Raw genomic sequence first — 54,445 nt, forward strand, 5'->3', positions numbered from 1 at the left:
GGGTGGCGGCCTTGTTCATGCCGCCGACCGGAAAGGTCGGGCCGGGAACTATGAATTCGAGCGTGCTCGTCAGGGCTCTTCGATCTTCGGTCGAGAACGGGGCTCGCCGGCCGCGAGCGGTTCACCCGAGGGTATCTGACTAGTCAGACGTTTTCGGGCTGGATGCGCGAGGTGTGACCCGAGTCGCATGCCGGCTGTGCGGTCAGGGCAGTCGAGGGGCACCCCGACCCCGGCTGCCGGGGCCGGAAGAGATCGGCTCTCGGCGGCGGAGGCGCCGGGGTTGGGGGAGGCACGCCGGCGTGCGGCCGGACGGCCGCATCCAACCTGCCGCGGTCAGCCGGACGGCAACAGTCGCCTCCTCAGAGCCTCCTCCAGCCCGCGCAGGATGGTGTCGTCATGGACAGAGGAACGCGCCAGGGCGTGCCATACGGCGAATTGGCCGTGCGGGCCGGTCCGCAGCAGGACGCCCGGCGTCTGGGCCGCCTCGCGCAGCCGGGTGGTATCGACGAGCCCCTGCGGTGTCGTAGCGCTGGGCGAAGTCGGCGCGGGCGTCGGGCAGCAGCGCGCGTGGTTGGCCCACCGGCCTGTCGACGCGGACGGTGTGCACATGGGAGCTGCCTCCGCCATGTCGGCGCGAAGCCGCGGCGAACTCACCGATGACGGCGAACCGGTCGGCCGAGGCTGGCGGCAGTGTCCCGCCGTCGTTCTTCAGCAGGACCAGGCAGTCAGCGGTGGGCTCGCGGGCCAGTCGGTGGTGCACGTCGGAGTGAACATGGGCAGGCCGGGGTCACTTCGGTGCGGACCGGTGCGGCCAGGGCGCCCAGTTGTGCGACCGCGGTGTCGACGACCGCCTCGTCCGGCGTGCCGGGGCGCATCGCTGCGGCGGCCTCCGCATCAGAGCCGTGGCAGGTACCGGGCATGTCCGGATCGGTCCCGGCCGGCAGTGCGGCGACGCGGTCGCTGACGGCATCCCAGTCGAAGACGACCAGATCGTCGAAGCCCCCCTCCTCGCGCAACACCTCGGTCAACGGCAGGCGGCTCTCGGCGGCCAAGGTGTCGTTGACCTTGTTGTAGGAGCACCTCGCGACTGCCGACCAGGTCTGTACGAGGCAGGCAGCGTCACCGTCCCGGTTCTCCCACGGGCCTGTTCAAGAGGCCACTTGGACCGGGAATTCGCAACTTCGACAAGGCTCGCAGAGGCAGCTACCTTCGCCTGGTCTTCGGTGGTCACCCACGGACACGCACGAGTTCCTCAGGCTGGGCCAGCAGCGACGGGATGAGGCGGTCAACGCCCCACGAACCCTCCCCTCGTGGGTGAGCAACCGAAGCGGATCCATGCAGGCAGCCCCAACCAGGGAGAGACGCATGCCCCATCTTGCTCTGTACACATTCGGCGTCCTGAAGTCCCCTCTCGCCGATCCCGCACCTCTCACACGCGACTTCTACGACGTTGGTGAGGCCGTCTACCGGAAGATCAGTCACCACCCCGGATACCTCGCGCATGCTGAAGCGGCAGAAGGCGACCGGGGCGCGCTCTTCGAGGCGGACTGGGGTCCATGGGGGGAGTTCGCCGTACCGACTTGGTACGGCAAGGGCCATACGCCGGAAACCACCGCCCTGGCCGCGACCCTCTCGCTCTGGACCGACCTGCGCCCAGCCTTCGACGCCGTCTACACCGGTCTGCACCGTGAGGCGCTCAACAGGCGTTACGACTGGTTCGAGAGGACAGGGCACTCAAATTACGTGTGCTGGTGGGTCCCTGACGGCGTGATTCCCATCTGGCGGGACGGGGTTTCCAAACTGGAGCACCTCGACGACCATGGCTCCGCGCCGCACGCCTTCACCTTCCACGACTCGTTCACGCCGGACGGAACTCCCACCAGGAGCAAAGGCGTCGGGCCGACGGGCGATGACGTTCGTTGACAAGTAAGCCTGAACGACGGGAATCGCTGTCAAACGCTTCGATTGAATGACGGCGAACAGTGGGGCGCCGTGCCAGCTCCGGCCGTCATCAGGCGAATTGGCTCTGTCCCAGCAGCGCGAGGCCCAGTGGCGTAATCGTGTGGCGGACCGCCTTGCCCTCCTGCCGGGTGGTGATCAGGTGAGCATTGCGCAGCACCGTCGCGTGGTGGCTCGCGGTCGCCGGCGAGATGTGCAGGCGGCGGGCCAGTTCCGTAGTGCCGCATCCGTTCACGGTCGCCCTCAGCACCGCTGCCCTGGTACGTCCCAGCAGGTCGTCCAGTGACTGGGCGGTGGACTCGCCGGCGCCTTCCCACAGTGTGGTCTCGAACGAGGTCCCGCTGAGCGTGGGAACGGCCAGAGTGGGTGCCCGGGCCGGGTCCAGTGGCGGGTGCAGCAGTTCGACCTGCTGTGTGGAGAACACCGTCGGCGCGATGACGAGGCCCCGCCCGTTCAGATGGACGTCCGCATCGTGCGGATGGACCACTTCGAGCACGGGCGGCCGCCAGCGGACCAACGGACCACAGAGTGTGGCGAGGAGCTGCTCGACCCCGCCGTCGGCCATCGTGCCCATATAGGCGTTCCGCACCTCGCTCAGGTGGGAGCGCACCCTGCTCCAGTAGGGGGCAACGGTGAGACCGTGGCAGGACCTGAGTGCCGTGGCGACCTCAAGGCGAGCTTCCCGGTCGCCGTCTATCAGGTTCCGGGCCCAGGACCGGTGTTCCGGATGGAAGTCGACGTTCTCCACTTCGAGACGCATCAGAGCCCGGGGAGCCGCCATCAGGTTGTCCACCGCCTCATCGATGGATGCCGTGTCTCCCATCAGGCTCATCGCGTCGATCAGCGGACCGCGCATGGGCATCAACGCGGCAAGCGGACCGGCCTGTTGGCCCAGACGTCCACGTACCGATACCTGCCAGCGACGGAAGGCAAGACTGGTGTCGCGGTCCTTCAACAGCCTCACGCTGTCGAACGTCTCCGCCGCCACGCCGATCGTCGTGGCCACACGGGTCCGCGCCAGGTCCTCCGCCGTGAAGTGAATGCGTTTCACCGAGCACCCCGTCGTCGCGTCACCACAGCCCACGCAAGTCTCAGTCCCGAACGGGAGTCGCGCAACGATCAATCTGGCCACAGCCAGTCTGCCCAGGATCACAGGACAACTGCCACCGACGCCAATGTCACGACCCCAACCCTCGACATGGTCGACAGGGGTGGGAGCGACGGCTGCCGCAGCATGATGGCAGAAGCCCCCGGGGCGGCGAGTCAGTTGAGGGCGGCGAGGGCGCCGGGGCGCCCTCCACGCGCCCGCTCGCTACTCACCTGTCTCGTGCCCTGAACGATCCACGGCTGGCGGCTCGTTGGGGGTGATGACGATCGGCGCGTTGGCCTCCGCCCGTGCGCGGTCCGACGCTGTCGCGATCTCCTCGTAGGTCCATTCCCTGTACAGGCGCTCCCCGTGGGCATCGGTGATGTCGATGACCACGCCGGTCCACTCGTCGGCGGGCTGTTCGGGGACGAGTCCCAGTTCGTACGTCGCGTCCTGGAGGAGGGATTCGGTGACGCGTATGCCGGTGAGTCTCTCAGCCAGAGCGAGGACCGCCGCCTTTCCGTCGACGTCCGGGGTGCTCTCGTCGTGCTCTCCCTCGGGAGTCAGGGGGAAACCGACTTCCCGAAGCAGGGGAACCAGTTCATCGGGAGTGCTGCCGTCGCGCGACCAGGGGCCCTCGAACGTCGTGCGCAGCTCGCCGTCCTCGAACCAGTGGAAGAGGTGGATGGGCTTGCCGCCGTTGGTCGAGTGAGCCACGACCCGGCCGCCCTTCGACAGGGTCTGCACACACGCGCCCGCAAGCCCCAGGCCCCCGTCGAAACCGAGGACGAGTGTCCAGTCGCCGTTCTTGCCCGGAACGCTGAAGGCGCCCGCGACGTAGGAATCGTCGCAGTAGTCGTAGTCCACCTCGGCGCGGTGAGCGCCGTCCGCCTCGATCAGCCCGGCCGTTCCCTCCGCGGTGCCACGCGGTTCCGCCCCCATTGCGCTCAGCACCTCGCGCGGGGTCCGCCCCCGTATCAATGTCAGGGTGTACCCGCTCTCCATCGCGTGGCGGAAGAGCGGCGAGGTGCGGATCCAGGCGTACTCGTGCGCGGTCACCAAGTTCATACGACGCAGTGTGCCTGCTGCCACTGACAATGCCCGGTGAGAGCCGGGTCGTAGGGGCGTTTCGTCGGGCAGTTCCAGGAGCGTCCTGCGGGTGATCATGATGTGCTCGGCGGCCGGCCTGGACGAGTCCGTCCAGCAGCACGGTCCGCTGCGCGATCTGCTCAGCGGCCTCCGCTCCCACCGAGATCTGCCGCTCGCGGCCTCCAGACGTGCCGGCAGGTACCGGGGGTCTCCCGTGGGTCGCCGCTCATGCGCCGCGTCAGGACGGGGAAGGCGCCGGTCAGCCGGGGGGCATCACATTGCCTACCGGCAGAGGGACTTAGAGGTCGCTTCTTAAGAGTCCTAGCAAAATGACCGGCTGTTGCCTTGGAATGACAGGCCGTGAGTCGGTGTTGTGCCTGCATCCGATGGATCGGGGTGGGGTGTGGGGCAGCGTCGGCCGCGGGAGGTCGAGGACGGGCTGTGGGAGCGGATCGCTCCGCTGTTGCCGGTGGTCGAGCGTAGGCAGCGGTATCCGGGGCGTAAGCGGCTGGATGGCCGGCGGGTGCTCAACGGGATCCTGTTTGTGCTGTACACGGGTATCCCGTGGGAGTTCCTGCCGCAGGAGCTGGGGTACGGCTCGGGGAGTACGTGCTGGCGCAGGCTGCGGGACTGGCAGGAGGCCGGGGTGTGGCAGGCGTTGCATGAGCTCCTGTTGGCCGAGTTGCGGGCGGCCGGCCTGCTGTACTTCTCCTGGGCTGCGGTCGACGGTTCGCACCTGCGGGCGATGAAGGGCGGCGCGAAGACAGGGGCGTCCCCGGTGGACCGGGGACGGACGGGCAGCAAGCACCACGTGATCGTGGAGGCGCACGGCATCCCGCTCGCCGCCTCGCTGACCGGCGGCAACCGCCACGATGTCACCCAGCTCATGCCCCTGGTGCGTGCCGTGCCTCCGGTCCGGGGTAAGCGCGGGCGTCCCCGGCGGCGCCCCAAGGTGCTGTACGCCGACCGTGGCTACGACTACGACGTCTACCGCCGCGAGCTGCGAGAGGTGGGCATCCGCCCGGTCATCGCTCGCCGTGGGACCGAGCACGGCTCCGGCCTGGGCGTGCACCGCTGGGTCGTCGAAGCCGCCTTCGCGCTCCTGCACTGGTTCCGCCGCCTGCGCACCCGCTGGGAGATCCGCGAAGACCTCCACGAAGCCTTCCTCACTCTCGGCTGCGCCCTCATCGGCTGGCGTCGCCTGAAGACCACCCTTGACTAGGTAGGGCCTGTCTGGCGGGCCTTGCGGCCGGTGGCCCTAGGCCCGTGGCGCTGCCGTAGTCTCCGTGGTCATGTTCGAGTGGTGGCATGTGCTGGCGGATGACGAACGGCAGCAATGGACTCTAGATCCGTTCGTGAGTGTGGGGCTGCTGGCGTTCGGTATGGGTCCCGACGAGACGTCCCAGGTACTGAGTGGTGCCACCAGGGAAGCTCAGCGTCACAGGTTTCGCCGTCGTGCGGGCGAGACCGTCGAGGAGGGCGAGTACCGAGAATTCGGTTTGAAGCTCTACTACCGGGAGGAACGTCTGGCCGGCGTCGTGGTCGATGCGCTGCGAGGACCCCAAGTCTTCGTGGAGGGGGAAGCCCTGGTCGGCCGGGTCCCCTCCGTTCTGGAGCAATGGATGATCGGCCGTGCCGAGGCCCGCGAGCCGCATTCGGAGCTCTCGTATCTGGACGCTGGAGTTCCTGGGTCGGAATCGCTGGGCGTCGTTCTGGATGTGCAGCGCGCAGGCGATCACCTGCTCACGCGACCGGTGTTCGTGCCCCGTGAGGCACTCGACGACCTCCCTCACTTCCTACCCCGAGAAGCGTGGTCGCGTTGCTGAGTGCCCATCGGGCGACGGGGGTGACACCGCGGGCAGTCCGATGGATGGCAGCTGATCACGCCCGTAACCGGATGCGGATCGAAGCTGTCGGCGCAGCGCCATGGAAGGTGTCGGCACGTTTCTCCACATGAACTGACAGCTCGTCACTACAAGGCACAAGCAGTTCATTTTGCCAGGAGTTCTTATGGTGCTCTTGCGGTTAGCGTGCCTGGGGGAACCCTCCATCGGGGTGGACAAGGGACCGGGGGATCGTGGACGAGACGTTTGACGCCGTGGGAGAAGCACTGTGTTGCGCCGCAGCCATTCGCTTGGGCGGAGCCGTGCAGGTGCTGACCGAGCGATCTGGCCTGCTTGATCACTACATCCCGATCATGGCGGGAGTGGAGAGCATCACTGCATTTCTTGACGACCAAGAACTCGACGACGACTCGCTTGGCTCTGCGTTTGCCGAGAGCTGGTCCCTGGGTGCCAGGTACCCGACAGGGCTCGCGGGCCGTGCCTTCGTTAACGACTGGTCGTCTCTGGTGTTCGGCACGGTGGGACTGACCAAGGCAAAGCAGCAGAATTTCGGGGCAGCTCAGGCGCTGGAGTTCGCCTCGCAGGCGGCGGCAGCGTGGCCGTCCGCCATCCGTATCGGCTCCTTCGACAGCCTGGCCCGCTTCGAGCTGGCTTGCCAGCAGGAGGCGGAGGACCGGCTACGGAAGGACGGTCTACCCGCTCTTTGGAAACTGACGGAAGTCCGGTCGAAGCAGTATCGCCAGGCCGCGGAACAGCTCATCGGGTAGTCGACGCCTCAGCCCGTGAGTCTTCGATAGCCGATGAGGATTGCGGCTGTACCGACGAAGGCGAGGAAGTGTTCGGCCTTGCGTTCATACCGGAGGTGGAGCCGACGGCAGCCTGACAGCCAGGACACGGTTCTCTCGACCACCCAACGGTGTCGACCCAGCCGTTGCGAGGACTCGATGCCTTCGCGGGCGATGCGGTGGCGGATTCCTCGCTTGCGGAGCCATCGGCGCAGGTGGTTGTAGTCGCGACGCGCTCCTGCTGCACGGTTACGGGGGCGCCGCAGGCACGGACTGAGCGCATCTCCACCACGTCGCCAGCGGCGAGGTCGGCGGCTGCCTTCGGGGCCGGGAAAGTGGTGGCCTGCGGCGAACGGCTTGCGGGCGTGCACCTCCAGTCGGACCGGGTGCTCGGGGGCGGGACTCACCGGCCCGCTTCCTGAACCGCCGGGGATGCCGCCGAGGATGCGGCGCGCCAGCCCAACTCGGGTGCGATCAGATGCCGTACGTCGTGCAGGATCTGTTCGTACTCCTCTCGTTGGAACTCGTACGGCAGTTCCAGGCGCAGCTCCGAGACCTGTGCGAGGACGGGATCGGCGGCCAGTTGCTCCAGGATCTGCTCCGAAGTGCCGACCACGTCCGGGGCGAACAGGATTCGCCTGGGGCCCGGCGCGACCAGGGTCTGCGGCTTCAGGGTGCGCTCGTACCGGCCGGCGGCGTAGTCCCGGTAGCGGGCCCGGGTGGCCGCGTCGGCGCTGTCGAACGGCACGATCACCCGCCCGAGCGCCACCCGCGCCGCCGGCCGGTCGTCGCCCAGGCTGCGCCGGTACTCGGAGAGCAGGGTCAGCTGGGCGGTGGTGAAGTCGTCTGTGCCCTCGCCGGAGACGATGTTGCCGGAGAGCAGGTTGAGATTGTTCTCGGCGGCCCAGCGGGCCGAGCGGGGGCTGCCTCCGCCGTACCAGATCCGTTCCACCAGGCCGGGGTTGTGCGGCTGGAGCCGTGGCCGCTGGATGTTGCCGGGTGAGTGGATCACGGTGTCCGGGCCGCCGAGGTAGTTGCCGCGCAGGTTGTCGACGAGGCGCGCGATCCTGCCGTACGACAGGTCGAAGCGGCGCCAGTCGCCGTCGTACACCAGGTCGCCGAGCAGGTCGGCGTGCGGCATGCCGGTGCTGAAGCCGACCTGGAGGCGGCCGCGGGACAGGACGTCGGCCAGTGCGAGGTCCTCGGCGAGGCGGAAGGGGCTTTCGTAGCCGATCGGGATGACGGCGGTCCCGAGTTCGATCCGGTCCGTGCGTTGGCCGGCCGCGGCGAGGAAGACCGCGGCGGAGCCGACGCCGTGTTCGAGGTGGCGCTGGCGGATCCAGGCGCCGTCGAAGCCCAACCGCTCCCCGTACTCGAAGAGTTGGAGTGTCTCCTCCAGGCCGGTGTAGGGGTCGTCGTCGGCGAAGTTGCCCGGGGTGAGAAAGGCCAGTGAGGTGATCGTGGGCGTGCTCATGCGAGGCCGCTCCTCAGCTCGTGGTGGTGGCGACGTGGACGCGAGGGATCGCCGGGGAGATGAAACACGGGCGGTGCCGTACTGCGACCCGGCGGCGGGAAGGCCCGTCAGGCCTTGCAGAGACAGCTCGTCGAGCGTTTGTGGTCGATGGGGCGCCGACGCGAGAGCGGGGAGAACACGGTGGCGCCGGCGAACCGGGCGCCGAGGTCACCACCGTGCCGCACAACGGTCCTCCACATGATCTGGTCCCGGTCACGGGGCCACGGGCGCAAAAGGACGCCTTGCCCGGGGAGTCCGGGAAGGCGGCGGAGTCCGGGGCGAGAGTGCGTCCGGCTCAGGAGCCGCCGCGCTCGACGGGGATCTTCTGGCCGGCCTCGATCGCCACCGGCAGCCGGTTCTCGGCCGGGGGCAGCGGGCAGGTTGCCAGGTCCGTGTAGGCGCAGGGCAGGTTCGCGGCGCGGTTGAAGTCCAGGACGACCGTGCCGTCGGCGGCGGGCGCTTCGACGGTCAGGGCCCGGTTGGCGGCGTAAGTGGTGACCCCGGAGGTCGCGTCGGTGAACAGCACCATCAGCCGGCCCGCGCCATGGCCGGGAAACGCGGTCAGCGACAGCGGGCGCCCGTCCAGCGCGAACTCGATCCGACCCGGAGCGTCGTAGACATGCTCAAGGCCCTCGACCGCGGCGCCCACGGTGGTCGGCCGCGGAGTGTCGAAGGGGACGTAGCGGCCCGTGACGGCCCAGCGCGGGTCGGGGGCGTAGGCGGGCGTTCCGGTGAAGGCGGTGCGCAGCGGTGCCTCCGGGTGCCGGGGGCGCACGATGTCCTGGCCGCCGCGCTTGGCGACCTCGATGACGGCGTCTCCCCAGACGGCGTCGACGCCGCCGCGCTCGGGAAGCACGCCGAAGCGGTGCTCGCCGCGCACCGGGGTGCCGTCGACGACCAGTTCCTCGCCCTCGTCGAGGTCCACGACGACGCCTTCGGGACCGGTGCGCCACGCGCCGGGCGCGTCCGGGAAGCGCTGGGGCCGGTCGTCGAGCCAGTGCAGGCCGGTGATCGCCAGGAACCCGTGCGGGGAGGCGAGCCGGGCCTCCTGGGCGCGGTACCACTCCAGCCAGGTCTCGGTGAACGCGTGGAGGTCCGTGGTGGTGGCCTCGGTGGTCATGGTTCTCCTTCGGGGCAGGGGTTCAGGGGGCTGTCGGTCGGGCCGTCGGCTCGACAGGTGTGCTCAGCGGGCCAGTTCGCCGAGGAGTCGCCAGGTGCGTCGGCGGTCGGCTTCTCCCGCGATCTCGGTGACCGAGAACACGACCTCGGTGGCGCCGGCGTCGCGGTAACGGCGTACCTCGGCCTCGACCGTCTTCTCGTCGCCGATCACGGCCAGATCGGCGGCCCGCCGACCGCCCGAGAGTTCGATGACGCGGGCGTAGGACGGGATCTGTTCGTAGAAGGCGAGGTTCTCGGTGGCCTTGGCCCGCACCTCGTCGACGTCGTCCGTGACCACGCCGGGCACCAGGGCCACGATCCTGGGCGCGGGGCGGCCCGCGGCCTCGGCCGCGGCGGTCAGGGCGGGCACGATGTGGTCCGCCAGGGCGCGCGGTCCCGCCAGATAGGGCAGGATCCCGTCGGCCAGTTCACCGCTGGCCCGCAGCGCCTGCGGCCCCATCGCGGCGACGAGCAGGGGCACACCCTTCTCGGCACCCGGTACCCGCGCCGGGATCGGTGTGGTGGCGGTGAGCAGCTCGCCGTGGAAGTCGGCCGTGCCGGTCTCGGTCAACTGCCGCAGGACGGTGAGGAATTCGCGCAACCGGGCGATGGGCCGATCGAAGGGCAGGCCGAAGCCCGTCTCGGTCAGCAGCTTCGTGCCCACGGCCAGACCGAGGTGGTAGCGGCCGTGGGTCGCGGCCTGGGCGGTCTGGGCCTGGCTGGAGACCAGCAGGGGGTGGCGGCCGAAGACGGGGATCGCGGAGGTGCCGACCTGGAGTCCGGGGACCTCCCGTCCGACGATCGCCGCGAGCTGAGGTGAGTCCGCGCCGAAGGTCTGCCCGAACCAGGCCGAGGTGAGACCGAACTCCGCGGCCTCCTGGGCCAGTTGGACGGTCGCGTCGACCTGGTTCGGCGCGTCGGATGCGTTGAGTGCTACTCCAACAGTCATGTCACTTCACAACGGGCGTCGGCCGAATCCGCATTCCGGTCCGGGTGTGACAGCTTCTTGTCAGTCATGTGTACGCAGCCATGTGTACTCGGTCATGTGCACTCAGTCCTGGGTGGAAGGGCCGGCCCGGGGGCTCAGCCCGCCTGTCGTCGGTCAGGTGCGGACCGGTGGGTGAGGGGTGCGCGCAGGCCGAGGTTCTCGCGCAGGGTGGTACCGGCGTACTCCGTGCGGTAGATCCCGCGTTCCTGCAGTTCCGGGACGAGCAGGTCGACGATGTCGTCGAGGCCGTCAGGGATGAGATACGGCGTGACGTTGAAGCCGTCGACCGCGCCGTGCCGTACGAAGTGGGCGAACTTGTCGGCCAGACCGGACGGAGTGCCGACGTGCCCGCGCTGCGGGCCGAGTGCGATGACGGTCTCGCGCAGCGACCAGCCGTGTGCCTCTGCCTTCGCCCGCCATTCGGCCACGACGGCGCGCGGGTCGGCGACGCGCCGGGCACCGAAGGAGCCGTCGTTCTCCGTGACGACCGGGTCCTCCTTGGGCAGGGGCCCATCGGCGTCGCGGTCGGAGAGGTCGATGCCCCACAGCAGCCCGGCGATCCCCAAGGCCGTGGCCGGGGTGACCTGTTGGAGCCGGATCCAGTGCTTCTTCTCCTGGGCCTCCTCCTCGGTGGCGCCGAGGATGATCTCGGTGCCGGGCAGGATCCGCAGATCGTCGTCGGGCCGCCCGACCGCCCGAAGCCGGAGCTGGATGTCGTCCGCGAAGGCCAGTGCGTCGTCGAAGTCGTTGCCATGTGCGGAGAAGATGACGTCGGCGTTGCGGGCGGCGAAGTCGCGTCCCTCGCCGGAGTCACCGGCCTGGAAGATCACCGGGTGACCCTGGGCGCTGCGCGGCAGCGTCGGGACGAGGTCGACGTCGAACTGCGGCCCCTTGTGGCGCACTTGGTGTACGGCGCCGGGCGCCGACCAGGCTGGCGCGCCGACGGAGTCTGCGACTGCCCCGTCCTCCCAGCCGTCCCACAGGGCGCGGGCCACGGTGAGGAACTCCTCGGCACGCCGGTAGCGGTCGGCGTGGTCGAGGTAGCCGCCGCGGCGGAAGTTCGCTCCGGTCCAGGCGTTGTCCGTGGTCACCACGTTCCATCCGGCGCGGCCCTCGGAGAGCAGGTCCAGGCCGGACAGGCGCCGGGCCAGGTCGGCGGGTTCGTTGAAGGTGGAGTTGGAGGTGGAGACCAGGCCGATGCGGCGGGTGACCGCGGCCAGCGCCGCGAGCTGCGTGATGGCGTCCGGCCGTCCGGCCACGTCGAGATCGTGGATCCTGCCGTCGACCTCGCGCAGCCGCAGCCCCTCGCCGAGGAAGAACGCGTCGAACAGGCCGCGCTCGGCGGTCTGGGCGACCTGGCGGAAGGAGGCCGGGTCGATCTGGGAGCCGCTGTCGGGGGCCGACCAGATGGTCCAGTGGTTCACGCCCTGGAAGAACACCCCGAAGTGGAGCCGGGCGTCCGGCCGGGGGACGTCGAGGGGATCGGTACGGGTCATCGGACGTCTTCCTGGCCGGCCGGGGCAGCGGCGGCGAAGCGATTGGCGGGGCGCTCCAGACCCAGGGTCGAGCGCAGGGACGTACCGGGCAGCGGGCGGGCGACGAGACGCCGCTCGGACAAGGCCGGAAGGACCAGACGGGAGAGAACGGCGAGGTCCTCGTCCAGCACCAGCGGATGCAGCCGTACGCCGTCGACGTGACGGCTCAACTCGTCGAGTAGAGCGACCAGTTGGTCTGCGGAGCCGATGTGCCGGAGTCTTCCCCGGTCCCGCCATCGTGCGTGCCGTTCCAGGTCGGCGACGCGTTCGACGGCCGTGGCCTCGGGGGTGTCCAGCGCCACCTCGACCTCGGCGAAGACACGCGGTGCACCGGCGTCGGCGGCGACCGTGGCGACCGACGCGGGGTCGCGACCCTCGACGAGAGCGACGTCGAGCTGTGCGGCCGGTACCCGGTGGGGCGGGCCCAGGACGACCAGCTGCCCCTGCGGTGGGCGCGGCACGATCGCCGGGCCCTTCACGGCATACGTGTCACCGGTGAAGTCGATGTAGTGGAGTCGTTCCCGGTCGAGGTAGCGACTGGTGGCCAGGGACCGGATGACCGCGTCGTCCTCCCACGAGTCCCACAGGGCGCGGACCACCTCCACCCCGTCCCGGGACTCCCGGGCCCGCGCGTCGGCGTCGGCGACAAGGGGGCGCCCCCAGGCGCGGGCCGCCTCGGGACGCTCCTCCTCCGTGACCACCCACCCGGCACGACCGGCGGAGATGTGGTCCAGGGACGCCAACTGACTGGAGACATGGAAGGGTTCGGCATACGTGACCGGGACGACAGGCGCGATCCCGATGGTGCTCGTGGACGCCGCGACGAAGGCCGCCCGCTCGACCGCGCCGATACGGCCCACCGGGTCCGGTGCGGCGCCGGGTGGCAGCACGCCGTCGTCCAGGGTGATGAGGGTGAAGCCGGCGTTCTCGGCGATGGGGGCGACCCGGGCCACACGGCGCGGGGCCAGCAGCTGGTCGGGGGAGTGGGCGGCGCGGCGCCAGGCCGCGGGGTGGGCTCCGTCGCCGTCGATCTCGACGGCGAGGTGCAGGGCGGGGCCGGACATGGGGTTCCTTCCGGGAAAACACGGCGACGCGCGGCCACAGGGCCACGACGAGACAGCCGGCGGGACTGGCCGGCAGGGGTCAGGCGTGTACGGAAGGACAGACGGCGGAGGAGGTGCGGCAGTAGTCGACGTGCCGCCGGGTGATCAGCCGCGCACCAGTGCAGGCACCATGCGGTGCCGCGCCCAGTACGCGCATCAGAGCCTCCACCTGTCAGCGACTTTCCCGTTCAACGTATGTCGTCCGCCCCTGTGACTGTCAAGGTCGACCATGGGCGCACGGGCGCACGGGCGCATGGGCGTCTCATCCGCTGCGACGCATGGTGGACGCATCTTTCCCGGTGTGCCTTGGTCCGGCCCTGGAGACCACTGGGACTGCGCATACACGGTGCTGCTCGCCCCGTTCCGGGTGAGCCGCCGGGCGGACCGGTTCGACCAGGTGTGTTGCTGATCGCCCGCGCTCACCGGGCCGGGTGGCCACCGCCCGCCGGGCCTGCTGTCCGAGGGGATGGAGCCGGGAGGAGACCGCATACGGAGCTCAGGTCCGTCCCGACTGCCGTGCGAGGCGGGTGCGCAGGTCGGTCAGGCGGTCGATCTCGGCGTCGATGGCCGCCAGCCGGCGCGTGACCACACCGGAGCCGCGGGCGTCGGCGTCGGTGTCGGGGGCGTTGCCGGCACAGCGCCGTCGTGGATCCTCGACCAGGAGCTGGATGCGGTCGGCGATGGCGCGCAGGTCCTCGATGGTCAGACCGAGGGCGAGCAGTTCACGGATGACGCGGACGCGGGCCACGTCGCCCGGCCCGTACCGGCGCTGGCCCGTGGCCGTGCGCGGCGGCGGGGTCAGCAGGCCGCGCTCCTCGTAGAACCGCAGGGCCCGCGGGGTGGTTCCGGCTGCCGCCGCCGCATCTCCGATCCGCATCCCGACCTCGCCTCGCTCCGTGCCCGCACGCTCGGCCCTGACGCACGGCGGCGGTGCTTCAGTGTGACGGCAGCTCCACGACGACGGTGCCGAAGTGCCGTCCCTCGAACAGTTCCTGCAACGCTAGAGGGGCCCGTTCGATGCCCGGGATCCGTACATGCGGAAAGGAGAGCGCACCGGAACGCAGCCAGTCACCGAACCGTTCGACCCATTCCTCCGCCACCCCGGGATGGTCTGTGCCGCTGTAGCCGCGCAGCGTGATCCCCTGGGTGATGACGCGGAAGGTGTCGATCTCCACCGGCGCGCTGTCACCGTCCAGGTGCGGTGACAGCTGGCCGGCCAGTGCGCCGACGAGGGCGAAGCGGGCCCCACGGCGGGCCACCGTGAGCGCGGCGGTCAGTTGCTCGCCGCCCACGTTGTCCACCACGAGGTCGATGCCGTCGGGTGCCGCCGCCCTCAACTGCTCGATGAGCGCGGGGAATCCGTCTCCGGACACGACCACCGCGTCGTAGCCCAGCTCGGTGCGCAGCCGGTCGGCCTTGGCCGGGGAACGGGTAGTGCCGATGACCTTTCCGGCGCCCAGCAGCCTGGCGACCGGACCGGCCAGGGTACCCACAGCGCCGGCCGCCCCGGTGACGAGGACCGTGTCGCCGGGACGGATGTCGGCAAGCCGGGTGAGGGCACCGTAGGCGGCCACACCGGACGACAGGTGGGCGACCGGGTCCGGCAGGACAGCACCGACCGGTGTGCAGTCGGCCGCGGCCACCAGCGCGTGCTCGCGCCACCCGAGCAGGTGCGTGACGGCGTCCCCCGGTTTCAGTGGGCTGCCCGCGCCCGCGGCGACGACCTCGCCGACGGTGGGGCCGAAGAGCACGTCACCCGCGCTGATCGGGGGAAGCGGTACGGCCCCCGGCTCCGCTCCGATCAGGGTGCGCAGCCCGGGGAAGACGAGGAAGTACCGTCCCCGGACGAGGACTTGCCCCGGACCGGGCGCGGGCAGCGGCCGTGCGACGACGGCGAAGTGCTCAGGGCCGGGCAGCCCCTCGGGGACGGTGACGAGGCGGACCTCACGGGTGGTGTCGGGCAGGAAAGCGGCCATGGACGACTCCTGATCGGGGGAAGCGGGCCGGGCGCGGACGACCGGCCGGTGCGGGCGCGCAGACGCTAGCCCTTGACGCGCACGTCAGGGGCAAGTGCGGCGGCCTGTGCGATCTCCACGACCAGGCGGCGGAGTTCTCCGTGTCCGCAATGCAAGACCTGTCCGGAAAGTTATTGACCGACGTGGCGGACCTCTGCTGAACTCCCGTCTTATGAACCCGCGCGTGGACCTCACTCGGCGGCGCCACATCGACCTGGCGCACGTCTCCAGCGCGTTTTGTTGTCGCTGACGCGGCAAGGGATCGTCGTATCCACCTCCTGAGGGCTCCCCTCTCCTCTCATTTCCTTCTCGTATGAGCCGGGAGCCTGTTCGCGTACGCCGACGCGGTCGCTGAGAACGCGGCTGCAGCGGTCCTGCGACCACGCGTCCTCTCTCCGGCCGTCCGAGTCCGGTGTTCCGCGTGGTCGACCAGTCCTGCGCAGCATCACCCCCCTGCACTCGACTCCCCGTTCCCCAGCACCCCTTGGCGTGCCCATCTGCCCGGGAGGGACCCCCTCATGACTTTGTCCATCCGAAAGCTCACCGGACGCATCGGCGCGGTCGTCGAGGGCGTCGACCTCGCGGCGCCGCCCGCTTACTCGACGGTCACGGCGCTGCGTGACGCCCTCAACGAGCACAAGGCGATCGTCTTCGCCGACGTCGACCTCGACAACGCCGGTCAGGAGCGTGTGGCCGGGTGGTTCGGCGACCTCACCACCGCCCACCCGAACGTGCCGGCCGCCGACGGCACGACGAATGTCCTCGCCGTCGACAGCGCGACGTCCAAGGCCAACGAGTGGCACACGGACGTCACCTTCGTGGTCAACCCGCCACAGCTCACCACGCTCCGGTCCATCGTGACCACGCCCTACGGCGGCCAGACGCTCATCGCCAACGCCGCCGCGGCCTACCGGGACCTGCCCGAGGCGCTGCGCTCCCTCGCGGACACGCTGCGGGTCGTGCACACCAACCAGTACGACTACGCGCGCTCCGCAGCCACGACGGCACAGCGACAGGAGTACGACCGGGCCTTCGTCGCGACGCCCTACGAGGCCGAGCACCCGGTCGTGCGCGTCCATCCGCTCACCGGCGAACGCGGGCTGTTCATCGGCGGGTTCGCCAAGCGGATCGTCGGGCTGTCGAGCAGCGACTCGGCCGATCTGCTGCGCATCCTCCAGTCGTACGTGACCCGTCCGGAGAACATCCTGAGCTGGACCTGGTCCCCGAACCAGCTGCTGATCTTCGACAACCGGATCACCCAGCACTACGCGGTGGACAACTACGACGACCACCCGCGCCGCCTCAACCGGGTGACGATCGCGGGAGAGGTACCGACCGGTGTCGACGGCCGCCGCAGCGAGCAGCTCGTCGGCGACGCCTCGCACTACAGCAGCGTGCTGGCGGTGGCGGCGTGACCGAGCTCAGCATCAAGGCGCCGGCCGTCACCAAGGCCCCGGGTGCCGAGACGGCGAGCGTGCGGGAACGCGAGGTGTTCCTGCCGCGTGACGCCCGCGGCCGGACGCCGCTCAGCACACTCCGCGAGCGCCTGCGCTGGCCGCTGGGCATCTACACGACCCCGGTCGTGATCCTCCTCGCCTGGGAATTCCTCGCCCGGGCCGGAGCGGTGTCGAAGACCTACGCCCCCGCGCCGACGTCGATCGTGAAATCCGCCGCCGATCTGTGGCAACAGGGCGTCCTCGGGCCGGACTTGGCCATCTCGCTGCAGCGGGCCGGGATCGGTCTCGCGATCGGTCTGACCGTGGGCATCGTCACCGGGGTACTCGGCGGGCTGCTGCGCAGCGGCGAGTACCTGTTCAACGGCCTCGTGCAGGTGCTCAACACCATCCCCCTGCTCGCGGTGCTGCCGCTGATGATCGTGTGGTTCGGCATCGACGAACTCACGAAGGTGCTGCTGATCTCCTTCGGTGCCGGTGTCCCGATGTATCTCAACCTGTTCGCCGCGATCCGGGGCGTCGACCAGCGGCTGATCGAGATGGCGCGCACCACGGGCGCGGGAACGTGGCGCCTGGTGACGCGCGTGCTGGTGCCCGGAGCCCTGCCGGGGTTCCTCGTCGGCCTCCGGTTCTCCCTCGCCTACAGCGTCCTGGGCCTGGTCGCCGCCGAAACGGTCAACGCGGACAAGGGACTTGGCTTCCTCATCACGCAGGGGCAGACGTATCTCCAGACCAACCAGGTCTTCGTGGGGCTGGTGATCTACTCGCTCCTCGGTCTGATCGCCGACCAGTTCGTCCGGGCTCTCGAGCGGGTGCTGCTGCGGTGGCGACCCAGTTATGAGGCGTCATGAGCAGCACGATCACGACCGAGCCCCGTCGGCAGACCGGGGTCGTCGTCGAGCAGGTGGTCCGTCAGTTCGGTGACCGGGTCGTGCTCGACCACCTCGACCTCACCATCGCCGACGAGGAGTTGGTGATCCTGCTCGGCCCCTCCGGCTGCGGCAAGAGCACCCTGCTGCGTCTGCTCGCCGGACTGGACCGGCCCGACGGCGGGCGCGTGGAGGTCCCGGCACGGCGTGCGATCGTCTTCCAGGCCGACCGGCTGCTGCCATGGCAGCGGGTGCTGCGCAACGTCACCCTCGGCCTGCACGGTGCCGACGCGGAGCAGCGGGCCCGCGACGTGCTCGCCGAAGTCGGCCTCGCGGGCCGCGAGAAGGCATGGCCCAAGGAGCTCTCCGGCGGCGAGGCCCAGCGGGTGTCACTTGCCCGCGCGCTGGTCTCCGAGCCCGAACTCGTCCTGCTCGACGAGCCGTTCGCCGCCCTCGACGCGATCACCCGGCTGCGCATGCACGACCTCGTACGCGCACTGCGCAGCAAGCACCACGCGGCCATGCTGCTCGTCACCCACGACGTCGACGAGGCGGTCGCCCTGGCGGACCGCATCGTCGTCATGAGCAACGGCCGCATCGGCAGCTCGCACACGGTCAGCCTCTCCGCCGCGGACCGTGAGGCGAGCGTCGCACGCGAGGAACTCCGTGCCCGACTCCTGGCTGACCTCGGCCTCGCCGGCCACCACTGACCTCGCCGGCCACCACTGACCTCCCCGGCCACCACTGACCTCCCCGAACACCTTCACCCTGCACAGAAAGCACCGTCACCATGCGAAGAACAACGACCGGACTCATCGGCGCCGTCGGCTCGCTCGCCCTCGCGAGCACCCTCGTCGCCTGCGGATCCTCCTCGGACACCGCCGCGCCGCTGAGCAACGCCGCGGACGCGAGCGACGCGGGGCACCCCGAGTGGAGCAAGTACACCTTCACCATCGGCGACAACGGCGGTGACGGCAGCCAGGAACTGGCGAAGATCACCGGCGTGTTCGACAACGCGCCCTACAAGGTGAAGTTCGCCCGCTTCACCTACGGCCCGCCGCTCGTGCAGGCCGCCGCGTCGGGCGACATCGACCTCGGCAGCGTCGGCGACGTACCGCCGATCACCGGTGCCGCGAAGGAGTACGGCTTCAAGGTCGTCGCCGTCAACCGCTCGCTCACGCCCGACCAGGCCGTGGAGAACATCATCGTGCCCAAGGGCTCGAAGCTGAGGACGGCCGCCGACCTCAAGGGCAAGAAGATCGCGGTCCCGCAGGGCAGCTCGGCACACGGTCTGGCCCTGAACGCGCTCAAGAGCGTCGGCCTGGGCCCCAAGGACGCGAAGCTGGTCTTCCTCGACCCGGCGGCCAGCGCGACGGCGTTCAACACCGGCAAGGTGGACGCCTGGTCGATCTGGAACCCGCAGTCGGCGATCGCGGTCAAGAACGGCGCCCGGATCCTGGTGAAGGGCCTCCCGCCGGTCGACCAGACCAGCAGCTACTACGTGGCGACCGACAAGTCGCTGAGTGACAAGACCAAGCGTGCCGCGCTCACGGACGTCCTGAAGCGGCTGTCGCAAGAGTTCGCCTGGGGAGTCAAGAACCCCGACAAGTACGCGCAGGCGCTCTCGAAGGAGCAGGGCATCCCGCTCGCCGACGCCAAGGCGTCCCTGGCCGCCTACTCGAACCGGGTGACCCCGGTGGAGCAGTCGGACATCGAACTGGAGCAGAAGCTCGCCGACGTCTTCCTGGAGGCCGGGCAGATCACCAAGAAGGTCGACGTCAAGTCGATCGTCGACACCCTCCTCCCGCCCGGTTACGACAGCTCGAAGCTGAAGGTCACCTCATGAGCGGGAGACGGCGGCTGCACCTCAACGCCTTCCTCATGGAAGCGGGTCACCACGAGGCGGCGTGGCGGCTCCCGCACAGCAATCCCCGGGCGGACTTCGACCTGCGGCACTGGATCGAACTGGCCCAGCTGGCGGAGAGCGCCAAGTTCGACTCGCTGTTCCTCGCGGACGGCCCGGCCCTCATCGGCACCGGCGAGTTCCGTCCCCCGGGCCAGCTCGAACCGCTGACCCTGCTGACCGCGCTGTCCCAGGCGACCAGCAGGATCGGCCTCATCGCGACCGTCTCGTCGACGTACAACGAGCCGTACAACCTGGCCCGCCGACTCGCCTCGGTCGACCACGTCAGCGGCGGCCGGGCCGGCTGGAACATCGTCACCTCGGCCGGGGCCGACGAGGCCGCCAACTTCGGCCTCGACAACCGACCCGACCACGCCGAACGCTACGCCCGGGCCGACGAGTTCCTGAAGGTCGCCAAGGCGCTGTGGGACAGCTGGGAATCCGAGGCCGTCGTCGCGGACAAGGCCACCGGACGCTACGCCGACCCCGCGCGGCTGCACAGACTCGGCCATGAGGGCGCGCACTTCAAGGTGGCCGGCCCCCTCAACGTCGAGCGCCCGCCGCAGGGTTACCCGCTCCTCGTCCAGGCCGGCTCCTCCGAGGACGGCAAGGACTTCGCGGCCCGCCACGCCGAGGCGATCTTCACCGCCCACACGACATACGAGCGCGCGGCCGGTTTCTACGCCGACATCAAGGCACGGACCAGGGCCGCGGGACGCGACCCGGACGGCGTCATCGTCCTGCCGGGCATCGTCCCGTACATCGGCTCGACCGAGGAAGAGGCCCAGGCGCTCGCGCGGCAGTTCGACGAGCTGCGCGTCCCGGAGTACGGGCTGCGCCAGCTGGCCGCGGTGTTCGAGACCGAGCCGTCGGTCTTCGAACTCGACCAGCCGCTACCGGAGTTCATCCTGGCCAGGCCGAAGCTGGAGGGCTCGCAGAGCCGTTCCGACCTGATCATCGATCTCGCGGTGCGCGAGCGGCTGACGGTCCGGCAGGTCATCTCGCGGCTCGGGGGCGGCCGCGGTCACTTCGAGTTCATCGGCACCCCCGAGCAGGTGGCGGACACGATCATCGCCTGGTTCGAGGGCGGTGCCGCGGACGGCTTCAACATCATGGCCCCCGCGCTGCCGTCGGGCCTGGCGGCCTTCGTCGAACACGTACTGCCGATCCTGCGCGGCAAAGGGCTGTTCCGCGAGGAGTACGAAGGCACGACACTCCGCGAGCACTACGGGCTCCCGGTGCCCGCGAACCAGTTCCATGGCTGACCCGCTTTCCGAGCCCGGCCCGCTTCATGTGGCCGGTCCACTGGCGACTCCCGCCGCTGCCACGTCCCGAAGCGGCTGGAGTCCGCCCGCGCTGCGGGTCGAGGGCCTGCGCAAGACATACGAGGACGGCTTCACCGCGGTGGCCGGGCTCGACCTGGAGATACCCGATGGCGCGTTCTTCGGGCTGCTCGGCCCGAACGGCGCAGGGAAGAGCACGCTCATCGGCTCGGTCTGCAACACCGTGCGCCCCAGCGCCGGCACCCTCTCCGTCTTCGGGCACGACCACCGCAGCCGTCAGGCCCGCAGACTGCTGGGTCTTGCCGCGCAGGAGATCAACGTCGACCGGTTCCTGTCCATCCGGCAGATCCTGGTCTACCACGCGGGATACCACGGCATCGGCAGGAAGGCGGCCGCCCGGCGCGCGGACGAACTGCTCGCCCTGTTCCGCCTGGACGACAAGGCCGACGTGCGCGCCTACGAACTCTCGGGCGGTATGCAACGGCGCCTCGTCCTCGCGCGGGCGCTCATGCACCGTCCCCGCCTGCTCATCCTCGACGAGCCGACGGCCGGCGTCGACGTCGAACTGCGCTCGGAGATCTGGCGCGTCGTCAAGGGCCTCAACGCGGCCGGCACCACGGTCCTGCTGACGACGCACTACCTGGAGGAGGCGGAGACCCTGTGCGACGAGATCGCGCTGCTGCGAGCGGGCCGGATCGTCGACCGCGGCTCCGCCGCCTCGCTCCGGGAGCGGCACGCGGCCCGGGACATCGCGGAGGTCTACGAACGGGTGATCACGGCGAAGGAGTTGGCCTCGTGAGCGGCACCGGGACACCGGTCCTCCCGGCGTACGACGAGTCCTTCCGGGCGGAGCGCTCACCGTTCCTGTGGTTCCTGGAGCGCGAGGTCCTGCGCTTCCTCACGATCTGGCGCTACAGCATCGTCGGCCCGGTGCTGTCGACCGTGCTGTTCGTCGTGGTCTTCGGATCCGCTCTCGGTTCGCACGTCGACACGATCGACGGCGTCGGCTACGGCAGCTTCATCGTGCCCGGCCTCTTCGCCCAGGCGATCGTCAACGTCGGCTTCTTCAACGGGACGACCAGCCTGTTCGAGGCCCGCAGGGACCAGTACATCAACGACGTGTTCGCGAGCCCGCTCAGATGGTGGGAGATCAACGCGGCACTGGTGGGCGCCGGTGTCGCCCGAGGCGTCGTCGTGGGTGCGGGTGTCCTGGCGGTGGCCCTGCCTCTCACCCACGGCAGTGCCCCCGCCCGCCCCGTGGTCCTGCTGTTCGGCACGCTAGGGGTGCTCCTGGTCGCCGCGCAGGTCGGTGTGATCGCGGGCGGCCACGCCAGGTCCCTCGACCACGTCTACTCCATGGAGTCGATCATCCTGCTGCCGCTGGGCTTCCTCGGCGGCGTCTTCTACTCGATCCGCCAACTACCGCCGTTCTGGAACTACATGAGCCACCTCGACCCCGTCTTCTGGTTGGTCCAGGTCGAACGGATCGGGTTCCTCGGCCAAGGCGACGTCAGCGCCGGCTGGGCCCTCGCCGTGGTCTGGGCTCTGGCGGCGACGATGACCGCCTGGTCGGCAACGATGTTCGCCACCGGCCGCCTCAAGCCCTGAACCCCGCACAGGAAGGACCGCAACGGTATGACGAGCACCGAACCCGAACAGGCCCTGCCCGCCGCAGTGTTGGCGATCGGCGGCGTCCTCGCGGGCGCTCCGCTCTGATCGGCCGCCGCAACAGGCCATCATCGACACGGTGCACCGTCACCACGAACATGGTCCCCCTGCATGCAGACGCGAGCGGGCTGACGGAGTCCCACACCGTGCCTCGCTCGCGCTGTTCCAGGCCGAGACCGCCCCCGTGCTGCGCCGGGAGATCCCGGATCCGCCGTTCGTCTGGGGCCGCGTACTTCAGGCACCACCGACCACTCAGGAGTCCGCCCGTGTCCGACGTCTCCCTCGGCATCCTCGACCTGGTCCCGATCCCGTCCGGCTCGACGGTAGCCGATGCCCTGCGCAACTCCATCGACCTCGCACAGCAGGCCGAGCGCTTCGGATATGCCCGCTACTGGTTCGCCGAGCACCACCTCAATCCCGGCGTGGCCGGCACGTCACCCGCCGTCGTCCTGGCGCTGACCGCGTCCGCCACCTCCACCATCCGGCTCGGCGCCGGGGCCGTGCAGCTCGGGCACCGCACGGCGCTCTCCACCGTGGAGGAATTCGGTCTGCTCGACGCGCTGCACCCGGGCCGCTTCGATCTGGGCCTGGGCCGCTCGGGCGGCCGCCCGCCGGGGCAGCCGGCCGAACCGTTGCCGACGGCGACCCCGGTCGTCGACGGTCGTGCCCCGAACGGCCTGCTGATCCCACCGCGCTTCTCCTTCGAGTACCTGCTCGGCTCACCCCGTATCGCGCTGCAGCGCAGGCTGCTCCTGCTGCCGGGGGCCGAGTCGCAGGACTACGACGACCAGATCGGCGACATCCTCGGTCTGCTGGCGGGCATCTACCGCTCACCGGAGGGTGTCGAGGCGCACGTCGTGCCGGGGGAGGGAGCTGACGTGGAGGTGTGGATCCTGGGCAGCAGCGGTGGTCAGAGTGCCTCGGTCGCGGGCCGCAACGGTTTGCGGTTCGCGGCGAACTACCACGTCAGTCCGGCCACGGTCCTGGAGGCGGTGGAGGGCTACCGGTTCTTCTTCCAGCCCTCCGAGTTCCTTGAGAAGCCGTACGTCAGCGTCTCGGCGGACGTCGTCGTCGCCGAGGACGACGCGACGGCCCGTGAACTCGCCACCGGCTACGGTCTGTGGGTGCGCAGCATCCGTACCGCCGAGGGAGCCATCCAGTTCCCGACGCCGGAGGAGGCGCGCGCCCACATATGGACCGACGAGGACCGTGCCCTCGTCCAGGACCGCCTCGACACCCAGTTCGTCGGCTCGCCGGGCCGGGTGGCCGACCAGCTGGAGCAACTGCAGGAGGCCACGGGAGCGGACGAGTTGCTCATCACGACGATCACGCACGACCACACGGACCGGGTCCGCTCGTACGAGCTCCTCGCGGAGGAATGGCGCCGACGGGGTCACTCCTTCCAGCCGAGCTGACGCTCGGCGTCCCGGCGGTGAGTGCTTGAGTCGCCGGCACACGCGCCGAGTTGGCCGAGCCGCCGCGTACGCCGTGCGGTAGTGGTCAGGCTGGTCGGAGGCCGCGCAGGAGCCGAGCCAGCGACTGCCGCGGGCTCTGGCCCGCGGTGTCGACGATGACGTGCTCCCGGCCCCACGGCTCGTACTCCCTGCCGACGACCTGCTGCCAGTCCGGTAGCGGCAGGTCCGGAATGTCGACCGACCGCGAGGTCACGCGGTGCCTGTGCTCCGCCGGATCCGAACACACCACCTCCACCTCGACGACGGTCACGCCCGCCCTGACGGCCGTGTCCCGCCAGGCGTCGCGCGTCACGCTCAGCGGATTGACCGATTCGGCGATCACGGTCAGCCCGTGCCGCAGATGTTCCTCGGCCAGGGCGTATCCGACGACGTAGCCCACGGGACCGACCGGGTGCCGGGCCAGCCCGGAACGGACGATCGCCCTGCTCGATGGTGTCGACCCGCAGATGGACCGCACCGATCCGGGCCGCCAGGAGACGGGCGAGCGTGGTCTTGCCGGTGCCCGGCAGGCCGCCCATGACGATGAGCAAAGGATCATCCCTTCGAAAGCCGTCGCGAAGAGGCGCCGTACGCCTTGGAGTTGCGCACGAAGAACTCGTACAGGTCGCGGACCGCCCGCGAAACGGACCCGGAACGGCGGTGCTTGCAGGCCCAGATGCGCGTCAGAGCGCTGGTGGGCTTCCAGCCATGCCGCCGGACCGCGGGCGCGAGGAGATTCATGGCCACGCCCAGGACCACCGCTTCGCCGCGCGGCGTCATCGGGCCGACGGCGTGGAACGGAGGGCGAGGGCATGGCCACCCCGCGCGTTCTAGTCGACGAGTTCGCTCACGAGTGCGGCGACTTGTTCCACCTCGATGAGGAAGCCGTCGTGACCGTACGGGGATTCGACCACCCGGACCTGATCCGCCGTGGGGATCCCGGCCGCCAACTCCGCTTGCTGGCGCAGCGGATAAAGGCGATCCGAGTCGACGCCCGCAACGAGGGTCCGGGCCGTCACACGGCTCAGGGCGGCACGCGTGCCGCCCCGGCCGCGACCGATGTCGTGACTGTTCATGGCCTCTGCCAGGGTGACGTAGCTGCCCGCGTCGAAGCGGCGCACGAGCTTGGCGGCGTGGTGATCGAGGTAGGACTCGACCTGGTACCGGCCGCCGTTCCGGGGATCTTCCGTGCCCTGAGGCGTACGGCCGAAGCGGACCTGTAGCTCCGGCTCGCTGCGGTAGGTGACGTGGGCGAGGCGACGGGCGAGGCCGAGTCCTGTGTGCGGGCCGAGTCCGGGGCCGGCATCGTGGTAGTCGCCGCCGCGCCAGCGCGGGTCGCCGCGGATGGCATGGAGCTGGATGTTCGCCCAGGCGATCTGCTCCGCGCTCGCCGCGGCGGTCGTGGCGAGCAGGAGGAGGGCCCGCGTCCGTTCCGGATGCGACACGGCCCACTCCAGCGCGCGCATCCCGCCCATCGACCCACCGACGACGAGTGCCCATCGGTCGATGGCCAGAGCGTGGGCCAAGTCCGCCTCGGCGGCCACCTGGTCACGTTGTGTCAGGTAGGGAAAGCTGCCACCCCAGCGGCGTCCATCCGGTGTGAGGGACGAGGGTCCGGTGCTGCCCTGGCAGCCGCCGAGCACGTTCGGAGCCACGACGAACCAGCGGTCGGTGTCGAGCGCGCGCCCGGGGCCGATGAGACCGTCCCACCAGCCGGGGGTGGGGTGCCCGGGTTCGACGGGCCCGATGACGTGGCTGTCACCGGTCAGGGCGTGCAGCACGAGCACCGCGTTGGAGCGGTCGGCAGCGAGCCGCCCCCACGTCTCGAACGAGAGCCGCACGCCCGGAAGTTCACCGCCCGCCTCCAGGGGGAGCGGCCTGTCGCGCTCGTACCACTGGCGGCGTCCGGGCGGGTCCCCCTCCCGCCAGGCCCCTGAGGCCGGCGGGAGGGAGACCTCGGACGGCGGCAGTACGGTGTTCAGGACGCGCCCTTCGCCGCGCGGAACCCTGCCTCCAGGTCGGCCTTGAGGTCGGCGAGGTTCTCGATGCCGACCGACAGGCGGACCAGGCCGGGGGAGGTGCCGGTGGCCGCCAGCTGTTCCTCGTCGAGCTGGCTGTGCGTGGTGGACGCGGGGTGGATGATGAGGCTGCGCACATCACCGATGTTGGCGAGGTGGCTGAAGAGTTCCACGGCGTCCACGAACCGCTTGCCCGCCTCGACACCGTCCCGCAGCTCGAAGGAGATCACGGCACCGGCGCCGCGCGGCAGGTACTTCTGCCCCGCCTCGTACCACGTGCTGGACTCCAGCCCCGGGTAGTGGACGGCGGCGACCTCGTCCCGCTGTTCCAGCCATTCGGCCAGGGCCTGGGCGTTGGCGGAATGCCGTTCGATGCGCAGGCTGAGCGTTTCCACGCCCTGGAGCAGCAGGAAGGCGGAGTGCGGGGAGAGGGCCGGTCCGAGGTCGCGCAGCAGCTGCACCCGGAGCTTGACGGCGAAGGCACCCGGGCCGAGCGCCGGCCAGTACTGCAGCCCGTGGTAGCTGGGGTCGGGCTCGGTGAAGTCCGGGAACCGCTCGGCATGTGCCCCGAAGTCGAAGGTGCCGCCGTCGACAACCACACCGGCGATGGTTGTGCCGTGCCCGCCCAGGAACTTGGTCGCCGAGTGGACGACGATGTCCGCACCGTGCTCGATGGGCCGCAGGAGATAGGGAGTGGGGACCGTGTTGTCCACGATCAGTGGCACGCCCGCTTCGTGAGCGGCGTCGGCGACCGCCCGTACGTCGAGCACGTTGCCGCGCGGATTGCCCAGCGTCTCCGCGAACAACGCCTTGGTGTTCGGCCGGATCGCCGCCCGCCAGGCATCGACGTCGTCCGGGTCGTCGACGAAGGACACCTCGATGCCGAACTTCGGCAGAGTGTGCCGGAACAGGTTGTACGTGCCGCCGTACAGCGACGTACTGGAGACGATGTGGTCGCCGGAGCTCGCGAGCGTCAGGATCGCCAGTGTCTCCGCGGCCTGCCCGGAGGAGAGTGCCACGGCCGCGACCCCACCCTCCAGGGCGGCGATGCGCTGCTCGAAGACGTCCTGGGTGGGGTTGTGGATGCGGGTGTAGATGTTGCCGGGCTCGGCCAGCGAGAACAGGTCGGCGGCGTGCTGGGTGTCCCGGAACACGAACGACGTCGTCTGGTAGATGGGCGTCGCCCGGGCGCCGGTGGTCGGGTCAGGGGCGGCCCCGGCGTGGATCTGCTTGGTCTCGAACGACCAGGCCGAGGTGTCGGGCCCGGCGGACGTTTCCTCAGGGGTGTGGCCGGCGGTGACGGAGTCGATGGGCTGGCTCATGGTGGAGCTCCCTTGTGCGGAAGGCGGAGATGCCGGAGGTGCGGCAGACGGGAAGGCGCGAAGGAACGACAGGGCTGACGGTCGCGCCCGGAACGCGGGTGGCGGTTGGCCCTGTGCGGTGGGGAAAGCTGTCCGGAGACCGGAGCGAGGACTCAGCTCACGGCAGAACAACACATGGTGGTGACACGCCCGTAGTCAACGTGGCGGTGGGTCACGAGCACGGTCATGAGGTCAGGTAACCACATGGGGGTGGCCGCGCACCAGGGCAAAGCACTCGACACCAGCTGGAACGCCGGGCGGTACGCAACTCCCGCCCGGCGTCGACCTCATCTCCCAGGAATGAACGAGGCGGATATGCCTGCCGCCCGGCGGCGCGGAGCGCGTCCGCCGCGAGCTGCAGCTTGCTCGCGAAGCACTGCTCGTCGGGGACACCGGCCGGCTCGCTGCGGTCCTCATCTGCGGCCTACTTCTTGGTGAAGTACAGGGTGCTCGGCGGACGAGGCGAAGGTGAGCTGCACAGGGCGACCTCGCACAGATCCACGCCGCCGACCGAGCCCGAGCTCCGGCGGGCCGCGGCCGCGGCGTCGGCGTCGGTGGAGGGCTTCGCCGTCCGCTGTCGCGTCCGCGATCAGGATCCCGCGACCCCGCGCCCGGCGTCCGCGGTGACCCGCGCCAGCAACTCGTCCACGGTCCGCGGTGCGTAGGGGCCGCCCGCCCCGATGAAGTCCTCGCCACCGAGGAGTTGTGCGACCTCCTGGCGCGAGTGGCCGAAGAGCAGCGCCCGCCCCGCCCCCGTGCACCAGACCGGCGTCAGCCGCCCCGCCCACGCCCAGGAGAACTCGGCCCAGGCCGCCAGCTCGGCCCGCACCGAGAGCACCATCGCCCCACAGAGCACGTCCACGTACGCACACGCCCCGAACCGGACCACCAACTCCCGCAGCAGCGCCCGGCTCTCCGCACCCCACGGCCCGGCCTCGGCCGCGACGGCCAGCAGATCCGCCCCGGCGCGGAACTCGTGGCCGTCCCGGGCGAGTGTCCCGGTGTCGACCAGATCCCGCAGCAGCCGCGACGCCTGCCCCTTGTCCAGCCCGCTGTCCTCCGCCAGCCGGACCACACCGGGTCCCCCTCGGCTGTCGAGCTCTCCACGGACCACCCGCTCCACCAGCCCGAGCCCTCGAGGCAATGCGCCCGTCGCCACGTCCTTGCACCGGATGCTACAGATCCCGGGAAGCCCGTCGGCACCAGGAGCGGGGCGCTCTCCGAACAGCGCGATCACGTGGACAGCGAGCCCCTGCCGCCGGTCGCCGGGGGAGCGGCTGTCCCAGGCGTTCCGGAAGGCGTCGAGGCCGCTGGTCGGATGGCATGAAAAGTTCACACTCGGTCGGCTGAGCCGTCGAATCCCGTCATGTGAGACGGAATGTGACGCCGTATGACATCCACGTGGCGATCCGCCGCCGCCCGTCGCGCACGCCCTCCAGTTCCCCGCACGCTGGTGATCATCACTCGTAACCCCCCAGGAGCTTCCCCATGTCGCACGTCAGTGGTCTGCCTCGCCGCGCCTTCATCGTCGGCACCGCAGGAGCCGCCCTCGCGCTCACCGCTCCCGGCCTGGCGCGGGCCGCGACGGGTTTCGGCTGGAGCGACGACGGCACCAACTACGTCGTGAACACCGGCGCGAACCTCGTCTTCAAGGTCAACCACACCAACGGCGACCTGGTCTCCTTCGTCTACAAGGGCACCGAGTACCAGGGCTACGACGGCAAGAACTCCCAGGTCGAGACCGGCCTCGGCGCCTCGACCGTGACGATCTCCCAGCCGTCGTCCGGGGTCGTGCTCATCACCGTCACCCACGGCACGCTCATCCACTACTACGCGGCCCGCAGCGGAGAGGACAACATCTACCTCTTCACCTACAAGGCCGACGACTCCGTCACTGCCAGCCGCTACATAGCGCGCCTCAACCCCGGCCTCTTCCCGCTGACTTCGTCCGACACGTGGTCCAACTCCGACACGGTCATCGAGTCCGCCGACATCTTCCAGAAGGCCGACGGCACCACCCGCGCCAAGCACTACGCGAACCTGCGGACCGTCGACTACGACTACGTCGGCTTCACCGCGGCCTCGCTCGGCATCTGGGTCGTCCGCTCCAACAAGGAGAAGGACTCCGGCGGTCCGTTCATCCGCCAGCTGCTGCGCCACGGCAACGAGAGCGGGTACGGCCTGTACGAGCACCTCTACTACGCCGAGACGCAGACCGAGGCTCAGCGCTACGGCCTGCACGGACCGTACGCCCTCGCCTTCACCGACGGCTCGGCACCGACCACCGCCGTGGCCGGGCGGAACAACACCGCCTGGGTCGACGCCCTCGGCCTCACCGGCTGGACGGCCGCCGGCGGCCGGGGTCGCGTCGTCGGCAACGGTGTGGCGGGCCGCGACACCGCCTATCCGTACGTCGTCGGACTGTCCAACGCCGACGCCCAGTACTGGACCACGGTGGACGCCGCCACCGGGAAGTACGGCATCGCGGGCGTGCTGCCCGGCACCTACACGCTCACCGTCTACAAGGGCGAACTCGCCGTCCACACCGAGAGCGTGACGGTGACTGCGGGCACGGCCACCACCGTCCACACCCGCACGATCACGGCCGACCCCAGCTCCGACGCCGCCATCTGGCGCATCGGCGACTGGAACGGCACCCCCTCCGGATTCCGCAACGCCTCCCTCGTCACCCACGCCCACCCCTCCGACTCGCGCGCCGGCGCCTGGGCGACGGGCACGTACGTCATCGGCACGTCCACGGCCGCGGACTGGCCCGCCTACCAGTTCAAGGAGATCAACAACGGCCTGCTGGTCTCCTTCTCCCTGACCGCGGCCCAGGCCGCGGCCGACCGCACCCTGCGCATCGGCACCACCTCCGCGAAGGCGGGCGGCCGGCCCCAGATCACCGTCAACGGCACCTGGACGTCCGCGCTCCCGTCCGCCGCGACCGAGCCGACCACACGCACGCTCACCGTCGGCAGCTACCGAGGCAACAATCACACCTACGAGTACGTCGTACCGTCCTCCGCACTGGTCAGCGGGACCAACACGCTGCGGGTCGACGTGAACAGCGGGTCGGCCGGTGGCGGGGGGTACCTCAGCCCCAGCCTGTCCTTCGACGCGATCGACCTGCTGGCCTGAGCGGGGCCTTCGCCGCGGGCCGGGGGCGTGGTGCACCGGACTTCGCCGGGTCACCACCCCTGACCCAACCGCCGCCACCGACGTGGTCATCGGCAGCGTGCATGCCGTTACCGAGAATGGTTTCCTGCTGGTCGGTTCGACGGGTTTCGGACGGGCCGAATACTCACGTGACCGCGATGACCGACTCCTACCGGCGGCGGCACGGCGCTCGCAGGTGAGGATGCGCATACATGGTCTCGACACGCCTTTCTGCCATGTGCTCGCTCCAACAGCCTTGCACAGCAAGGTCGTTGACACGCGCCATATCCCATGCTTGCATGCCGTCATGCCTCCGCTGGAGCCTCTGACCCGTCGCCGCGCCGTGGACCTCGTCCGCGTGGCCGCCGCGCTGTGTCCGTTCCTCGGCTGATCGCTCTTCTCCCGGTTCTCCTCTCCGACGGCCGCGTCGCACATGCACCGTGGGTATCCGTGGACCTGTCCAGGACGGCCCCCTTGCGCATCGGCACGCGCCGCGTTGTGACCGCGCCCTTCTCCCCCTACGCATGACGAGGACTGCCATGTCCGCTGCCGGCTCGGCCCCCCACGAGATCGCCTACGACCGCCGCAGGCTGCGCCAGTGGCTCGCCGGGGAGGCCAGAGCGGAGGGGGTCACACGGCGCCGGCTGCTCACATTGCTCGCCGCGACCGCCGCCACCACCGCGCTCCCCACGACCAGTCCCGCTCGCGCCGCCGACTCGCCGATCGTCAAGCCGTTGCCGCCCGAGTGGTTCATCCAGCGCGGTACCAACGCCGAGACCCGCTGGGAGGCGCTGCGCGGAACCGGTCATCACACCCCCAACGAACTGTTCTTCGTCCGCAACCACACGGCGACGCCCGTCCTGGACGCCGCCGACTGGCGGCTGAGACTGTGGGGTGACGGGCTGCGCGGCACACCCGCCGAGGACAGGCCGGTGGAGTTCGGGTACGACGATCTACGGGCCCTGCCCGCCGTCACCCGCACCGCGTTCGTCGAGTGCGCCGGAAACGGCCGCAGCTATTACACGACGCAGCAGGGGGAGACGGTCACCGGCACCGCCTGGACGCTGGGCGCTGTCGGCGTGGCGCGCTGGCGCGGGGTGCGTCTGTCCGACGTACTGCGCAGGGCCGGGCTGTCGCCGTACGCCGTGGACGTGCAGCCCCGTGGCCTGGATGCCGAGTACGTCAGCGGTGGCGAGAGCCTGGGCAGGGTGCGCCGTGCGCTGCCCCTGGCCAAGGCGCTGGACGACGTGCTCCTCGCGTACGAGATGAACGGTGAGCCGCTGCCGTACGACCACGGCTTTCCGGTGCGGGTTCTCGTGCCCTCATGGGTGGGGATCGCGTCGATCAAGTGGGTCGGTGACATCGAGGTGTCGGCACAGCCGCTGTACTCGCCGTGGAACACCACCTTCTACCGCCTGTTCGGCCCCGCCCACCCGCAGCAGGGCAGTGCGCCGCTGACCCGGCAGACGATCAAGAGCGCCTTCGAGCTGCCGAGCGGCGCGACCTTTCCGGCGGGGGAGGACCAGGTGCTGCACGGACGGTCCTGGTCGGGTGCGGGCGCCGTCACGCGGGTCACCGTCAGCACCGACGGCGGGACGAGCTGGCGGCGGGCCCGACTGCACGACCGGCCGCGTTCCGGCACGTGGACGCGCTGGTCCCTCCCATGGACGCCCGGCGCGCCCGGCCCGACGCACTTGCTGGCCCGCGCCACGGACACGGCGGGCCGCACCCAGCCGGACACCGCCGTGTTCAACACGCAGGGCTATCTGTTCGACGCGGTGGTGCGACACCCGGTGACCGTGGTCTGACGCTGCTGGGCCGGCCTCCTGGATGCGGCGGAGCTCTGCAGTGCCGCCGTTCGCCGACCTGCCGCCGCACCGCTGCGGTGAAGCACGCACGCCGGGTGGGGTGACGTGTTCGCCCGCTGGACGCCGGGACTCCTCGCGATGGGCTGCTGCCTGTGGGGGCTTCCGCTGCCCGAGTCGCCGGTCAGGGAAGGGCCGACGGGGCCGCCGCCCGGCCATCCGGAGTGCCTCGCCGCCCATATCCCGCTCACGGATGCGGAACGGCAACTCTGGTCGGCCCTCGGCCCTCGGCCTGAAGGCCTGACCAGTGCGGCACGGGAACCAGGCACCTCGCCCGCTCGCCGCACTCACTGCGTCGGCCGTCCCTGCGAGTGTCAAGGTCGAACATGTCGGAAGGCCGTCTCACGCGCTGGGACGCATGGTGGACGCATCTTTCCGGGTGTGCTTTGATCCGGCCATGGAGACCACCGGCCCGGCATACACGGTGCTGCTCGACCCGTTCTGGGTGAGCCGCCGCGCCGACCAGTTCGACCAGGTCTGTTGCTGATCACCAATCGCTGATCGCCGTCCGACGGCTCGCGATCTCGCGCCTCTCTTGATGCCCGCAGCCTTCTCGCGCCCTCAACCAGCCGCCATACAGGCGTAGTTGCGGGGTGCGCGCGTCCGCACTGCCGTGAAGGACCCCCCATGGCCCAGCCCACAGCCCTGCCCGTCATCGACATCTCCAGCTTCCGCGCCCCGTACGCCGAAGCAGCTGACCGTGATGTCTTCCTCGCCGAACTCCGTTCCGCCGCCCACGAGGTGGGCTTCTTCTACGTCACCGGGCACGGCGTCCCCGCAGCACTGCGGGACGAGGCGCTGAGCGCGGCCCGCCGTTTCTTCGCCTTGCCGGAGGAGCAGCGTCTGGAGATCGAGAACCTCAACTCGCCGCAGTTCCGGGGCTATACGCGCACCGGGACCGAATACACGGCGGGCAGCTCCGACTGGCGCGAGCAGATCGACATCGGCCCGGAGCGGTCGGCGCTCGAGACCGGCCCGGACGATCCCGACTACCTGCGTCTGATCGGCCCCAACCAATGGCCGTCCGCGCTACCGGAGTTGCGGGACATCGTGCTGCGTTGGCAGGCGGAGGCGCTGCGGGTGAGCCGTGAGGTGCTGCGCGCGCTCGCGGCAGCACTGGGTCAGGACGAGGGTTACTTCGACCAGTGGTTCGATGACGAGGCTGCCGTGCACGTGAAGATCGTGCACTATCCTCCGCGAGCTGCCGAGGACGCCGACCAGGGCGTGGGCGCGCACAAGGACTACGGCTACCTCGCGCTGCTCCAGCAGGACGAGGTCGGCGGCCTCCAGGTGCAGCGCGAGGACGGCACATGGATCGACGCGACGCCCGTCCCCGACGCCTTCGTGGTCAACATCGGCGAGATGTTGGAGATCGCCACCCAGGGCTACCTGAAAGCCACTCAACACCGGGTCGTCAGCCCGCAGTCGGGCGTTCACCGCTACTCGATCCCCTTCTTCCTCGGCCCGCGCCTGGACGCGGTCGTCAAGCCACTGCACCTCCCCGAGAAACTGGCGGCGCTGAGCCGTGGTGTCACCGACGACCCGGACAACCCCCTCCTCGCCGCCTTCGGCGAGAACGCGGTCGTCGGCTGGCTCCGCTCGCATCCCCGGGTCGCCGAGCGCTGGTGGTCGGACGTCCTGGCGAAGCGAGAGGACGAGAACCGATGAGCAACTGGGCCTTCGAGACCCGCCAGGTGCATGCCGGTGCCGTCCCCGATCCCGCGACCGGCGCCCGGGCGGTGCCGATCCACCAGGCCACCAGCTACGTCTTCCGGGACACCGCGCACGCCGCCGCGGCCTTCGAACTGGCCGACCTGACCACCCACGCCTACACCCGGCTGTCGAACCCGACCACCGCCGTGGTCGAGGATCGGATCGCAGCCCTGGAAGGCGGTTCGGCCGCGGTCGCGATGGCCAGCGGACAGGCCGCGACGGCTCTCGCCCTGCTCAACCTGGCGCGCGTGGGCGACCACATCGTCGCTTCGTCGTCCCTCTACGGCGGCACCCGCACCCTCCTGGAGCACACGTTCGCGGACTTCGGCATCGATGTCACCTTCGTCGACGACCCGGACGACCTCGGCGCCTGGTACACCTCCGTTCGTCCCACCACGAAGGCGTTCTTCGGTGAGACCATCGGCAACCCGCGCGGCAACGTCCTCGACATCGAGGCGGTGGCCCACATCGCCCACGAGGTCGGCGTGCCGCTGGTCGTCGACAACACGGTGCTCACGCCTTACCTGCTGCGCCCGTTCGAGCACGGCGCCGACATCGTGGTGCACTCCACCACCAAGTTCCTCTCCGGACACGGCACCGGCATCGGTGGGGTCGTCGTGGACAGCGGGCGCTTCGACTTCGGCGCCGACCCGGACCGGTGGCCGGGGCTGACCGGTCCGGACCCGACGTACAACGAGCTGTCCTTCTGGGACTCCTTCTCCGACCTCGGCCTCGCCTACGCACTGCGGCTGCGCACCCGACTGGTCCGGGATCTGGGACCAGCCGTCTCGCCGTTCAACAGCTTCCTGCTCCTCCAGGGTATGGAGACGCTCAGCCTGCGCATCGAACGGCACGTGACCAACGCCCAGTCGCTCGCCGCGTGGCTGGAGGACCAGCCCCAGGTGACGCGAGTGCACTACGCCTCGCTTCCTTCCAGCCCCTGGCAGACGCAGGCCAAGCGCTATCTGCCGCGGGGCGCCGGAGCGGTCCTCGCCTTCGAACTCGCGGGTGGCCTGGAGGCGGGTCGGCGCTTCGTCGAAGGGGTCCGGCTGTTCAGCCATCTCGCGAACATCGGTGACGTACGCAGCCTCGTCATCCACCCCGCCTCCACCACCCACGCCCAGCTGGATCCCCGGCAGCAGGCCGCGGCCGGGGTCACGCCCGGCCTGGTGCGGCTCTCGGTCGGCATCGAAGGCGTCGACGACCTGATCGCCGACCTCGAAACGGGCTTGAGAGCCGCCGCCGTATGAACTCCGCCGCACGCACCCGGGGAGCAGGATCCGCCACGCGCCGCAGCACCGCCGTCCGGCTCGCCGCCACAGTCCTCGCCAGCCTCGACGCCCACCTCGACCACGCCGAGGAGTTCCACGACGTGGTGACGGGGTTGTCGGACTCCTTCGAGGGCGATGTCTTCCGCGCGCAGGAGTTCCACGCCGAGATCATGGAGCGCGCCGCCGCCCCCGGTCGCGACCCCGACCACCTCAAGGTCCTCCCCGCCACCATCGAATCCGAGGCCCGCGACAAACTCGCCCGGCTCACCGAACTCCTCCCCCCGCAGGTCGCGTTGGCCGACCTCTCCTACTGGCTCGGCGGCTTCGACCTCAGCCCCTACCCGCTCGACGGCCCGCTGCCCGAACTCCCCGTCTCCAACCAGTCGCACACCGCCCAGCAGCAGATCTACGAGGACGCCCGCCGCGACAACCTCACCATTGCCGAGTACGACCTGGCCGACGCAGCGAAGGCTCAGCGTTTGCTGGAAGCGGGCGAGAACACAGGGAAGGCCGTGCTGAGGGTTCGGCACTGAGTTCAGCGATGCCGTGGGTCGTGGGTTCCACAAGTTGAGCTAACTGCCGCAGACGAAGCCGTCGCCCACTGAGTGGTGCGAATCGTGAAGTTGCAGGCTGGGGGTCTGGGGGGTGGGGGGAGGGTCGGGAAAGTCACTCGCGCTGGGACGCCGGGAGAGAGACGTCCGCAACGGTCGCCGGAGGTCTGTCCATGTCGCCGCCTCGGGGTACGTACTGGTCAACGGTCAGTCACAGCACCGTGGGTGCTGCCGCGGCCCCTGGACTCAGGCCTTCACACCGCTCAGGCGGCCCATCCTGATCAAGCGCTTGGGGAGCTGACGGGCCGTAGGCCATGGAGCACGGTGTCGACAATCTGCTCGGCCAGTCCGTCCGGGAGGTCGGGGTCGGGGCCGACGAACGAGCGGATGAGCAGAGGAGCGACGAACATTTCGACAGCCAGTTCCAGGTCGATGTCCGTACGGAGTTCCCCGTTCGTCCGGCCTCGACTGAGGATCGCCAGTCCGAGGTCACGCCGGGGAGTGATCACGCCGGCATGGTAGGCCGCCCATATCTTCGGGCTGTTCCTCGTCTGGGCGTGGGCGTTGTGCAGGATCGCCGACAAGCGGCTGACCAGGCTGCGTTGGCGCAATGACTCCAGGAGAACGACGAGGTCGTCCCGCATCGAGGTGCCGGGGAGTTCGGGTACGGCGGACTCGGCAGCGCGTATGACGTCGACGAACAGATCCTCCTTGTCGCTCCAGCGGCGGTAGATGGCCGCTTTGCCGACGCCGGCGGTGCGGGCGATGCGCGCGACGGAGAGATCACCCAGTGGAACACCGTCCTCCAGGAGGTTCATTACTCCCTCCATGATGGCCTGTTCCACGGCTTCGCTGCGCGGGCGACCGCGCATGGATCCGTTCGACGGCGGACGGCTCTCGGCACGGGTCATGGCTTTCCGTCGCTCAGCCTCTCCATGTCTCGTTCTCACATCGCCGCGGCGGAGCCGACAGCGGCATCCGCTGGACAGCCAGGGCTGCAGGGCTAGTTCAAGGAGCGCCTGTCGATGGCGAGGGCATCGGGGTTCAGTTCCTCGACCAAACGGTAGAGCAGACGGTGAATGCTGTCCTTGTCGTCCGGGGAGAGTGGTGAGGTCGTCTCCCGTTCGATTCGCCGGGCGATCGAAGCGGCACGAGCGGCGGTCGCGTCTCCTTCGGCGGTCGCGAGCAGCCGCATGCTGCGGCGGCTGGTCGGGTGCGGCTCACGTCGTAGTAGTCCTCGCTCGACGAGCTGGCTCACTGCGGCTCCCATGGACTGGGCCGTGATGCCCGAACGGCGCGCGATCTCGGCGGCGGACACCCCCGGCGTCCAGAGGACCTGCTGCAGAGCGTTGTGCTGCGCCAGCGTGAGGTCTTCCGCGCGCAGTGCCCGCTCCAGCCGTCCGGCGATGATCTGGGAGAACTGCCAGGCGAGGTATCCGGTGGTGGGGAACGCGGCGTCGGTCACGGCCGTCAGTCTACGAGAGCGAGGTGTGCTGCTCGCCGGGGACGTTACCGGACAGACCTGCCGCCTCTCTCTGTCATGGACCAATTCCGCTCGCGTTCCCCACGGACGGTGCCTGGGAATGGGCAGGGCGGGAGCCGGGTCAGGCGACGGCTGCGCGGCGGGGGCCGCGGGCATCAAGCCAGAAGAGCACCACGGCGGCGACGAGGATCCACACCACCAGGACAGCGATACCCGTGGTCAGACCGTCGTTGTTGAAGTGGGACAAGCCCTGGACGGCCCGTACGCCGACTCCCACCGGGAGGACCTCCGAGAGCGGATGCAGCCATTCCGGCAGGTAGGCGGCGGGCAGCGTGCCACCGCTCGTGCTGTTGCCGAAGGTCAGCAGGACCACGGCGGCCAGCGACATCCCGGCCCGGCCGAAGACACGCATGAACATCATGGTCGCACTGCCGACGGCCGCGGCCATCAGCGCGATGACCCCCGCAATGCCCAGGAAGGGCCCGGGCAGTGCCGCGAAGCCGAGGCTTCCGGCCATCGCCGCAACGAGGACGCCGGCGAGGACGCTGAAGGAGGCCAGACTGGCAAGCCTCCACCGGTACTCCAGTCGCGGAGCCATCTGGTAGGTCATCATGCCGAACAGGAAGCCGGCCAGCACGACGCCGAACCCGGCGTAGAACACCGACATGCCGCGGGTATCGCCCGCCGAGGCCGGCACGACGTCGCGTATGGTCAGCCGGTCGCTGTTCGCCTTGGCGACACCGGAAAAGGCGCCGGTGACCGTCGAGGTCACCGAAGGGCCGTTGGCTCCGGCGTACAGCAGCGTGGCGGAGTTCCCGGAGCCGGTGACATAGGCGGCGTACACCTTGCGGTCCTGCAGCGCGCGTCGGGCCGCGTTCTCGTCGGGATAGCGCTTCACCTCGAATCCGCCGGACAGACCGAGCTCCAGCCCTCCGGTGACCTGCTCGAGCCGTTGGGTCGTCCCGACGACGGCGACCGGAAGGTCGTGCGGCCGGGGGGAGTGAAAGGCGGCCAGAAACACGCTGACGAAGATCGAGCCGATGACCAGCACGATCGCGACCGGTAGCAGAACTCCCTTCACTCCGGTGGCACCTTGCGGCGCCGGAGCGGTGTCCATCGCGTGGTGATGGGGCGCATGGCGCGCCTCGGCGGAAGTGGTGGGTGATGTGGACATGGGGGAGGGCTCTCCGTCTCTATTGCAAGGTGCCTTATAGTTGTACCATAGAAATATCAGGTACCTTACTGTCGGAGCCGCTCATGAGCCGCACACACGCAGATCCGTCCACACGCATGGGCTACCTGGCGTGGCAGATGGTCCACGTGATGGGAACGCGGCTTGAGAGAGCGTTGCGTTCGCTCGACCTCACGGCGGCGCAGCACAACGCGTTGCAGCACGTCGGCTGGACGCCGGGAACCTCCGCGGCGGAGATCGCGCGCAGGACCGGCTTCACGCCCCAGTCCATGGGCGCCGCTGTCAACGCACTGGTGGACCGCGGCCTCCTCGCGCGCCACGATCCCCCTTCGAACCGTAGAACCGTCCAGCTGACCATCACCGGCGACGGCGCGAAGCTCGCCGATCTGGCGCGGGAGGCGGTGGAACGACTTGACGGAGAAGCGCTGGCGACCCTGGCCCCCGCTGAGCGGGCAGTCATTCACTCCCTGCTGCTCCGCGTGCTTGCCGAGCTCAATCCCGATGCCCTGCCACCGTTGGACCTGCGTGGTGCGGGCCCCGGCACGGCGTGACCGTCCGGAAGAGCCGACGCGCCGAGTCGGCATCCGGGCGAGGGTCAGACGACGCCACTCCTACTGCTCCAGCACCGCGTAGTCGTACGAGACGCTGTTCCCGTTGGCCTTGGTCACGGACACCATGATCTGCTGCCGCTTCCCGTTCTCGGACACCACAGTGCACTCGACGGAGTCGCGCTGCCACGCCTTGAGACCTCCGGCACAACTGACGGATTTCGGCTTCTCCTGGACGAGCGGCAGGGAGTAGTTCTCGCGGACCTGCTTCTCGACCTCCGTACGGCTCACGGCCCCGGTGGAACCGACGGTGCTGGTCGACTCCGTGCTCAGCAGCCGCGGTACGGCCACGAAAGCGAATCCGCCCACGGCCACGACGGTGGCGGTCACCAGGGACACAGCGACGTATTTCATGTTTCTCTCCTGCGATGCGCTTGCTGCGGTGAGGCTGTCACCAGGAGAGTCGCTCGCCGGACGGCGGCTGCGCTTCGGCCCGTCGGCCGACAGTGTGCGACCGGGGTCGGCCCACAGGCCGATTCACGGGTCAGGCCGGCGGCAGCCGGCGGTCGCGTACCGGTACGAGGCGGAGGACGACGTCCGCACCCAGGGACGGGGCGGCGCATGTTCGTCAGCGCTTCCTGCACCACGCGGTGGCCGGGCGCTCCAGCCGCCGAGCGGTCCGGGGGAGCAGCAGCGGGTCGGCCCGCAGGCCGACGCCGGCCGCCCCGGACCGGCCCGGCGGCCGAGGACGGCAGCGGGCGTACGGCGGGATCGTCGACGGCATGCAGATCCTCACCGTTCTCCAAGTGGCCCTGGCGACGTGCGCCGGGCTGTGCCTCGTCCTGTGCGCCCTCGTCACCGTCGAGGCCGCCCGATGAACTCGTACCGCACGACCGGCGCCCACCCCGTCCTGGTGGGCGCCGGTCTGAAGAAGTCCTACGGTCTGACCCGCGCCCTGGCCGGTGTCGACGTGTCCGTCTCGGCGGGCGAGTCGCTGGCGATCATGGGCCCGTCCGGGTCGGGCAAGTCCACCCTGCTGCACTGCCTCGCCGGCATCGAACGGCCCGACGAGGGCCAGGCGATGCTCGCCGGCGAGCGAAGCGAGACGGGGGTCCCCGCGGACGGAGCCTGGGTGAGTGTGGAGCAGCTGGGCGAGCCGCACCGCAGCGAGCTGCGCCGGACCCGCTTCGGCTTCGTCTTCCAGTCCGGCCAGCTGCTGCCGGAGCTGCCCGCCGACGAGAACGTGGCCCTGCCGTTGATGCTCGGCGGCATGCCTCGCCGCCAGGCGGTCCAGAAGGCGCGGGAGTGGTTCCCGCCGCTGGGCCTGGCGGGCATGGAGGAGCGGCGGCCCGGACAGCTGTCCGGTGGGCAGGCGCAGCGTGTGGCCATCGCCCGCGCGCTGGTCGGCAGCCCTCAGGTGATCTTCGCCGACGAGCCCACGGGCGCACTCGACCAGGTCACCGGCATGGAGGTCGTCGACCTGCTGGTCACCACCACCCGCAGGCACGGAACCGCACTCGTCGTGGTCACCCACGACGACGACGTGGCGCGCTGGTGCGACCGCACCGTCCGGGTCCGCGACGGCCGCCTGAGTGAGGACCACCGGACGCCGGACGGGGCCGCAGGCACGAACGCCGTGGCCCACGCTGCCCAGGCGGCTGGCCTCGCCGCCTGGGGCACGCCCGGACACCCGACCGGCTCCGACACGGACGCGAGGTACGACCGATGAGGGCGCCGAACCCGAGGACGGCCCTGGACCGCACCACCTGGACCCTGACTTGGCGGCTGACCCGCGCCGGAGGCCGCACCGGGCCGCTGGCCACCTCCCTGTCCGTCGGCGCGGCCGCCATCAGCACAGCGCTCCTGCTGCTCTGCGTGGCCGTCAACCTCGGCTTCCAGCAGCGAGCCGACCGCATCGAATGGCGCACCCCCGTCAAGTCCGCGGCTCCGGTCGCTGTCGAGGCCGTCGGCACCACCTTCAGTGGCGGTACCCCCGTCACGGTCGTCGACGTGGCACAGCTCCCGGGTAGGAAGGCCCCCGCCCCACCCGGCATGCCCCGCTTCCCCAAACCGGGCGAGGTGTGGGTCTCCCCGGCCCTCGCCGACCTCCTCCACCGCCTTCCCGCCGACCGGCATCCCGTGCCCGGCACCGCGGCGGGAACCCTCGGCCGCGCCGCGGTGGCCCACCCCGGCGAACTGGTCGCGGTCGTCGGCCACAGGCCGACCGCCGCCGCCGTCACCACCCCGCGCGAAGAAGATGCGCGCCGCCCCGGCGACACCGTCACCCCCACCCGGGTCGCCGACTTCACCGGACGGCGCTCGACCGACGGCATCGGCAGCGGGTACGTGGCTCTCGCGAAGATCGCCGCCATCCTCGTCGTCGTACCGCTGCTGGTCCTGGGCGCCTCCTCCGCCCGCCTGTCGGTCTCCCGCCGCGACCAGCGCCTCGCCGCACTGCGGCTCATCGGTGCCACCCCGGGCCGGATCGCCGGGATGACCGCCGCCGAGGCGGCCCTCACCGGCGCGGCAGGCGCAGTGCTGGGCACCATCGGATCCGGACTGCTCCTGACGGCCACCGCGCGGGTGTCCGTGGCGGGCGGCTCCTGGTACGCGGCCGATCTGTGGGTGGGGCTCCCGGTGCTGCTCGCCGTGCTCGCCGGTGTCGTCGCCATGGTGGTCGTCAGCGCGCTCGTCGGGCTGCGCCAGGTCGTCGTCGGCCCCCTGGGCGTGGCGCGCCGCTCCAAGCCACCCCGCATGAGCATCCTGCGCGCCCTGGCCTTCGTCGCGGTGATCGTGGGCTACAGCTTGTTCACCCAGGAGCACAAGAGTGATGTCAACGGCCCCCTGGTGTTCTTCGCCGTGGTCTTCCTCGCCCTGTCCGTGATCGGCCCGTGGGTGGTCGGCGTCCTCGGGCGGATCATCTGCGCCCTTGCCCAGAAGCCGGCGACCCTGCTGGCCGGCCGCCGCCTGCTGGACGATCCCAAGAGCGGCTGGCGTACGGTCTCCGGGCTCACCCTCGCCGGATTCGTGGCCGGGTTCTTCGCTCTCTTCGGGATCTCCGGCGTCTCGCCGTGGGGACATCCGGACACCCTCGCCATGGCTGTTCCCAAGGCTCGGTTGGCCGTGGTCCAACAGGAGGCGCGGCACCGCCTGGAACACGCGGGGATCACCGCCACCATCGGCACGAACACCGACTGGGTCGCCACGGGCGGCGGCGAGAACAGCGTCCAGGTCACCGCCACCATGCCCGGCGGCACCGAGCAGCTGGACCGCGCCCGCACCGCGCTGACGTCCCTCGTACCCGGCCAGTACCCGGTCACCGGAACCGACATCAACTGGTCGACCAGGTTGTTCGCAGACGACTTCTCCAACGCCACCCGGGTCATCCTCGGCGTCACCTTCATCACCGCGATCGCCTCCGCGGGCATCACCGCGGCCGCCTCCGTCCTGGACCGCCGCCGCACCTATGGCCTGCTCCGCCTTGCGGGTACACCGCTGCGGACCCTGGACGCGGCCCGCCGCAAGGAGACCCTCCTCCCCGTGGCCGTCCTCGCCGGCGGAGCAGCTCTGACCGGCATCTTCACCGCCGCCCCGCTCACCCTCGGCGAGGGCTCGAGTATCGAAACCGGCGGCCTGGTCCTGCTCGCCCTGTGCTTCGGCGTCGGCGTCGCGGGACTGCTGGCGGCCGGCGCGCTCAGCCGCCCGCTGCTCAGGTCGGTCACGGAGCAGTCAGGCCCACGCCCCGAATAACAGGCCACCGCCGTACCCGCATCCCGGGCCAGGGCAACGCCCCCGGATCAGCAAAGGTGACAACAACCCATGCCTGCCGTCATTTTCGCGATTCTCGCCGGACTGGCCTTCCTGCTCTTCCTGGCCCGGACGCGGCAAGACCCCCGCCGCTTCGGCAACGCCGTCCTGCTCGGACTGTCCCTCGTCCTGCTGACCGTGGCGCTGCTCGCGCGAGTGGCAGCCGGCAGCGCGCCCGCACCACTCCTCGCGGCAGTGACCCTCGCCTTCGTGCTGCTGGCTCTGGGGGTGCTGGCCCTCGCGTTCTTCCTGATCGCGAACGGGGTGACGATGGTCCGCAAGGAGGGCCGACGCCCCGCCAACCTGCTCTCCGGGCTGGCGGGGCTGGCCGTCCTCGGCTGTGTCACGCTCACCGTGACGGCCGCCGACGTCGACTCGGCGCCGTTGCGGCGCGTCGCCGGAGCGGTTCTCCTCGTGGCCGGCTACGTCTCGTACGTGTTCCTGTCGTTCCTCGCCTACGCCTTCCTCTACGCGCGGCTGAAGATCCGTCACGACGTGAACTTCGTCGTCGTCCTCGGGTCCGGTCTGATCGGCGGCTCCCGGGTGCCGCCCCTGCTGGCGAGCAGACTGGAGCGGGCGCGCGCGGTGTACGAGGCGCAGGCGGCGCGGGGTGTGCCGCCCGTGCTGGTCACCTCCGGAGGCCAGGGCCCCGACGAGGATTTGCCCGAGGCCGAGGCGATGGCCGACCACCTCATAGCCCGTGGCGTCCCGGAGCGGCATGGCGTACGGGAGAGCCGCTCGCGCAGCACGGAGGAGAACCTGCGCTTCAGCAAGGCGCTCATGCGGGAACGCGAGCCGGACCACCGGTGTGTGGTCGTCACCAACAACTTCCACGTCTTCCGCGCCGCCCTCACAGCCCGGCGCACCGGTGTGAACGGCCAGGTCATCGGTTCGCCCACCGCCGCGTACTTCTGGCCCGGTGCGACCATCCGCGAGTTCGCCGCGGTCTTCCTCCACTACCGGGCGGTCAACCTCGGCTCGTGCGCGCTGCTCGCCCTGATGGGATTCCTTCTCCCCTCCTGAGACGAACGTGTGCGACCCCCTCGTGCCAGAAGACCTTCTTGCGCAGGTTCACGAGCCGAATTTGACCGCCTGGTCGGCCGCTTCGCAAGGAAGGCCATTCATCCCTCGCGCATAGAATCCGCTTCATGGCCAAGAACCGCCCCGTGAAGCGGACCCGCAGCGTACCCGTCGGCGAACACAGCCCCGGCGGGCAAGCCGAGTCGGCAAGGGGCAGTGAGGCTGCGGAACCGTTCCGGTGGCTGAACGAGGAGGAGCTCCACGCCTGGATGGCCCTGGTCGGCATGGTGACCAAGCTGCCTGCGGCAATGGATCGGCAGCTCCAGCGCGACGCCGGGCTCACACACTTCGAGTACCAGGTCCTCGTGGGCCTGTCCCGGGCCCCCGAGCGCACGCTGCGCATGAGCGAGCTGGCCGACTTCACCGCGGGTCAGCTGCCGCGCCTGTCCCAGGTCGCGACCCGTATGGAGCGACGCGGCTGGCTCACCCGCCGCCCCGATCCCACCGACGGCCGGTACACCCTGGCCGGCCTGACCGACGCAGGAATGGCAAAGCTCGAAGCCAGCGCACCCGATCACGTCACCGCGGTCCGCCACCTCGTCTTCGACAGCCTCTCGCCCGCGCAGGTACGTCAGATGACCCAGATCGCCCGGCGCATCGCCCAGGCAGCGGGCAGCGCCGATTTCCACTGAGCCTTAAGGCCATGACGTCTCGGGTCAGGCACGAGACATGACTTCATGCGTGAAGTAAATCACTCGCGATATCAGTTGCGCCATGAAGTGACGCAGATGTAACTTCATGCATGAAGTGACTGGGAGGGGCGGGCGCGGCGCGGTGGCCACGCCATCGCCCGTCGTCCGCACCGGGCATCCATGGTCACCGGCAACAACCAGCCCGTCAGTGCGGGCAGAACGCCCAAGAAGATTCCGAGATGCGCAAGAACGTTCCCTACAAGAACGCAGGAGCAAAGCCATGACAGAAGAGTCCGGCAACACCCTGGCCACGAGACGCGGCATGCTCGGGATGGCGGGGGCGGTGGCAGGCGGAGTGGCGTTGAGCCAGATGCTCGCCGACAGCGCCTCGGCCGCCACCGACAGCATGAAATCGACCGCGACGCGGACGATCAGCCTGGCCCAGGCCCAGCGGCTCGCCGAGGCCGCCATCCGCTACGTCCGGGACCACACGACACTTCCACCCATGTATGTGCTGGTCGTCGACTCCGCCGGCGAAACCAGGGCATCCCTTCGCATGGACAACAACAGCTCGGCGGCAGCCGCGCTGGTACCCCACAAAGCACACACCGCGCGCACCTACCGGGCCGCCACCGCCGACCTGGCCACCAACATCAAGGACCCGGCCCAGATCGCTTCCCATGTCGCCAGTGGCGCCAGCCTGCTCCCCGGCGGCCGACCGATCTTCGAGAACGGCCAGTTCATCGGCGCCCTCGCGGTCGGCGGAGGCACCCCGGTCCAGGACGACGAGGTCGCCCGCGCCGCGCTGAGCGCACTCTGACCCTTCCCGCCCACCGCCGGACGGCGGCCGGGAAGACTTGGAAGTGCTCCGCAACCCGGCTTGGGGACCGGTTGCCCTTGACCGCACAGCGGGCCAAGCGCAGGCGTCCGATCTCGGGCAGGGGTGCGTTACGGGGGATCATGAGGGCCTTCCGGTTCGGTGCCGACGTCGCAATCCACACCGAACCGGGAGGCCCTCACCTTTCAGCCCTTCAGTCGCCGTAGCTGCCAACTGTTGTAGACCGCGTGTCGGGGAAGTGACTTTGACAGCCGATCAAGCTCATGGAGCGACCATGCTGCAGGTCGGAAACCTCGCCGAGTCCACCAATTTCCTCGACCAGCAGAAGGAGGAGACCGGTCCGGTCACCATCATCAACACGTTCGTCGCCTCGGAAGGCAAGGAGGCCGAGGCAGTGGCCGCCTGGACCGACGACATCGACGTCCTTCTCAACTCCGCCTGCTGAAGGGCGGTTCGACGCGTGCGAGGGATGTGCACAAGCGGACGTGCCCGGTGTCCGACCAAGGTGTCCGTAGCCTGTGATCAGCTCACCGCCCGAACCGGCCGAGCAATGAGTCACTCCGGTGCACTGGACGGAAACAGGTAACGCAGAAGGGTAGGCGAACCGGGGACGAGGACAGCAGACCTCTGCCCCATGCGCCAACAGCAACTGGACACCCCGGAAATCCTGGTCGCCGCTGCGACAGCCCGGTCGTCTGCCAACGGCACAGGCTATGCGGCGCCCCATTCGTGGGCGAGGGCGGCTGCCTCCCCGCGGGAGCTGACGCCCAGTTTGCCGAGGATCCTCGCCACGTGGAACTTCACCGTCGACTCGCTGATGTGCAGATCTTGGGCGATGTCCCGGTTGCGCCGGCCGCGGGCCAGCTGTCCCAGCACCTGCAACTCCCGTGCGCCGAGCGCGGTCAGCGGATCCTGACGCGGCGTGCTGGGCGAGGCGAGCGGGATCTCGAAGATCACCGTCGTGCCCCAGCCGGGCACCGCGTCCAAGTCGACCCGCCCACCGAGCGGTGCAAGACGCTCGTTGACCCGGCGGGCTTCGAGGGCGCCGCGGGACAGGGTCCCGGGTCCGTTGTCTCGTACGGTGGCGCGCAGTTCGTCCGTACCGACCTTCCAGCCGACGCGGACGCGGTGCTCTCCGTCACCTTCCGGACCGTGGCCCTGGTCGTCCAGTGACGCGTGCACGGTGGCCCGGACCACGGCAAGCAGCGTGTCGGTGACATCGGCGGGCAGCAAGCGGTCCGCGCCTTCCTCCACGCCGGGCGGGCCCAGCTCCAGCCGCACGTTGCGCGCGCGCAGGATTCGGCGCAACGACACGGCGAGCCGCTCAAAGGCGTCCGCGGCCCGCTCCTCCGCCAGCGACTGGTCGAGCTCAGCTCGTGACCGCAGATCAGCGAGGGCCGAAACGGCGACGTCGACAGCGCGCGTACGGGCGTTCGTGTCGTCCAGGGCGCGGTCGCGCAGGATGCCGAGCAGAGCGGTCAGCACGCCCCCGTGCGCGTCGCGGAGTTCGGCGATGGCTGCGGCCCGTGCCGCCGCCGCGGCTCGCGACGCGGCCAGCGACCCCGGGAGCGCCTCGGTCCGCAGACCGTCCCGGTGCGCGGCCACCAGGTCCCACAACAACTGGGCGGGCGTCAGATGCTCCTCCGGTACCGGGGTGTCCTCGGTCCGTACGACGACCAGCAGCGCGCTCTGCCCGGTGATGTCGCTTGTCAGGGCCAGCACGGGCACGTCGACACCCGCCACCCGCGCCCGCCCCTGCCAGTTTCCCCTCGCCGGCAGCAGCGGCCGCAGCGCGGCCAGGTCGGCGGCGGTGACGATGGAGCCGGGCCCGCCGGGGGACTCACCGTGGGTCAGGAACGGCGAGTACGCGCAGTTGCCGGAGAGCTGGGCGATCGTCCGGTGCGGAACAGCCTCCGCCAGGACGGCGGACAGGCGCAGCAGGGTCTCCGACAGCGGGGCCTGGATCAACTCGACTGCGGCCATCAGGTTCATGTCCGCCAGCGTAAGCAGTCGGTCCTCCCGTCGGATCGTCCTTTCGGCTGGTTGGAACCGTCCGAAAGGACAGTGGCAGCCCGGCCGCCCAGCCGGAGGCTGGAGGTGTAGTCCACGACCGGCCGCCGCCAAGGCGGCCTTATGCATACGTTCGACGGGAAGTGACAGGCATGAAGGCGATCTCGTACGAGGAGTACGGCGGTCCGGAGGTTCTGCGGCTGGCGGAGGTGACGGAGCCGCACGCCGGCCCCGGGCAGGTGCGGTTGAGGATCGTGGCCGCCGCCGTCAATCCCATCGACTTCAAGATTCGCCACGGCTGGGTCCAGGAGATGATGGGCCCCGTGTCCTTCCCCGCCGTCCCCGGCATGGAAGCGGCCGGCATCGTCGACGAGGTGGGGGAGGGCGTCACCGGTGTCTCGGTCGGGGACGAGGTGATGGCCTGGACCGAGACCGGCTCCTACGCCGAGTACGCCCTGGCCTCGGACTTTGCGCACAAGCCGGCCGGCCTCGACTGGGAGACGGCCGCCGCGCTGCCCGTGGCCGTCGAGACGTCCGACCGCGCGCTGGGTGAGCTCGCGGTGGGCCAGGGCGACACGCTGCTGATCCACGGAGCCGCAAGCGTGGTCGGCTCCGTCGGCGTCCAGCTCGCCGTGGGCCGCGGTGCCACCGTGATCGGTACGGCGTCCGAGTCCAACCACGACTACCTGCGCTCTCTCGGCGCGATCCCCGTGGGGTACGGCGACGGCCTCGCCGACCGGGTCCGCGCCGTCGCCCCGCGAGGCGTCGACGCCGTCTACGACGTCGCGGGCATCGACGCGCTGGATGTCTCCATGGAGCTGCGCGGCGGCACCACCGACCGCATCGTCACCATCTCCGACCCTCGGGCCTTCGAGCTGGGCATCACCTTCTCCGGCGACAACCGACGGTTCGGGCCGGAGCTCACCGAGTACGCCCGCCTCGCCGCCGACGGCCGGCTGAGCGTACGCGTCGACCGAAGCTTCCCTCTCGCCGACGCCGCCCAGGCGCACGAGCTGAGCGAGACCGGCCGGGCGCGCGGCAAGGTGCTCCTGCGCCCGTAGCGTTGGGAGGGCCGTGGAGAGATACGGCGTCGCCCTTCCGCGAACCCGTTGAGACCCTTCTCAAGGTCGGTGTGCCCGTTCGCGTCGACGCCATCGGTACCGTCGGCGTCCGGACGGGGCGCCGGGGTCAATCATTGCCCGCGCCCGCGCCCGCGTGTGCGGCATGCCGTCGCAGTCCGTTTCGGTGGCGGGATGGCCGCCGGGCAGGGTATCGAAGCCGCCGCCAACTGTTCCGCCGAGGCTCCCCAGGGCATGAGCATGAGCCTCGGCCGCGGTGAGGAACGGCGCCAGGGTTCGAGCACCGTGATGTCCAGCAGACTTCCGCAGTCGTTGACCTGGCGGTGCATGGAGTCGCACAGGTTCGCGACATGCTTGAAGATCCCGATGGCTGCGTTCGCGTCCCAATTGCACGCCTGGGGAAGGGGTTTTAACCCCGCGGTTCCGTGTAGCGAGCCGCGGGTGTCGGCTGGTTGCCGCCCCTGACGAAAGCGAGCTCTGCGGCGAGCAAGGCGTCCAGGGCTGAGTCCTGGCCCTCCAGACCGGGGGCGCAGACGGTCTCACCCAGGCGCAGCCCGGCCAGGCTGGCCGAGGCCACGTCCTCGGGCGACATCGCCCAGGGGATGCTGCGGCCGGCGCCGCTGTTCCACTCTGTTGCCACAACGCCGGGGCACACCACCTGGACGCGAACCGGAGTGTCGGCGAGCTCACCGGCGAGGGTGCGTGTGAAGCCCAAGGTGGCGGCCTTCGCAGCGACGTACAAGGTGCGCCGGGGTGCTCGCGAATCAGTCAGGCCCGCACTGAAGGCGAGGAGCGAGGCGACGGTGACGATCACGCCTTCGCCTGCCGCGAGCATTCCGGGAAGCGCGGCGTGGACCAGCCGGACAGGGGCGATGGCGTTGAGGGTGAGCAGGCGCTCGATGTCGGCGGGGTCGACGTCGGTGAGGGGGGCGTAGCCGCCGGCGCCGGCGTTGCTGATCAGCATGCGCACGTCTCCGGCGGCAAGCCGGTCGGTGACGGCGGCGATGCCGTCCTGGGTCATGAGGTCGGCGGGCAGCACCTCGACCGCTGCTCCCTGAGCGCGGAGTTCCTTGGCGAGGTCGGCGAGCCGGTCGGCGCGTCGCGCCACCAGGACGAGGTCATGTTCGTCCGCCAGGAGACGGGAGTAGGCGGCGCCGATGCCGGAGGAGGCGCCAGTGATCAGAGCAATGGTGCGATTCATGGGACCAAGTTTCCTCAAGTGGTAGGCATGTGTCAAACGCTTGACTCTCCTGAAGTGTCGTATCCTTCTCGCGTGATACGTGAAGACGAGGAGCCCGTCGGGCTCGGCGCGCTCGACCGGGTGACCTGGGCGTTGCGCCGCGCGGAGTTGGCGGTGCAGAGCCTCAAGGAGCAGCGGCTGCGCCCGCTGGGCATGGTGGCGGCGCACTACACGCTCCTGATCTCCGTACACGACGAGCCGGGGCTGACCGGTGCCGAACTCGCCCGCCGCCTCAACGTAACCCCACAGGCCATCGCCTCACTGGTGGCACGCCTGGAGAGTCGCGGGCAGCTGGAGAGACGTGAGCACCCCCGCCACCGTCACATTCAGGAGCTGCACCTCACCGACGCCGGTCGGGAGGCGTTGCGTGCGGCCGACGCAGTGATCGCCGACATTGAGCGACAGGTCACTGATGGCCTCGGCTCGGAGACAGCACAACTGCGAGCACTGCTCGACCGAGTCGCCGAGGCGGTTCGCGAGGTCTCAGTCCGCGATACCGTCGGTTGAGCGTCACTCCAGGCAGTGGCCTCCGAGGTGGCCCGCTTGGGAAGAGTGACACCATCAGGGCCGCCGACCGCACCCACACCGCGAGGATCACGCGGCAGATGCGCGGACGCGTCGGGAGCGAATGGGGGCGGCGGGAGCGAGAAACCTCCGTCACACAGCCTCCTGCCTTGAGGGGCACCCGGCATCACCACCGGCCACACGCCGGACTCTTTCGCGCGTTGTGAGAGATCAGCCGCTCGGCCAGATCAAGAGTGATTCATACACTTGAGGACAATCAAGCTACTTGCCAAGTGTCCAGGTGCCGTATTCTCATCGGGTGACAAAGGATGACGCACGACCGATCCCTGCCGAGCACCTGACCCGGGTGACCTGGGCCCTTCGGCGGGCGGAGTGGGCTGTGCAGGCCCGGAAGGACCAGCGGCTACGACCGCTGGGCATCGCGGCCGCTCAGTACACCCTGCTGATCTCCGTCCACACCGATCCCGGCCTGACCGGCGCGGAACTGGCCCGCCGCCTCAACGTCACCCCGCAAGCAGTGGCCTCCCAGGTGGCCCGCCTGGAGGATCGGGGTCAACTGGAACGCCGACCGCACCCGCGCCACCGCCACGTGCAGGAGTTGCACCTCACCGACGCCGGCCGCGACTCCCTACAGGATGCCGAGGCCGTGATCGTGGACATCGAACTGCGGATCGCCGAGAAGCTCGGTCCGAAGAAAGCCGCACAGTTGAGGGCACTCCTCGACGAGGTGGCCGAAGTGGTCCGGGAGGCGTGAGGCGGTGGGCTCGCCGACCTGCTCCCCTGTGACCGGTGTGGCTTCACAGGGGGTAGGTGTCTCGTGAGCCGACTGTTGGTCGGCAGTCATGCAGCGCACTCCCATACCGCCGTCGACGGCGGTATGCCGCGAGCCTCGTTGCCAGGCTGGCTGGTGCACCTTTACGCGGATGGAGCCTCGTCGGCCGCGCTCCCCGCGGTGAGTCTGCGCTCTTCACCGATGGGCCACCGACGTGGTCACGTCGGCACGGGCCACAGCCGGCGGCTGCGCCCCCAGCACGACGGCCAAGTGGTGACCCTCGCGCCGCAACGCGTGACCCCGGTTGCCGCGGTCACACCCTCAACCCGTTCGTACGCCTTCAGGCGTACGGGCAGGCGGCCGATCTGGCCGAAACCGAGGATCGGCACCTAGGGATGGTGAAGCCGTGATCGGACCGGTATCGCTGCAACGTGTCACCGGCGCTCACCCACGTCTGGTGGATGCGACCCTAGCCACCCTCGTGGGCTGTATCGGTCTGCTGCCCCAGCTGTTCGGGCAGTGGCCCGACGGCATCCGTCCATCGGGTGCCGACGCCGTCGCCGCGGTGGCCGCCTTCCTGCTTCTGCTGGCCCGTCGCCGAGCACCGATACCCGTCCTGGCGCTGGCAGTGCTTGGGGAGGTGGCCTTCACCGTCCTCGCGTCGTATCCGTCGCGGGCACTGAAGCTCGCCGCGTTGATATCGGTCTACACCGTGGCCCGAACGGTCCGTCGGCGAACCGCCCTGTTCGTCACCTTGGGCACAGCCCTCGCCCTGTACGCCGTCATGACCTGGGTGGCGGACTCGGCCTTCAGCCCGGAGGCCGACGCTGTGTTCGCCTGGACCGGGATGTTCGCCGCCGTCGGGGGCACTGTGCGCACCTGGCACGACTACGTCGCCGCGATGGAGGAACGAGCGCTGCGGGCGGAGGAGAGCAAGGAGGAAGAGGCCCGCCGCCGGGTCGCCGAAGAGCGGCTGCGCATCGCAAGGGAACTCCATGACGTGATCGCCCACCACATCGCCCTGATCACCATTCAGGCAGGAGTCGCCGGCCGCTTCCTTCGGGGCCGGCCGGATCAGGCCGAGGTGGCGCTCGGTCACATCCGTGAGGCCGGCCGCACAGTCCTGGACGAACTGGGCCCGCTGCTGCACGTACTACGGCAGCCCGGTGACGAGGCGGAGCCGACCGAACCCGTGCCCGGCCTGTCCCGTCTCGGAGGGCTCCTCGAATCGCTGGCCGCCGCCGGGTTGAGTGTCCGCCACCGGCAGGCGGGCCATCCGCTCCCCCTGCCGACGGCCATCGACCTGACTGCCTACCGCGTCGTTCAGGAAGGGCTGACCAACGCTCACAAGCACGGTGCAACCGCCGAGACGGACCTGCTCGTCGACTACAGGCCCGACGAACTGCGCATTCGAATCACCAACCCCCTGCACTCCGGCCCGTACCCCGCATCGGCGGCGACGGGCACCGGGCATGGGCTGACGGGCATGCGTGAGCGCGTCAACGCGGTCGGCGGCAGCCTCAATGCCGAAGCGGACGCCGACGGTTGCTTTCGCCTCGCAGTGCGGCTGCCGCTGCCTCCGGCCGGACCACCGGCTGACAACCGCACGTCAGATCGGTCCGGCACTGACCTGCCCGCCAACACCGTCGAGGGGAGGCAGGGATGACCATCCGCGTTCTGCTCGCCGACGACCAGGCCCTCGTCCGCACCTGCTTCCGCATGCTCATCGAGTCGGAGCCGGACATGTCGGTCGTCGGAGAAGCCGCGACGGGCGAAGAGGCGGTCGCACTGGCCCGCAGCACCCGAGCCGACGTCGTGCTGATGGACATCCGGATGCCCGACATGGACGGCCTCGCCGCCACCCGCGCCATCTCGGCCGACAAAGACCTTACGGGCGTACGGGTGCTGATCCTGACGACCTTCGAAGCCGACGAGCACGTCTTCCAGGCGCTACGTGCCGGGGCCGGCGGATTCCTCGGAAAGAGCGTGGAGCTCTCTTATCTCCTCGACGCCATCCGGCTGATCGCCCAGGGAGAGGCACTGTTGTCACCCAGTGCGACCCGGGCACTCATCGCCCACTACCTCACCACACCCGACCGCACGATGGCTTCGGCCCCGGAGCTGACCACCCTGACCGACCGAGAGCGTCAAGTGCTCGATTTCGTGGCGGCGGGTCTCTCCAACGACGGCATCGCCGAACAGCTCCACATCTCGCCCGCGACCGTCAAGACCCACGTGAATCGCATCATGGCCAAGCTCGGCGTCCGCGACCGCGCCCAACTCGTGGTGATCGCCTACCAGACCGGCCGCGCCCGCCCCGATGCCTGACCGGCCGAGCACCACTGGGCGCGCCGGGGGGCCTGTTCCGGAGGCGCCTGTGGCGGGGGTTACGGCGCCGTCACCAGACCGGACAGAGGCTGCGCGGGAAGGTGGATGGGGCCGACGCCGTGTGAAAGAGGCAGGCCCGTGCCGCGGTTGGTGTGGGCGATGATCTCCGACGTGATGGAGATCGCTGTCTCCTCGGGAGTAAGGGCTCCGATGTCCAGGCCGATCGGTGAGTGCAGACGTGCCAGTTGGTCCTGGGAGACGCCGGCTTCCCTGAGCAGGTCGACCCGGTGCTCGTGGGTGCGTCGCGAGCCCATGGCACCGACATAGCCGACAGGAAGAGTCAGTGCCAGACTCAGCAAAGGGACGTCGAACTTGGCGTCGTGGGTGAGGACGCAGACGGCGGTGCGGGCGTCGGTCTCGGTCGCCGTGAGGTAACGGTGGGGCCAGTCGGTGACGACCTCGTCGGCGTGCGGGAAGCGGGCCGGAGTGGCGAAGACCGGGCGGGCGTCGCAGACGGTCACCCGGTAGCCGAGGAAGCTCCCCGCCCGGCTGAGGGCGGCGGCGAAGTCGACGGCGCCGAAGATCAGCATGCGGGGGCGGGACGCGTGCACGTGGACGAGGACGGTGAGCTTGCGCGGGCAGGTGCCGTCGTCCGGGTCCTCGGATTCTCTCCCACTGCCGCCGACCTCGATCGAGCCGGTACGGCCCGCCCGCAGGAGCGCACGCGCATGCGCCACGACCGCCCGGTCCTCGCTCTCGACCCCGAGAGTGCCGTCGTGGGTGCCCTCGGCGGGGATGTGGAGCATTCGCCCGACGAGTACACCGGGACCGTCGACGACGTGGGCCACGGCCGTCGGGAGCCCCGCGGTCACGGCATCCAGGGCGGTGGCGAGCTGGGGTTGGGCGCCGGGCTCCACGCGCTGTACGAGGACTCCGATCTCTCCGCCGCAGGTCAGACCGGCGGCGAAGGCATCCGAGTCGGAATAGCCGAAGACAACGCGTGCGGGGGCAGCGCCGTCTGCCAGCACTTGGCGGCCCAGTTCGTACACCGCCGCCTCGACGCAGCCGCCGGAGACGCCACCGACCGCGTTGCCGTCGGCATCCACGGCCAGCGCGGTGCCGACCTGCAGGGGTGCGCTGCCTCTGACGTCGATGACGGTGGCGAGGGCGAACGGCCGGCCCTCGTGGCACCAGTCGTGCAGTGTCTCCGTGATGTTCAGCATGGGGGGCTTTCCGTGAGGTGTGCGTTGACGGGCCGTCGCCGCG

General features: G+C 70.1%; 56 protein-coding genes and 1 pseudogene (1 of these 57 only partly in view). 31 read left to right on the forward strand and 26 right to left on the reverse strand.

Translation table 11 applies throughout. From position 1 onward, the window contains the following. The 3 genes from ACZ48Z_RS26595 to ACZ48Z_RS26605 form a co-directional block, all read right to left on the reverse strand. On the reverse strand, nt 1–19 hold the start of the coding sequence (locus tag ACZ48Z_RS26595) for a hypothetical protein (RefSeq protein ID WP_468738396.1). It extends 287 nt beyond the left edge of the window; 19 of the gene's 306 nt are visible here — the first part of the coding sequence; it begins with the start codon at nt 17–19; its stop codon lies off the left edge, out of view. A gap of 314 nt (nt 20–333) precedes the next feature. After that, nucleotides 334–609: a hypothetical protein gene (locus tag ACZ48Z_RS26600; protein WP_468738397.1), complete on the reverse strand. Its 276-nt coding sequence runs from the start codon at nt 607–609 to the stop codon at nt 334–336. Between the two features lie 116 nt (nt 610–725). Beyond that, the gene (locus ACZ48Z_RS26605) at nt 726–1,052 is read right to left on the reverse strand and encodes a hypothetical protein (protein WP_468738398.1); all 327 of its coding nucleotides are present in this window, start codon (nt 1,050–1,052) and stop codon (nt 726–728) included. A 313-nt stretch (nt 1,053–1,365) separates the two neighbouring features. Between ACZ48Z_RS26605 and ACZ48Z_RS26610 the strand changes: the two genes are divergently transcribed. Further along, a complete protein-coding gene (locus ACZ48Z_RS26610) occupies nt 1,366–1,923 on the forward strand; it encodes a DUF3291 domain-containing protein (RefSeq protein WP_468738399.1) in 558 nt (185 codons plus the stop codon). A gap of 88 nt (nt 1,924–2,011) precedes the next feature. Here the strand turns inward: ACZ48Z_RS26610 and ACZ48Z_RS26615 are convergent, their stop codons facing one another. Beyond that, nucleotides 2,012–3,010, reverse strand: coding sequence for an ArsR/SmtB family transcription factor (locus ACZ48Z_RS26615; RefSeq protein WP_468738400.1), 999 nt, complete (start codon nt 3,008–3,010; stop codon nt 2,012–2,014). A gap of 261 nt (nt 3,011–3,271) precedes the next feature. Then, nucleotides 3,272–4,114 carry a DUF6461 domain-containing protein gene (locus tag ACZ48Z_RS26620; RefSeq protein WP_468738401.1) on the reverse strand — a complete coding sequence of 281 codons (843 nt, stop codon included), beginning with the start codon at nt 4,112–4,114 and terminating at the stop codon, nt 3,272–3,274. 424 nt (nt 4,115–4,538) lie between these two features. Between ACZ48Z_RS26620 and ACZ48Z_RS26625 the strand changes: the two genes are divergently transcribed. From ACZ48Z_RS26625 to ACZ48Z_RS26635, 3 genes are all read left to right on the forward strand, one after another. Further along, nucleotides 4,539–5,357, forward strand: coding sequence for an IS5 family transposase (locus ACZ48Z_RS26625; protein WP_468738402.1), 819 nt, complete (start codon nt 4,539–4,541; stop codon nt 5,355–5,357). 64 nt (nt 5,358–5,421) lie between these two features. Next, on the forward strand, nt 5,422–5,961 hold the full coding sequence (locus ACZ48Z_RS26630; RefSeq protein WP_468738403.1) for a hypothetical protein: 540 nt from the start codon (nt 5,422–5,424) through the stop codon (nt 5,959–5,961). 251 nt (nt 5,962–6,212) lie between these two features. After that, nucleotides 6,213–6,746, forward strand: coding sequence for a hypothetical protein (locus tag ACZ48Z_RS26635; RefSeq protein WP_468738404.1), 534 nt, complete (start codon nt 6,213–6,215; stop codon nt 6,744–6,746). An 8-nt stretch (nt 6,747–6,754) separates the two neighbouring features. Here the strand turns inward: ACZ48Z_RS26635 and ACZ48Z_RS26640 are convergent. The 8 genes and pseudogenes from ACZ48Z_RS26640 to ACZ48Z_RS26675 form a co-directional block, all read right to left on the reverse strand. Beyond that, nucleotides 6,755–7,072: pseudogene (locus ACZ48Z_RS26640) on the reverse strand (transposase); the annotation flags it as partial. 95 nt (nt 7,073–7,167) lie between these two features. After that, nucleotides 7,168–8,238, reverse strand: a complete 1,071-nt coding sequence (locus ACZ48Z_RS26645) for an LLM class flavin-dependent oxidoreductase (RefSeq protein ID WP_468738405.1) — start codon at nt 8,236–8,238, stop codon at nt 7,168–7,170. Nucleotides 8,239–8,572: 334 nt separating this feature from the next. Next, a complete protein-coding gene (locus ACZ48Z_RS26650) occupies nt 8,573–9,397 on the reverse strand; it encodes a DUF1684 domain-containing protein (RefSeq protein ID WP_468738406.1) in 825 nt (274 codons plus the stop codon). A 63-nt stretch (nt 9,398–9,460) separates the two neighbouring features. Further along, a complete protein-coding gene (locus ACZ48Z_RS26655) occupies nt 9,461–10,384 on the reverse strand; it encodes an LLM class F420-dependent oxidoreductase (RefSeq protein WP_468738407.1) in 924 nt (307 codons plus the stop codon). A gap of 134 nt (nt 10,385–10,518) precedes the next feature. Further along, the gene (locus ACZ48Z_RS26660) at nt 10,519–11,919 is read right to left on the reverse strand and encodes an NtaA/DmoA family FMN-dependent monooxygenase (protein WP_468738408.1); all 1,401 of its coding nucleotides are present in this window, start codon (nt 11,917–11,919) and stop codon (nt 10,519–10,521) included. Next, nucleotides 11,916–13,022: an LLM class flavin-dependent oxidoreductase gene (locus ACZ48Z_RS26665; protein ID WP_468738409.1), complete on the reverse strand. Its 1,107-nt coding sequence runs from the start codon at nt 13,020–13,022 to the stop codon at nt 11,916–11,918. Before ACZ48Z_RS26665 ends, ACZ48Z_RS26660 begins: the two co-directional genes overlap by 4 nt. 535 nt (nt 13,023–13,557) lie before the next feature. Next, the gene (locus ACZ48Z_RS26670; RefSeq protein WP_468738410.1) at nt 13,558–13,938 is read right to left on the reverse strand and encodes a MerR family transcriptional regulator; all 381 of its coding nucleotides are present in this window, start codon (nt 13,936–13,938) and stop codon (nt 13,558–13,560) included. A gap of 58 nt (nt 13,939–13,996) precedes the next feature. Beyond that, nucleotides 13,997–15,037, reverse strand: coding sequence for an MDR family NADP-dependent oxidoreductase (locus ACZ48Z_RS26675; protein ID WP_468738411.1), 1,041 nt, complete (start codon nt 15,035–15,037; stop codon nt 13,997–13,999). 557 nt (nt 15,038–15,594) lie between these two features. Between ACZ48Z_RS26675 and ACZ48Z_RS26680 the strand changes: the two genes are divergently transcribed. The 8 genes from ACZ48Z_RS26680 to ACZ48Z_RS26715 all read left to right on the forward strand — a co-directional run bounded on the left by ACZ48Z_RS26680 (nt 15,595) and on the right by ACZ48Z_RS26715 (nt 23,668). Next, complete coding sequence (locus ACZ48Z_RS26680; RefSeq protein ID WP_468738412.1) at nt 15,595–16,491, forward strand: TauD/TfdA dioxygenase family protein; 897 nt, start codon at nt 15,595–15,597, stop codon at nt 16,489–16,491. Next, entirely contained in the window at nt 16,488–17,381 is an 894-nt protein-coding gene (locus ACZ48Z_RS26685) for an ABC transporter permease (RefSeq protein ID WP_468738413.1), read from the forward strand. Before ACZ48Z_RS26680 ends, ACZ48Z_RS26685 begins: the two co-directional genes overlap by 4 nt. Continuing rightward, complete coding sequence (locus ACZ48Z_RS26690) at nt 17,378–18,109, forward strand: ABC transporter ATP-binding protein (protein ID WP_468738414.1); 732 nt, start codon at nt 17,378–17,380, stop codon at nt 18,107–18,109. Before ACZ48Z_RS26685 ends, ACZ48Z_RS26690 begins: the two co-directional genes overlap by 4 nt. Before the next feature lie 80 nt (nt 18,110–18,189). After that, entirely contained in the window at nt 18,190–19,245 is a 1,056-nt protein-coding gene (locus ACZ48Z_RS26695; protein ID WP_468738415.1) for an aliphatic sulfonate ABC transporter substrate-binding protein, read from the forward strand. Beyond that, nucleotides 19,242–20,567 carry an LLM class flavin-dependent oxidoreductase gene (locus tag ACZ48Z_RS26700; protein ID WP_468738416.1) on the forward strand — a complete coding sequence of 442 codons (1,326 nt, stop codon included), beginning with the start codon at nt 19,242–19,244 and terminating at the stop codon, nt 20,565–20,567. The genes ACZ48Z_RS26695 and ACZ48Z_RS26700 overlap by 4 nt, the downstream gene beginning before the upstream one ends. After that, on the forward strand, nt 20,560–21,384 hold the full coding sequence (locus ACZ48Z_RS26705) for an ABC transporter ATP-binding protein (protein WP_468738417.1): 825 nt from the start codon (nt 20,560–20,562) through the stop codon (nt 21,382–21,384). The genes ACZ48Z_RS26700 and ACZ48Z_RS26705 overlap by 8 nt, the downstream gene beginning before the upstream one ends. Next, on the forward strand, nt 21,381–22,193 hold the full coding sequence (locus ACZ48Z_RS26710; protein ID WP_468738418.1) for an ABC transporter permease: 813 nt from the start codon (nt 21,381–21,383) through the stop codon (nt 22,191–22,193). Before ACZ48Z_RS26705 ends, ACZ48Z_RS26710 begins: the two co-directional genes overlap by 4 nt. 326 nt (nt 22,194–22,519) lie before the next feature. After that, a complete protein-coding gene (locus ACZ48Z_RS26715; RefSeq protein ID WP_468738419.1) occupies nt 22,520–23,668 on the forward strand; it encodes an LLM class flavin-dependent oxidoreductase in 1,149 nt (382 codons plus the stop codon). Here ACZ48Z_RS26715 and ACZ48Z_RS26720 read toward each other — a convergent pair. From ACZ48Z_RS26720 to ACZ48Z_RS26740, 5 genes are all read right to left on the reverse strand, one after another. Continuing rightward, complete coding sequence (locus ACZ48Z_RS26720; RefSeq protein WP_468738461.1) at nt 23,647–24,246, reverse strand: P-loop nucleotide/nucleoside kinase family protein; 600 nt, start codon at nt 24,244–24,246, stop codon at nt 23,647–23,649. The genes ACZ48Z_RS26715 and ACZ48Z_RS26720 overlap by 22 nt on opposite strands. A 16-nt stretch (nt 24,247–24,262) precedes the next feature. Next, nucleotides 24,263–24,487, reverse strand: a complete 225-nt coding sequence (locus tag ACZ48Z_RS26725) for a hypothetical protein (RefSeq protein WP_468738420.1) — start codon at nt 24,485–24,487, stop codon at nt 24,263–24,265. A 50-nt stretch (nt 24,488–24,537) separates the two neighbouring features. Further along, nucleotides 24,538–25,689 (reverse strand): homoserine O-acetyltransferase MetX, encoded by a 1,152-nt coding sequence (metX, locus tag ACZ48Z_RS26730; protein ID WP_468738462.1) that lies wholly within the window; start codon nt 25,687–25,689, stop codon nt 24,538–24,540. Then, on the reverse strand, nt 25,686–27,047 hold the full coding sequence (locus ACZ48Z_RS26735; RefSeq protein ID WP_468738421.1) for a bifunctional o-acetylhomoserine/o-acetylserine sulfhydrylase: 1,362 nt from the start codon (nt 27,045–27,047) through the stop codon (nt 25,686–25,688). Before ACZ48Z_RS26735 ends, metX begins: the two co-directional genes overlap by 4 nt. Before the next feature lie 628 nt (nt 27,048–27,675). After that, nucleotides 27,676–28,245 carry a helix-turn-helix domain-containing protein gene (locus ACZ48Z_RS26740; RefSeq protein ID WP_468738422.1) on the reverse strand — a complete coding sequence of 190 codons (570 nt, stop codon included), beginning with the start codon at nt 28,243–28,245 and terminating at the stop codon, nt 27,676–27,678. 329 nt (nt 28,246–28,574) lie between these two features. Between ACZ48Z_RS26740 and ACZ48Z_RS26745 the strand changes: the two genes are divergently transcribed. From ACZ48Z_RS26745 to ACZ48Z_RS26775, 7 genes are all read left to right on the forward strand, one after another. Further along, a complete protein-coding gene (locus ACZ48Z_RS26745) occupies nt 28,575–30,227 on the forward strand; it encodes a rhamnogalacturonan lyase B N-terminal domain-containing protein (protein ID WP_468738423.1) in 1,653 nt (550 codons plus the stop codon). Nucleotides 30,228–30,784: 557 nt separating this feature from the next. Further along, a complete protein-coding gene (locus tag ACZ48Z_RS26750) occupies nt 30,785–32,053 on the forward strand; it encodes a sulfite oxidase (RefSeq protein ID WP_468738424.1) in 1,269 nt (422 codons plus the stop codon). A 138-nt stretch (nt 32,054–32,191) separates the two neighbouring features. Continuing rightward, nucleotides 32,192–32,500, forward strand: a complete 309-nt coding sequence (locus ACZ48Z_RS26755; protein WP_468738463.1) for a DUF6059 family protein — start codon at nt 32,192–32,194, stop codon at nt 32,498–32,500. Beyond that, nucleotides 32,469–32,597 carry a hypothetical protein gene (locus ACZ48Z_RS26760; protein ID WP_468738465.1) on the forward strand — a complete coding sequence of 43 codons (129 nt, stop codon included), beginning with the start codon at nt 32,469–32,471 and terminating at the stop codon, nt 32,595–32,597. The genes ACZ48Z_RS26755 and ACZ48Z_RS26760 overlap by 32 nt, the downstream gene beginning before the upstream one ends. Nucleotides 32,598–32,737: 140 nt before the next feature. Continuing rightward, entirely contained in the window at nt 32,738–33,778 is a 1,041-nt protein-coding gene (locus ACZ48Z_RS26765; RefSeq protein WP_468738425.1) for an isopenicillin N synthase family dioxygenase, read from the forward strand. Next, nucleotides 33,775–35,073 (forward strand): O-acetylhomoserine aminocarboxypropyltransferase/cysteine synthase family protein, encoded by a 1,299-nt coding sequence (locus tag ACZ48Z_RS26770; protein WP_468738426.1) that lies wholly within the window; start codon nt 33,775–33,777, stop codon nt 35,071–35,073. The genes ACZ48Z_RS26765 and ACZ48Z_RS26770 overlap by 4 nt, the downstream gene beginning before the upstream one ends. Next, a complete protein-coding gene (locus tag ACZ48Z_RS26775) occupies nt 35,070–35,627 on the forward strand; it encodes a hypothetical protein (RefSeq protein ID WP_468738427.1) in 558 nt (185 codons plus the stop codon). Before ACZ48Z_RS26770 ends, ACZ48Z_RS26775 begins: the two co-directional genes overlap by 4 nt. Before the next feature lie 299 nt (nt 35,628–35,926). Here the strand turns inward: ACZ48Z_RS26775 and ACZ48Z_RS26780 are convergent, their stop codons facing one another. The 3 genes from ACZ48Z_RS26780 to ACZ48Z_RS26790 form a co-directional block, all read right to left on the reverse strand. Beyond that, the gene (locus tag ACZ48Z_RS26780; protein ID WP_468738428.1) at nt 35,927–36,556 is read right to left on the reverse strand and encodes a TetR/AcrR family transcriptional regulator; all 630 of its coding nucleotides are present in this window, start codon (nt 36,554–36,556) and stop codon (nt 35,927–35,929) included. A 92-nt stretch (nt 36,557–36,648) separates the two neighbouring features. Beyond that, nucleotides 36,649–37,110, reverse strand: a complete 462-nt coding sequence (locus ACZ48Z_RS26785; RefSeq protein ID WP_359130118.1) for a MarR family winged helix-turn-helix transcriptional regulator — start codon at nt 37,108–37,110, stop codon at nt 36,649–36,651. A 139-nt stretch (nt 37,111–37,249) separates the two neighbouring features. Next, entirely contained in the window at nt 37,250–38,302 is a 1,053-nt protein-coding gene (locus tag ACZ48Z_RS26790; RefSeq protein WP_468738429.1) for an ABC transporter permease, read from the reverse strand. 83 nt (nt 38,303–38,385) lie between these two features. Here ACZ48Z_RS26790 and ACZ48Z_RS26795 point away from each other — a divergent pair, with 83 nt between their 5' ends. Beyond that, nucleotides 38,386–38,871: a MarR family winged helix-turn-helix transcriptional regulator gene (locus tag ACZ48Z_RS26795; RefSeq protein ID WP_468738430.1), complete on the forward strand. Its 486-nt coding sequence runs from the start codon at nt 38,386–38,388 to the stop codon at nt 38,869–38,871. Between the two features lie 60 nt (nt 38,872–38,931). Here the strand turns inward: ACZ48Z_RS26795 and ACZ48Z_RS26800 are convergent, their stop codons facing one another. Further along, nucleotides 38,932–39,282 (reverse strand): DUF4333 domain-containing protein, encoded by a 351-nt coding sequence (locus ACZ48Z_RS26800; protein ID WP_468738431.1) that lies wholly within the window; start codon nt 39,280–39,282, stop codon nt 38,932–38,934. Between the two features lie 214 nt (nt 39,283–39,496). Next, nucleotides 39,497–39,652, reverse strand: a complete 156-nt coding sequence (locus ACZ48Z_RS26805; RefSeq protein WP_468738432.1) for a hypothetical protein — start codon at nt 39,650–39,652, stop codon at nt 39,497–39,499. Between the two features lie 90 nt (nt 39,653–39,742). On the opposite strand from ACZ48Z_RS26805, the gene ACZ48Z_RS26810 reads away from it, so the two are divergent. The 6 genes from ACZ48Z_RS26810 (at nt 39,743) to ACZ48Z_RS26835 (ending at nt 45,670) form a co-directional block, all read left to right on the forward strand. Beyond that, entirely contained in the window at nt 39,743–40,597 is an 855-nt protein-coding gene (locus ACZ48Z_RS26810; protein ID WP_468738433.1) for an ABC transporter ATP-binding protein, read from the forward strand. Next, nucleotides 40,594–42,618 (forward strand): FtsX-like permease family protein, encoded by a 2,025-nt coding sequence (locus tag ACZ48Z_RS26815; RefSeq protein ID WP_468738434.1) that lies wholly within the window; start codon nt 40,594–40,596, stop codon nt 42,616–42,618. Before ACZ48Z_RS26810 ends, ACZ48Z_RS26815 begins: the two co-directional genes overlap by 4 nt. 69 nt (nt 42,619–42,687) lie before the next feature. Beyond that, nucleotides 42,688–43,698 (forward strand): YdcF family protein, encoded by a 1,011-nt coding sequence (locus ACZ48Z_RS26820; protein ID WP_468738435.1) that lies wholly within the window; start codon nt 42,688–42,690, stop codon nt 43,696–43,698. Between the two features lie 125 nt (nt 43,699–43,823). Next, nucleotides 43,824–44,387, forward strand: a complete 564-nt coding sequence (locus tag ACZ48Z_RS26825) for a MarR family winged helix-turn-helix transcriptional regulator (RefSeq protein WP_468738436.1) — start codon at nt 43,824–43,826, stop codon at nt 44,385–44,387. 280 nt (nt 44,388–44,667) lie between these two features. Further along, nucleotides 44,668–45,207: a GlcG/HbpS family heme-binding protein gene (locus ACZ48Z_RS26830; RefSeq protein WP_468738437.1), complete on the forward strand. Its 540-nt coding sequence runs from the start codon at nt 44,668–44,670 to the stop codon at nt 45,205–45,207. Between the two features lie 292 nt (nt 45,208–45,499). Then, the gene (locus ACZ48Z_RS26835; RefSeq protein ID WP_468738438.1) at nt 45,500–45,670 is read left to right on the forward strand and encodes a hypothetical protein; all 171 of its coding nucleotides are present in this window, start codon (nt 45,500–45,502) and stop codon (nt 45,668–45,670) included. Nucleotides 45,671–45,936: 266 nt separating this feature from the next. On the opposite strand, the gene ACZ48Z_RS26840 is transcribed toward ACZ48Z_RS26835, so the two are convergent. Then, complete coding sequence (locus tag ACZ48Z_RS26840) at nt 45,937–47,217, reverse strand: helix-turn-helix transcriptional regulator (RefSeq protein ID WP_468738439.1); 1,281 nt, start codon at nt 47,215–47,217, stop codon at nt 45,937–45,939. Nucleotides 47,218–47,387: 170 nt separating this feature from the next. Between ACZ48Z_RS26840 and ACZ48Z_RS26845 the strand changes: the two genes are divergently transcribed. After that, the gene (locus ACZ48Z_RS26845) at nt 47,388–48,296 is read left to right on the forward strand and encodes an NADP-dependent oxidoreductase (protein ID WP_468738440.1); all 909 of its coding nucleotides are present in this window, start codon (nt 47,388–47,390) and stop codon (nt 48,294–48,296) included. Between the two features lie 427 nt (nt 48,297–48,723). Here ACZ48Z_RS26845 and ACZ48Z_RS26850 read toward each other — a convergent pair whose 3' ends face one another. Further along, nucleotides 48,724–49,515: an SDR family NAD(P)-dependent oxidoreductase gene (locus ACZ48Z_RS26850; protein WP_468738441.1), complete on the reverse strand. Its 792-nt coding sequence runs from the start codon at nt 49,513–49,515 to the stop codon at nt 48,724–48,726. A 72-nt stretch (nt 49,516–49,587) separates the two neighbouring features. Here ACZ48Z_RS26850 and ACZ48Z_RS26855 point away from each other — a divergent pair, with 72 nt between their 5' ends. The 4 genes from ACZ48Z_RS26855 to ACZ48Z_RS26870 all read left to right on the forward strand — a co-directional run bounded on the left by ACZ48Z_RS26855 (nt 49,588) and on the right by ACZ48Z_RS26870 (nt 53,179). Further along, a complete protein-coding gene (locus tag ACZ48Z_RS26855) occupies nt 49,588–50,061 on the forward strand; it encodes a MarR family winged helix-turn-helix transcriptional regulator (protein ID WP_468738442.1) in 474 nt (157 codons plus the stop codon). A 316-nt stretch (nt 50,062–50,377) separates the two neighbouring features. Continuing rightward, nucleotides 50,378–50,833 (forward strand): MarR family winged helix-turn-helix transcriptional regulator, encoded by a 456-nt coding sequence (locus ACZ48Z_RS26860; protein ID WP_468738443.1) that lies wholly within the window; start codon nt 50,378–50,380, stop codon nt 50,831–50,833. 424 nt (nt 50,834–51,257) lie between these two features. Further along, nucleotides 51,258–52,517: a sensor histidine kinase gene (locus tag ACZ48Z_RS26865; protein WP_468738444.1), complete on the forward strand. Its 1,260-nt coding sequence runs from the start codon at nt 51,258–51,260 to the stop codon at nt 52,515–52,517. Next, nucleotides 52,514–53,179, forward strand: coding sequence for a response regulator (locus ACZ48Z_RS26870; RefSeq protein ID WP_468738445.1), 666 nt, complete (start codon nt 52,514–52,516; stop codon nt 53,177–53,179). The genes ACZ48Z_RS26865 and ACZ48Z_RS26870 overlap by 4 nt, the downstream gene beginning before the upstream one ends. A gap of 59 nt (nt 53,180–53,238) precedes the next feature. On the opposite strand, the gene ACZ48Z_RS26875 is transcribed toward ACZ48Z_RS26870, so the two are convergent. Continuing rightward, nucleotides 53,239–54,402, reverse strand: coding sequence for an XdhC family protein (locus tag ACZ48Z_RS26875; RefSeq protein WP_468738446.1), 1,164 nt, complete (start codon nt 54,400–54,402; stop codon nt 53,239–53,241). Nucleotides 54,403–54,445: the final 43 nt, after the last annotated feature.

Source organism: Streptomyces sp. NPDC031225 (assembly GCF_055570355.1).

What these genes read in the sequence shown, in the direction of transcription:
- ACZ48Z_RS26600 (WP_468738397.1), bottom strand. Translation starts at nt 609, where the DNA reads ATGTGCACACCGTCCGCGTCGACAGGCCGGTGGGCCAACCACGCGCGC.
- ACZ48Z_RS26610 (WP_468738399.1), top strand. Translation starts at nt 1,366, where the DNA reads ATGCCCCATCTTGCTCTGTACACATTCGGCGTCCTGAAGTCCCCTCTC.
- ACZ48Z_RS26620 (WP_468738401.1), bottom strand. Translation starts at nt 4,114, where the DNA reads ATGAACTTGGTGACCGCGCACGAGTACGCCTGGATCCGCACCTCGCCG.
- ACZ48Z_RS26645 (WP_468738405.1), bottom strand. Translation starts at nt 8,238, where the DNA reads ATGAGCACGCCCACGATCACCTCACTGGCCTTTCTCACCCCGGGCAAC.
- ACZ48Z_RS26650 (WP_468738406.1), bottom strand. Translation starts at nt 9,397, where the DNA reads ATGACCACCGAGGCCACCACCACGGACCTCCACGCGTTCACCGAGACC.
- ACZ48Z_RS26655 (WP_468738407.1), bottom strand. Translation starts at nt 10,384, where the DNA reads ATGACTGTTGGAGTAGCACTCAACGCATCCGACGCGCCGAACCAGGTC.
- ACZ48Z_RS26660 (WP_468738408.1), bottom strand. Translation starts at nt 11,919, where the DNA reads ATGACCCGTACCGATCCCCTCGACGTCCCCCGGCCGGACGCCCGGCTC.
- ACZ48Z_RS26665 (WP_468738409.1), bottom strand. Translation starts at nt 13,022, where the DNA reads ATGTCCGGCCCCGCCCTGCACCTCGCCGTCGAGATCGACGGCGACGGA.
- ACZ48Z_RS26670 (WP_468738410.1), bottom strand. Translation starts at nt 13,938, where the DNA reads ATGCGGATCGGAGATGCGGCGGCGGCAGCCGGAACCACCCCGCGGGCC.
- ACZ48Z_RS26675 (WP_468738411.1), bottom strand. Translation starts at nt 15,037, where the DNA reads ATGGCCGCTTTCCTGCCCGACACCACCCGTGAGGTCCGCCTCGTCACC.
- ACZ48Z_RS26680 (WP_468738412.1), top strand. Translation starts at nt 15,595, where the DNA reads ATGACTTTGTCCATCCGAAAGCTCACCGGACGCATCGGCGCGGTCGTC.
- ACZ48Z_RS26690 (WP_468738414.1), top strand. Translation starts at nt 17,378, where the DNA reads ATGAGCAGCACGATCACGACCGAGCCCCGTCGGCAGACCGGGGTCGTC.
- ACZ48Z_RS26695 (WP_468738415.1), top strand. Translation starts at nt 18,190, where the DNA reads ATGCGAAGAACAACGACCGGACTCATCGGCGCCGTCGGCTCGCTCGCC.
- ACZ48Z_RS26700 (WP_468738416.1), top strand. Translation starts at nt 19,242, where the DNA reads ATGAGCGGGAGACGGCGGCTGCACCTCAACGCCTTCCTCATGGAAGCG.
- ACZ48Z_RS26705 (WP_468738417.1), top strand. Translation starts at nt 20,560, where the DNA reads ATGGCTGACCCGCTTTCCGAGCCCGGCCCGCTTCATGTGGCCGGTCCA.
- ACZ48Z_RS26720 (WP_468738461.1), bottom strand. Translation starts at nt 24,246, where the DNA reads ATGGGCGGCCTGCCGGGCACCGGCAAGACCACGCTCGCCCGTCTCCTG.
- ACZ48Z_RS26725 (WP_468738420.1), bottom strand. Translation starts at nt 24,487, where the DNA reads ATGACGCCGCGCGGCGAAGCGGTGGTCCTGGGCGTGGCCATGAATCTC.
- ACZ48Z_RS26735 (WP_468738421.1), bottom strand. Translation starts at nt 27,047, where the DNA reads ATGAGCCAGCCCATCGACTCCGTCACCGCCGGCCACACCCCTGAGGAA.
- ACZ48Z_RS26745 (WP_468738423.1), top strand. Translation starts at nt 28,575, where the DNA reads ATGTCGCACGTCAGTGGTCTGCCTCGCCGCGCCTTCATCGTCGGCACC.
- ACZ48Z_RS26750 (WP_468738424.1), top strand. Translation starts at nt 30,785, where the DNA reads ATGTCCGCTGCCGGCTCGGCCCCCCACGAGATCGCCTACGACCGCCGC.
- ACZ48Z_RS26755 (WP_468738463.1), top strand. Translation starts at nt 32,192, where the DNA reads ATGGGCTGCTGCCTGTGGGGGCTTCCGCTGCCCGAGTCGCCGGTCAGG.
- ACZ48Z_RS26760 (WP_468738465.1), top strand. Translation starts at nt 32,469, where the DNA reads ATGGTGGACGCATCTTTCCGGGTGTGCTTTGATCCGGCCATGGAGACC.
- ACZ48Z_RS26765 (WP_468738425.1), top strand. Translation starts at nt 32,738, where the DNA reads ATGGCCCAGCCCACAGCCCTGCCCGTCATCGACATCTCCAGCTTCCGC.
- ACZ48Z_RS26770 (WP_468738426.1), top strand. Translation starts at nt 33,775, where the DNA reads ATGAGCAACTGGGCCTTCGAGACCCGCCAGGTGCATGCCGGTGCCGTC.
- ACZ48Z_RS26775 (WP_468738427.1), top strand. Translation starts at nt 35,070, where the DNA reads ATGAACTCCGCCGCACGCACCCGGGGAGCAGGATCCGCCACGCGCCGC.
- ACZ48Z_RS26780 (WP_468738428.1), bottom strand. Translation starts at nt 36,556, where the DNA reads ATGACCCGTGCCGAGAGCCGTCCGCCGTCGAACGGATCCATGCGCGGT.
- ACZ48Z_RS26790 (WP_468738429.1), bottom strand. Translation starts at nt 38,302, where the DNA reads ATGTCCACATCACCCACCACTTCCGCCGAGGCGCGCCATGCGCCCCAT.
- ACZ48Z_RS26795 (WP_468738430.1), top strand. Translation starts at nt 38,386, where the DNA reads ATGAGCCGCACACACGCAGATCCGTCCACACGCATGGGCTACCTGGCG.
- ACZ48Z_RS26800 (WP_468738431.1), bottom strand. Translation starts at nt 39,282, where the DNA reads ATGAAATACGTCGCTGTGTCCCTGGTGACCGCCACCGTCGTGGCCGTG.
- ACZ48Z_RS26805 (WP_468738432.1), bottom strand. Translation starts at nt 39,652, where the DNA reads ATGCCGTCGACGATCCCGCCGTACGCCCGCTGCCGTCCTCGGCCGCCG.
- ACZ48Z_RS26810 (WP_468738433.1), top strand. Translation starts at nt 39,743, where the DNA reads ATGAACTCGTACCGCACGACCGGCGCCCACCCCGTCCTGGTGGGCGCC.
- ACZ48Z_RS26815 (WP_468738434.1), top strand. Translation starts at nt 40,594, where the DNA reads ATGAGGGCGCCGAACCCGAGGACGGCCCTGGACCGCACCACCTGGACC.
- ACZ48Z_RS26820 (WP_468738435.1), top strand. Translation starts at nt 42,688, where the DNA reads ATGCCTGCCGTCATTTTCGCGATTCTCGCCGGACTGGCCTTCCTGCTC.
- ACZ48Z_RS26825 (WP_468738436.1), top strand. Translation starts at nt 43,824, where the DNA reads ATGGCCAAGAACCGCCCCGTGAAGCGGACCCGCAGCGTACCCGTCGGC.
- ACZ48Z_RS26830 (WP_468738437.1), top strand. Translation starts at nt 44,668, where the DNA reads ATGACAGAAGAGTCCGGCAACACCCTGGCCACGAGACGCGGCATGCTC.
- ACZ48Z_RS26835 (WP_468738438.1), top strand. Translation starts at nt 45,500, where the DNA reads ATGCTGCAGGTCGGAAACCTCGCCGAGTCCACCAATTTCCTCGACCAG.
- ACZ48Z_RS26840 (WP_468738439.1), bottom strand. Translation starts at nt 47,217, where the DNA reads ATGAACCTGATGGCCGCAGTCGAGTTGATCCAGGCCCCGCTGTCGGAG.
- ACZ48Z_RS26845 (WP_468738440.1), top strand. Translation starts at nt 47,388, where the DNA reads ATGAAGGCGATCTCGTACGAGGAGTACGGCGGTCCGGAGGTTCTGCGG.
- ACZ48Z_RS26850 (WP_468738441.1), bottom strand. Translation starts at nt 49,515, where the DNA reads ATGAATCGCACCATTGCTCTGATCACTGGCGCCTCCTCCGGCATCGGC.
- ACZ48Z_RS26870 (WP_468738445.1), top strand. Translation starts at nt 52,514, where the DNA reads ATGACCATCCGCGTTCTGCTCGCCGACGACCAGGCCCTCGTCCGCACC.
- ACZ48Z_RS26875 (WP_468738446.1), bottom strand. Translation starts at nt 54,402, where the DNA reads ATGCTGAACATCACGGAGACACTGCACGACTGGTGCCACGAGGGCCGG.